The sequence below is a fragment of the Rhizobium sp. CNPSo 3670 genome, assembly GCF_057784555.1.
The window spans coordinates 1-56854 of the sequence record NZ_JBXSOL010000024.1 but is presented as its reverse complement, the minus strand read 5'-3'; the positions used below and the strand labels follow the sequence as shown (position 1 = coordinate 56854).

Below are 56854 nucleotides of genomic sequence, written 5' to 3'. Positions count from 1 at the left end.
CTGCATGAGGCACCGTCCGTTGTCCCTCACAGAGGCGATCGGCCTTCCCTTTATCGGCGCCCTTTCGCTGCTCCTTGCCTGGCAATGGCTGGTGCCGGCGCTCGGTGTTCCCAGTTATATCGTTCCCACGCCGCTGGCGATCATGCGTACGCTTGGCATCGAATGGCGCCTCCTGCTGTCGAACGCCGTCCCGACATGGGGCGAGGCCGGCCTCGGCTTCCTCCTGGGAAATGGTCTCGCCGTGATACTGGCGGTTGCCTTTGTCTATAATCCGCGGTTCCAGGCCGCCTATTTTCCCGTTGTCCTGCTCTTCAACACGATTCCGGTGCTGGCGCTCGCGCCGATCATCATTCTCATCTTCGGCCTCGGCATGCTCCCGAAGGTCATCATCGCCGCTCTCATCTGCTTCTTCCCAACCCTGGTGAATACCGCCCGGGGCCTCAATCTGGCTACTGTAAGCGAGCTTGAGCTGATGCATGTGCTTTCGGCGAGTGGGTGGGAAACGTTCTGGCGCCTGCGCGCGCCACGGTCCGCCCCCTTGCTGTTTGCGTCGCTGCGCATTTCGGCAACCACCTGTGTGATCGGCGCGATCGTCGGGGAGTGGATCGGCTCGAACCAGGGACTGGGCGCTCTCATCATTCAGTCGACGTTCAACTATCAGGCGGAAAGGCTCTTTGCCGCCGTCGTGCTCGCTTCTCTCTCCGGCATCGTCTTTTTTGCCGTTGTTGCCCAGATCGAGCGGATTTTCCGTCGGCTGCATCAGGGGCAAAGCTGAGCCCCGGCACGAGCGAACGCCGCCCCGCGCTGCCCGGTTGGGACAGCATGCCGGCCGCCGTAGCAAGTCTTTCGGCGAAAAATGCCGCAAGAAGAACGCTGCGCCATGTTGCGGTGACAAGCGTCGTCGCCCGCGTCGACCGTAACATCTTGATCAACCCGGCCCACCCGGAATTCCCCCCGATCACCGCCCCCGTGTTCTGGGACCGCCGGGCATGTGACGGGGTTGGGGTTCAATCAACCTTTCCGCAGAGTAGACCAAAACGCCGGACGGATGAGACTTGGTCAGCAGATTATGATGTTGGCACTGTTCGACATCTTGCCGCAATCACACCTGCCGCCGCGGCGAGCGGGCCATCAGCCGGGCATAGGCGATGGCGGACAGCATGTTGACGTGGTTGGCCCTGCCGGTGCCGGCAATGTCGAAGGCGGTGCCGTGGTCGACCGAGACGCGGTCGATCGGCAGGCCGAGCGAGACGTTGACCGCGGTTTCGAAGGCGACGAGCTTGATCGGAATATGGCCCTGGTCGTGATACTGGGCGATGACGAGATCGAAGGCGCCGTTATAGGCACGGGCAAACACCGTATCGGCGGAGATCGGGCCGACGACATCGATACCCCGAGCCTGTGCCTGCTCGACGGCCGGCGCCAGAAACTCCATGTCCTCGGTGCCGAACAGGCCGTTTTCGCCGCAATGGGGGTTGAGGCCGGCAACAGCAATGCGCGCGGTCTTGCCGAGGCGCAGGAAATGCCTGTGGCCGGCTTCGATGGTTGCCAGCACCCGCTCGGTCTTGGCGCGCTCGATCGCGCCCTTCAGCGAGATATGGGTCGAGACGTGGATGGTGTTCAGCCGCTCGGAGGCCAGCAGCATGAAGGAACTTTTCGAGCCCGTGAGATGCGCGAGAAGCCCGGTATGGCCGTCATGGTGATGACCGGCAAGGTTCATCGCCTCCTTGTTGATCGGCGCGGTGACGATGACATCGGCTTTGGCGGACATGGCGAGATCGACGGCGCGGGTGATATAGCGCACGGACGCATCGCCCGCGACCGGGCTGACCTTGCCGATCTCCGGCAGCGGTGCGCCGAGCGGGACTTCATCGATGGCAATCCTGTCGTCATCGGATCTATCGGCAGGCACGAACTTCAACCCGGTGCCGCTAACGCGGTCAGCCCGCTCCAGCGCTTCCACGTTGCCGACGATGACGAAATCGCGGCGCTCTTCGCTTGGAAGCGCCGCCAAGGCCTTGACGATCACCTCGGGGCCGACTCCAGCCGGATCGCCCAACGTCACGGCGACTTTCGCATTCCTATCCATCACCAAAGTCCCTTCTGAAACAGTATTAAAAGGCGGCCGCGTAAATCGAGCGGATGTCGGCTCGGCTGAGATCACGCGGATTGTTATCAAGCAGACGGCGAATGGCAAAGGCGTCGTCAGCCATGGCGTCGAGATCGCTTTCCGGCACGCCAAGGCCGGAGAGCTTCATCTCAATGCCGAGTTCGGCGCAAAAAGCATAAGCCGCATCGAAGACCGATGCCGTATTTTCCGAGGCCTCATAGCCGAGTGCTGCCATCACCGCTTTCGTCTTCTCCGCGGCCGCCGGCGTGTTGAAGGCGAGAACATGCGGGAAGATCAGGGCATTCGCCGCTCCATGCGCCACGTGCCAGCGCGTGCCGAGAGGGTAGGCGAGAGCATGGCCGCCGGCGGTATTGACCGGGCCGAGGCAGAAGCCGCCGTAAAGCGAGGCGAGCGATAGGCCGGCGCGCGCCTCTGCGTCGTTGCCATCCTTGACGGCGCGGGCGAGATATCTGCCGACGAGCCGCGTTCCCTCGATCGCATAGATGTCGACCATCGGATGGGCTTTGCGGTTGGTGAAGGCCTCGACGCAATGGGCCATGGCGTCGACGCCGGTTGCGGCGGTGGTGCGCGCCGGCACGCTGAAGGTCAGGGCTGGATCGACGACGGCGATGTCGGCCAGCATATGCAGGCTCTCCACAGCAAGCTTCGCCATCGTCGCAGGGTCGGTGACGAGCGCGCGGATGCCGGCCTCGCTGCCGGTGCCCGATGTTGTCGGTACCTGGGCGAGTCCCACCTTGCGCGGCCCGCGCACCCTGTTCGGGCCGACGACCTCATGCAGCGTCTGCCCGGAACCGGCGAGAACGGCGGCGAGCTTTGCCAGATCCATGGCGCTGCCGCCGCCGAAGCCGACGACCAGCTCGGCATCGGCGGCGTTGGCCGCAGTCAGCACTTTGTCGAGATTGCCCGTATCAGGCTCAGGCGTTACTTCGGAGAAAACCGCAACCTCGCCCTTCAGTTCCAGCACGTCGACGCGCGAAGCGTTGAAAGCGTCCGAGATGACAAGCGTGCGCCGATAACCATTCTCGGCAGCCCATTTGCCGAGCTTTCCTGCCGTGCCGATGCCGAATTCGATCTGATGCGGCCGAATTATCGTGATTGGCGAACCCAAGCTGGCCATGACCAGTCCTCCCTGCAGGATCTTGCGGCAATAGTGTCGCCCTCTTTAATGTAAAGTTGTAATATCGAAGTCAAGCGGGCATTTCTGAGAGCGCGAAATTTTATCGTCTGATATGCGCTGGATTCAGGTTTCAGCAGCCATCTGCATTGATGTTTGATAAGTATAATCAGATATATAGCTGACAGTCGCCGATAGTAGACGGTGCGAGCCGGCCTTCACTGCGCTGGCGACGAGGCTGCCAACTCTGTTGTCAATTTCTCCACGTTCAGTCGGTCGAACCGATCACGCCAGCGACCTTTTCGCGCTAGATGGGACGCAAATTTACAACAAGCCGGCAGCCGCCTCGCTACGGCAGGAGTGGCGGGGCGAGGCGCACATATTTGATCGCCCGCCGATAGTAGGTGTAGGCGACATGAAGTGTACCGTCGCCGCCTTGGATGACCGAGGGATACGAGAATTCGCGGTTCAGCGAGTCCTTGGAATTGTTGCTGAGGCAGAACCCGTCACCCGTATCGAGATCCATGCGATGCGGAAAACTCTTGCCGCCATCCCTTGATATCGCAAGGCTCAGGGGCGCACGAGGAACACCCCAGACCGCCTTGCGGCCGATATCGGCGAGGACGGCGGCCGTTTCTCCAGCCTCGTCGCCCTCGATTTCGTCATAGAGAGACTGGCGCCGCGCGTCCGACATGACTGCATTCGAATGGTTATAAACCATTGCGATTCCTCCATCATTCAGGAGTGTCGCCTGGATCGAGGAATTGTTGTTCGGCAGTTCCGTGGGCTCGGGCGCGCTCCACGTCCTGCCGCCGTCACTCGATCGGCTGGAAAGAATGTTTTCGGCGAAACGGTTGCGGTAGAAGGCGACCATCTCGTCGCCGCCGAGCGGCAGGATGTTCATGTGCACGGCGCCGATACTGTTCGGAATGTCGTGCATCTGCCAGCTCGCACCGCCGTCGCGCGAGATCAGAACCGCTGCCGTATCGGCGTCGCCGCTCCAGCGCCGTCCGTCAAGGCCGACGCAGCGGAAGACCGGAAGCAGCCATTCGCCCCTGTCGTTCACGACGATCTGTTGGCGAACGAATGTGCCGGGGCTGTCGCAGAGGAGCCGGACCGGGCCGAACGTCCGGCCGCCATCCTCGGATATCCGGCATTTGACAACGGAACCGTCCTGGTTGCCCGAGGTCTGCGAGGTATAGAGCAGCCATGTCTTTCCGTCAGGAGCGTTGAAAATCAATGGGTTCTGCTCGGACTTCTCCGGATCGTCGCTCATCTTCTCCGGCTCGGACCAGCGATCGGAGCCCGGCGCCAGCCGCGACATGTAAATCGAGATATCGCCCATGCCCTCCATCGTGCCGCCGAACCAGACGCAGGTCAGCGTACCGTCGGGCAGAAAAGCAAGGTTTGCCGCGTGGTTCTGAATGCAGGGCGAGGGCAGATAGGCATCCGCGCGGCCTTTGAAGGAGGGATGAGGAGCGATGATCCCGGTCATCAGGGCGGGAACGGCTTCGGGGCGCAGGCCGGTAAAGCTCATGGCGGGTCTCCTCAGGGCAGCTTGGCGTAGCTTTCGGCGAGTGCGGCATAATCCGCTTCGCTGAGCGGCATCAGCGGTGCGCGCGTGCGCTTCCAGGCGGGATTGCCTGTCTTCAGCCCGACCATTGCCTTGATCGTCGGGATCTGGACGTAGGAGTTGGAAAGCGTGCGATAGGCGTTGATGCGCGCCTGCGCCGCCTCGACGTCGCTGGCACGCCCCTCGTCGTGGACGTGGTCGTAGACGGTGCGCAGCGAATCCGCCACGAGATTGGAGGTTGCCGTGATGCAGCCCGCACCTCCGGCCTTCAACAGTGGCAGCAGCAGCGGATCGGCGCCCGCCAGCACCGAGAAGCCGGGATAGGCGGAGATGATCGCCTGCATGTTGTTGAAATCGCCAGCAGATTCCTTGATGCCGACGACGGTTTCCGGGAAGGCGGCGATCAGCCGGCCGATCAGCGGAATGGAGAGCGGTACGCCTGAGACCTGCGGGATATGGTAGAGGATGACCTGCAGGCGCGTGTCGGCGACCTTGTTCAGCACCTGCGAATAGGCGGCGAAGAGGCCGTCGTCGGAAACGCCCTTGTAGTAGAAGGGCGGCAGCATCACGACCTTGGTGACGCCGAGCGACAGCGCGTGCCGGGTCAGTTCGACGGTTTCGGGAATGGCGACGACGCCCGTACCCGGCAGCAGCTTACCGGCAGGAATGCCGGCTTCCAGCGCCGCTTCCAGAATGGCGCGGCGTTCGGCTCCGGAGAAGGAATTGGCCTCGCCGGTGGTGCCGAGCAGGGCCACGCCATGGCAGCCCTCGGTCAGCAGCCGACGGCAATGATCGGTGAAAAGAGCGAGATCCGGCGCGTTATCTGCGGTCAGCGGCGTAGCGGCCGCGCTGAAAACGCCTGTAATCCTGTGATGGCTCATTCCGCCCTCCCTTAGGCGCGCTTGCCGGGCTGGCTGCGCAGAAAAATTGTCGTTCGTCTGTGGCGATGAGTGCCAAGAACTTTTCCATCGTGACGCTTTTGTCAAGAAGACAAAATTGATTAATACGAGAGCGAAAATCTACATGATTGTAATTGTTGAATTATTTTAAGCCTAAAATTTTCCACGGGTCAAAACTGCGATTTTTCATTGACATATTTACAATAACGAGTGAACGATAGGCGACGGATTGTGCTGCGCCCGGCAGGCGCAGGGAGAACGCTGCCGAATTCACCGTGGGAGGGAATGCCATGTCTTTTGATCAATCGGATAAAACCAATATTTCACGTCGCAACGCGCTGAAGCTCGGCCTTGCGGCCGGCGTCGGCCTCACCGTGTTCGGTATGAATGCGCGCATCGTGCTGGCCGATGAAGGCCAGGTGCTGAAGGTCGCGCATCCGGCCTTCGATCAGGACTGGTCGCCGCTGCGCGGCGGCGGCAGAACCTTCCGCTGGAATTCCATCTGGTGGGCCGCGCCGATGTATTTCGACAGCGAAGGCAATATCAAGCCTTACGTCTTCACCAGCTGGGAATCGGCCGACAACACCGTCTGGACTTTCAAGATCGATCCCAAGGCCGTCTTCTCCGACGGCAGCAAGATCACTTCGGCCGACGTCAAGGGTTCATGGGAAGTCGCCTCGATGCCGAACACCAAGAGCCAGCGCGCCGACCAGGTGCTGAGCAAGGTCAAGGGCTATGCTGAAATCGCCGCCGGCTCCGGCAACGAACTGACCGGCGTCACGACGCCCGACGAGGGCACGGTCGTGGTGACGCTCGCCGCTGCCGATCCGATCTTCTTCATGCGCCTGGCAAACCACATCGCACCGATCACCAAGGCGTCGCAGTCGCGCGGCAGCGACGGCGAGGAAATCATCGACTGGTACAAGCCTGATAATAAGCCGGTCTTCTCCGGCCCCTTCAAGCTGACGAGCCTTGATATCGACGCCGGCAAGCTCTCCTTTGAGCCGAACGAGAACTTCTTCGGCCCGAAGCCGAAGCTGGCGCGCATCGACATCACCTCGATCGAGGACAATGTCAGCGCGACTTCGCTGATCAAGTCGGGAGAGTTCAATGCCCATACCGAGCTCATCACCTCGACTATCATCCAGGATCTCGGTCCTGAATTCTCGGCCGGCCCGCTGATCCCGACCAGCCAGCACTTCTGGTTCAACATCTCCCGTGCGCCGATGGACGACCCGAAGGTCCGCCAGGCGCTGATCATGGCGGTCGATCGCGATGGGCTGTTCAAGGCGTCCTATCCCGACGGGCCGCACAAGAAGGCCGACCAGATCCTCAATTCGGTTCCGGGCGCCGATAATTCCGGCTTCGAGCCCTATCCCTATGATCCGGCGGCTGCAAAGAAGCTGCTTGCCGAATCGAGCTATGGCGGCCCGGAGCGCCTGCCGAAGATCCTGTTCGTCGGTATTTCCGGCCCGGCCATTCAGGCCGCCGCCCAGTTCATCGCCGAGCAGTGGCGCCAGAACCTCGGCATCACGGCCGTCGATATGAAGCCGCAACAGGATTCCTATGCCGGCCCGGACCAGAATTCGGTCCAGATCTTCCGCGATGACGTCGGCACTCGCGTTCCCGATGCCGTCTCTTATCTTGCGGGCTCCATCGCCTCGACCTCGTCGAACGCACAGAACAAGCTCGGCGGATACAAGAACGAGAAGGTTGACAGCGCTCTCGCCGAAGCGACGACCAAGGCTGCGGATGATCCGCAGCGTATCGCTCTCGCCCAGGAAGCCCAGAAGGCGTTCCGCGAGGATTGGGCCTTCATCCCATGGTATTCTCAGGCGATGTCGCGCTGGGCCACCAAGGAAGTCAAGGGCCTGGAAAAGAACCTTGACTGGCAGATCGTCGAGCCCTGGAACATTTCCATCGGCTGATCCGGAACGATCGTCCTGTCAATAAGCGCGCGAAGGCCGCAGGGTCTTCGCGCAAATTTCAAGAAGAGATGCGATCCGCCGGGCTTCAGCAAAGAGCGGGAGCGCATCGTTCAACAGGTGGGAGGTGGCCCCTTGCTGCGCTACGTGCTAACTCGGTTCGCCATCTGGATTCCGTCCGTTCTCGTGGTGATGTTGGCCGTCTACGCGCTGGCTTTCTACGGCGCCGGCGATCCGATCAAGCTCATCTTCCTGCGCGCGCCGGGCGACGTCGCCTACAATCCGCAGCGCATCGAGGCCATTCGCGAAAGTGCGGGTCTCAACCGGCCCTTCATCGAACAGTTCGGCCTTTACATCTGGAACCTGCTGCACGGCCGGTTCGGCAATTCGCTGACATCGGGCCGCGCCGTCTGGGCGATGGTTTCGGCCGCCGCACCTGTCTCGTTCCAGCTTGCCCTCTGTTCCATCATCCTGACGGCCGTCGTCGCGATACCGCTCGGCATGATCGCTGCCTTGAATCAGAATTCGCGCATCGACTATGCCATTCTGGGCTCCGCGCTCTTTCTCTGGGCGATCCCGGCCTACGTCGCCGGGCCGCTGCTGATGGTCAGCCTCATCGTGCTGTTGCCAGGTGCGAGCGTACCCTACGGCTGGGGCGGCATCCTTGATGTCCGCATCCTGCTACCACTGCTCGTGCTTTCCTTCCAGCCGATCGCGCTAATCGTGCGACAGACGCGGGCCGCCGTCATCGAGGTTCTGTCGGAGGATTTCGTCCGCACTGCGCGCGCCAAGGGCGTGCCGGAGATCGTCGTGGCGCTGCGCCATATCCTGCGGCCGGTGCTGACGCCTGTCGTCACCCAGCTCGGCCTGATCATGATCACCATCGTCAACGGTGCGATCTTCGTCGAACTCGTTTTCGGCCTGCCGGGTCTCGGCCGGTTGACTGTGCAGGCGCTGATCAATTCCGATTATCCCGTCATCCTGGCAATTACGCTGATCGGATCGTTCCTGGTCATGGTGTCGAACCTGCTGGTGGACGTGCTCTATCCGCTGCTCGACCCGCGCGCCAATGATTCAAGAAGGAGCCGCTGACCATGTCTGCAATCCCTCTTTCCACCACCGAAACCGTGGATGAGCCGCCGGTCAGCCTGTGGCGCGACGCCTGGCATCGTCTGCGGCGCAACAAGCTTGCCGTCTTCGGTCTCATGGTTGTTCTAATTCTCGCTTTCACGGCGATCTTCGGGCCATATCTCACGCCCTATGATTATCTGAGCCAGGACCTCAACGCCCGCAACGCGCTGCCGTCGATGAGCCACCTCTTCGGAACCGACGATCTCGGCCGCGACGTCTTCAGCCGCGTCGTCTTCGGCACGCGGACAGCCTTCCTCGTCGCCGTGATCGTCACCTTTTTTGCGGTGCTGATCGGCCTCACGCTCGGCGCCGTCGCCGGTTTCTTCGGCAACCCTTTCGACCGCGCTATCATGTGGCTGACCGATGTGACGATGTCGGTTCCCAACCTGCTGCTCGTCGTCGTCGTCAACGCTTCGCTGAAATCGCCGATCACCAAGTGGATGGAGGCCCGTTATCTTGAGACCCTCAATCCCTTCTACCGCCAGACCATATGGGTGGATTTCATTCTCGTCTTCGGGTCGATGGCGCTGATCTCCTGGCCGCCCTATGCCCGTCTGGTGCGCGCCCAGGTGCTGTCGATCCGCAGCCGGCCCTATATTACGGCTGCTCAGGCGCTTGGCCTGTCGAACTGGATCATCATCAAGCGTTATGTCGTGCCGAATGCGCTCGGCCCCCTGATCGTCTCGGTCAGCGCCGGCCTTGGCACGGCGATGGTGCTGGAAAGCGCCTTCAGCTTCCTGGGTGTCGGGGTCAATCCGCCGACGCCCAGCTGGGGCAACATGATTTCGGACGGTCTTCGCGTCTGGCAGCATTATCCGCATCTTCTCGCCGCTCCGGCGGCCGTGCTCGGCCTTGCCTCGGTTGCCTTCAGCTTCCTCGGCGACGGCCTCAACGACGCGCTCAATCCGCGGGGCAGCAAATGATGAACACGAAAAGCACAGAACGCCTGCTCGACGTCAGGGGTCTCACCGTCGAGATCGACGGCCGCAACGGCCCTGCCGTCGTCGTCGACGGCATTGATCTGCATGTCGACAAGGGCGAGACCCTCGGCGTCGTCGGTGAATCCGGCTGCGGCAAGAGCCTCACCATGCTGAGCCTGATGCGGCTGCTGCCGAACAAGATCAAGGTCGTCAAGGGCTCGGCCACCTTCGACGGCCGCGACCTGCAGACGATGTCCAATCGTGAATTGCGCAAGGTGCGCGGCGGCGATATCGGTTTCGTCTTCCAGGATCCGATGACCTCGCTCAATCCCGTCATGCGCGTCGGCGCCCAGATCTGCGAGCCGCTGATCTATCACCGCGGCATGAAGAAGGCGGAAGCCCGCGCCCGCGCTGTCGAACTGTTGCGCCTCGTCGGCATTCCCGGCCCGGAAGAGCGGCTGCAGGCCTTTCCGCACGAGCTTTCGGGCGGCATGCGCCAGCGCGTGATGATCGCCATCGGCCTTGCCTGCAATCCCAAGCTCCTGATTGCCGACGAACCGACGACGGCGCTCGACGTCACCATCCAGGCGCAGATCGTCGATCTGGTGAAGGATCTCAGAGCCAAGCTCGGCATGTCCGTCGTCTGGATCACCCATGATCTGGCGCTGATCGCCGGTCTCGTCGACCGCGTCGCCGTTCTCTATGCCGGCACGGTCGTGGAGGACGCGCCGGTCGACGAGCTCTACGCCCGGCCGAGCCATCCCTATACGCGCGGCCTGCTGTCCTCGATCCCGAAACTTTCAGATCCGCCGGCAAGTCGGCTGAGTTCGATCGGCGGCACGCCCCCGGAGCCCGGCCGCCGGCCGAAGGGCTGCCCCTTCGCGCCGCGCTGCCCGCTTGCCGAGACGGTCTGTCACGAGAAGGTGCCGCAGCTCGAACCGCTGAGTGGCAGCAGCAATCATCGCGCCGCCTGTTTCGTCGTCCAGAGAATGCAGGAGGCCGCGTGATGGCTGCTCAACCGCTGCTCAAGGTCGAAAACCTGGTCAAGCATTTTCATGTCAAGCTTGGCGCATTTGGCGAACGCTCGGCAACCGTCTATGCGCTCGACAATGTCAATCTCGACATCATGGAAGGCGAGACGCTGAGCCTCGTCGGCGAATCCGGCTGCGGCAAGTCGACGACAGGTTTCACCATCCTCAACCTCTACAAGGCGACCAGCGGCAAGGTCGTCTATAAGGGCCAGGACCTTGCCACGCTCGACGAAAAGCAGATGCGGCCCTTCCGCCGCGACCTGCAGATCGTTTTCCAGGATCCCTATTCGACGCTCAATCCGCGCATGACGGTGGGCGAAGCGATCGGCGAGCCGATCCTCTTTCATAAGCTCTGCGCCAAGGCCGAGCTGAAGGAGAGGGTGGCGACGCTGCTCACCGATGTCGGCCTGCCCACACGCTTTGCCCAGCGTTACCCGCACGAGCTTTCCGGCGGTCAGCGCCAGCGCGTCGTCATCGCCCGGGCGCTCGCCTGCCAGCCAAAATTCATTGTCTGCGATGAGGCAATATCGGCGCTCGACGTGTCGATCCAGGCGCAGATCATCAACCTGCTGCTCGATCTGCAGGAGAAATACGGGCTGACCTATCTTTTCATCGCCCATGATCTTGCCGTCGTGCGCCACATCAGCACCCGCGTCGGCGTCATGTATCTCGGGCGGCTGGCCGAACTGGCCACCCGCGAGGACCTCTTCGACAATCCGCTGCACCCCTATACCAAGGCGCTGCTGTCGGCCGTTCCGGAGACCGATCCGGAACTGGAGCGCACCCGTCAGCGCCAGATCCTGCAGGGCGACGTGCCGAGCCCGCTGAGCCCGCCTTCGGGCTGCCGTTTCCATACGCGCTGCCCGATCGCCATGGATGTCTGCAGCAAGGTCATCCCCGCCTGGAAAGAAGCTAGGCCTGGCCACCTCGTCGCCTGCCACGCCGTCAATACGGAGCAAATCGCATGACGCTGAAGGTGGCGATCATTGCCGACGATCTGACCGGCGCTCTCGATACCGGCACGCCCTTTGTCGAAGCTGGCCTTTCGGTCGCCGTCGCCATCGATATAGAGGCGGCGCGGGAGGCGGTGGCTACCGCCTGCGATGTCGTCGTCATCAACACCGCCTCCCGCGCACTGGATGAGCGCGAAGCTGCCGAAAGAGTTCAATTGGCGGCGGATGTCTTTCGTGGCGAGAAGCCTGCGGTCGTCATGAAGAAGATCGATTCCCGGTTGAAGGGCAATGTCGCGGCGGAAAGCATGGCGCTCGCGAAGGCATTCGACCTGAAGGCCATCCTCGTTGCGCCCGCCATTCCCGATCAGGAGCGGTTGACCTACCGTGGCTGTGTCGTCGGCCGGGGCATCAACCGTCCGCTGCCGATCGCTGAGCTGTTCAAAAGGGGTGCGGACCGCGTTGTCGTTGCCGATGCCGGGGACGATGCCGATCTTGACCAGATCGCCGCGGGACATGACTGGCAGACGACCCTTGCCGTCGGCGCCCGGGGTCTCGGCGCCGCACTTGCCCGCCGCCTCGGCGAGGCAGGTCAGTCGACTAGGAGGGAATTTGCGGCAAGCCCGCGGACCCTGTTTGCCTTCGGCTCGCGCGATCCGATCACTGTCGCTCAGATGAGCCGGCTTGAAGGCACGGGCGCCCTACGCGTGGTGTTGGATGCGCCGATGGGCGAGATCGAATGTGGCGAGGGTCTGGCGCTGCCGGTGCTGTTGCGTTGCACAGGCGATATGGCGGTCGATGCGGGGCTCGTCGTTCGCAACTTTGCGTCAGGCGTCAAGGCTGTCATCGATGATACGAGGCCGGATATGCTGATGGTCGGGGGCGGCGATACGGCTCTTGCCGTTTTCCGCACATTGGGGGTGCGGGTATTGGCGCCCCAGGGCGAGATAGAAGCCGGCATTCCGTGGTTCGATGTGACGGCCGCCGATGGCCGGCGTTTTCGGTGCGCCGTCAAGTCGGGGGGCTTCGGCAAACCGGATAGTCTGCTAAAACTGGTTCTTCGGAATCAGGCGGCATAAGATACCGTCGGGGAGAATATGACACGTGGTTGACGCGAATGGCGAATCTTTGAACGCGGAAGCCGGCCCGCCGGGCAAGCCCGAACGCGGCAAGGCCGTCAAGCTGGTCGACCGTGTCTTCGACCAGCTGCTCGAGCGGATCCGCGGCGGAAACTATCCGCCGGATTCACGCCTTCCAGGCGAACACGAACTGGCCTCGATGCTGGGTGTTTCCCGGCCTATCGTCCGTGATGCGCTGGCACGGCTGCGCGATCAGGGCATGGTCTATGCCCGGCAAGGCGCGGGCACCTTCGTCAGCGCGCATGGGTCGCCGACGACGCAACTCGCCTATTCGCCTGTTAAAACCATTGCCGATATTCAGCGCTGCTACGAATTCCGCCTGACCATCGAGCCGGCCGCCGCCTATTTTGCCGCCAAGCGACGCAATGAGCAGGCCATCCAGAAGATCGCCAGCGCCCTTGCGGATCTGCGCGAGGCGACCAGCCATCAGCTTCACCGGGCCGATGCCGATTTCACTTTCCATCGCGCGGTGACGGAGGCTGCCAACAATCATTATTACACGGCCTCGATCGATGCACTGAAAGCCCATATCGCCGTCGGTATGCATCTCCATGGCCTTTCCCTGCTCGGCCCGCGCCAAGGGTTAGAACAGGTCTATGAAGAGCATAACGCCATTTACAAGGCGATCGCCGATGGCAGGCCGGAGGATGCGCAAAGGTTGATGAAGGCGCATCTCGAAGGTTCTCGCGACCGTCTCTTCGAGGGCAGGGTGCTCGACCTGTCCTTCTGAGGCACCCCCGGTTGCAACCTGCGTAAAGGGGCGGCGTCCAAATGCTCGCCGCGAAACGATGCGGTGAGCTACCGCCGTGACAGGATGCCGGCAAAGAGCTGGCGGAAGGTGCCGGCAATGACTCCTGCTTCATGCGGATCCCCCGTCATCAAGGCAGAGGTGATGTTCCGCATTTGCTCGAAGCTGATGTGCGGCGGCAGCGGCGGCACTTCCGGATCGGTCTTTACTTCGAGGATGACGGGGCAATTGGCGCTCAGAGCTTCTTCCCACGCGGCGCCGAGCTGAGCCGGCTGGTCGACGAAAATGCCGCGCAATCCGATGAGGTCGGCGAACTTGTGATAGGCTATGTCAGGAATGGACTGCGACGCTGCGAATTTCGGATCGCCCTCCATCACCCGCTGCTCCCACGTCACCTGGTTCAGATCCTGATTGTTGAAGACGCAGATGACGAAAGTCGGATCGGCCCAGTCCTTCCAGTATTTGGCAACGGTGATCATCTCGGCGAGATTGTTCATCTGCATGGCGCCGTCACCGACCAGGCCGATGACGGGGCGATCGGAATGCGCGAATTTGGCGGCGATCGCGTAGGGGACGGCAGCTCCCATCGAGGCCAGTCCGCCGGAAAGCGATGCCTTCATGCCGCGGCGCATCTTCAGGTCCCGTGCATACCAGTTCGCGCAGGAACCGGAATCGCTGGTGACAACGGCATTTGCCGGCAGCCGCGGCGAAAGTTCGCTGACGACGCGCTGCGGATTGACGGGATTGGCGTCGACGTGGGCGCGCTCGTCCAGCGTCTTCCACCAGGAGGCGACGTCTTTCTCGATCGTTTGCCGCCAGCTGGTATCAGGATTTTCCCGCAACAGAGGCAGCAGCGCCCTGAGCGTTTCGGCCGCATCACCCGTCAGGTTGAGCTCCATCGGATAGCGCAGCGACAGCATGTCGGGATTGATGTCGATCTGCACGCCGCGCGCCCGGCCTTCCTCCGGAAGGAATTCGGAATAGGGAAAACCGGAGCCGATCATCAGCAGGGTGTCGCAGTCGCGCATCAGGTTCCATGAAGGTTCCGTCCCGAGAAGGCCGATCGAGCCCGTCACCCATGGCAGGTCATCCGGCAGAGCGGCCTTGCCGAGCAGGGCCTTGGCAGCGCCCGCCTGGAGGCGGTCCGCAACGGCAATGACCTCGTCCGTGGCGTTGAGCGCGCCGGCGCCGACGAGGATCGCCACTTTCATTCCCGCATTCAGAATATCGGCCGCGGCCTGAAGATCGTCTCCGTGCGGAAAGACTCGCGGCGGAAGGTAACCCGGACCCGAATGCACGGTTCCATGCTTTCGCGCTGGCTCCTCATAGGGCATTTCCTGCAGGTCGTTGGGCAGAATGATCGCTGTCACCGCCCGGTTTGCGAGCGCGATGCGAACCGCGCGGTCGATCAGATGGCGCACCTGCGCCGGGGTGGAAGCCTGCTGCACGAAATCGCTCGCGACATCCTTGAAGAGGGCGGCAAGGTCGAGCTCCTGCTGGTAATGTCCGCCGAGCGCGCGGCGCGCCTGTTGGCCGACAATGGCGAGAACCGGCTGATGGTCCATGCGAGCGTCGTAAAGACCGGTGATCAGATGGGTGGCGCCGGGTCCCGAGGTTGCGATGCAGACGCCGAGTTCGCCTGAGAACTTCGCATAGGCGGCTGCCATGAAAGCCGCCATTTCCTCGTGCCGTGCCTGGATGAACTCCATCTTGTCGGATGCGCGATGGAGCGCCCCGAAGACGCCGTTGATGCCGTCGCCGGGATAGCCGAACATACGTCGCACACCCCATTCGCCAAGCCGTGCCACAAGAAAATCGCCGACAGTTTTCGCCATGGATGCTGTTCTCCCGGCTCCGGATCAAGCCGCAGTTTCGGGGCCGGGCCAATCGATTCGACCCGGTCTGTTTTAGCCGTGGGTTTAATCGCGGAGGCGGCCCCAAGACGGATCCCATTCGACGTCCTCGACAAGTTCGACGAAGACGGGCTGGCTGCTGTTGCCTCTATGGGACTCTGCCAGTTTGAATGCCGCCTCGGGCTCCATTTCCTCGCCGGGATAGACCGTGTCATCCAGGTCGCCTTCCGCGACCTTGCGAACATATCCCCGGATCTGGTTGCTCGATCGATAGAGTTTGATGATCAGCGACCCTGCCGGCGCCGCGCCATAGGAATATCGGATGTAATCCCGACCATCTTGCGCCGGGTCAACCGTTTCGTCGCCCGCTCGATACCAATGTGCGAGGTCCTGACCTTCCGGGCGTCCCTCGCTTTCCCAAATCCGGTAGGCGCGGATCCTTCTTGTCTCCTCATCGATCATCCTTGCCTCCCGGCGGGCCTCATGATCGCCTTGACCATGCGATCTTGCCGCTTACTTGTTGAGTTCCTCGGCCATCTGGAGATGATGTTCCAGAGCGGGGCGCGTGCTTGCAGCCCATGCCTTCAGTTCTGGATTGTCCCCTTCGTCGCCATAGCGCTTGAAGAGATCGACCGCGTCCTCATGGGCAGATTCCTGGTCGGAGTGATATTGCTTGTTGAAATCGGCTCCTTGCAGGCTGTTCAGCTTGTCGAGCATGCTTTTCTGATCCGACGTCATGGCGCTCGGAAGCGCTGCCTTGACCTTGCCGCCGGAAACCAACGCCTTGAGTTCTTCGCTGGTCTTCTGATGGTCGGTGAGCATCTGCTGCGCGAAGGCCTTCGTCGCATCGTCGCCACGTTCGATCGCAAGCTTGCTGGAGGCGATTTCGAACATGTCGCTTGCGGCTGCTTCCTTGACGAAATCTTCCGTTTTCGGCGGCACGCCGATCAGGGAATTGACCCCGCTCTTTTCGGCAGCCGATTGCGCGAATGCCGGAACAGCAAGCGAGAGGGCGAGCGAAGCGATAGCAAAGCGTTTCATAAGGATCTCCTGGGTTGGTAATCGCCAAACTTGCGGGCAGGCGCAGAGTTCCCGCCTTATCGCGTTGTTGATGATCGCTGTTCGTCCGACAGAGGCCGGGGCTTAGAGCCCAAAGGGAAACGTTTCCGGATCCGATGAACCGGACTCCGGTGCCACAAGCGGTGAAAGCGCTCGAGTTTCATCGAACCAGAGAAATGCATCATATTGCCGCGACAGCGATGTCGACATGTAATGGCTCAGCCGTTCCGTTTCCGGCCGGTAGATGACGCCAATGAAGCGCTGAAGCCGCTGTTCGACGAGGCTTGCATGCAATTCTTCATCGGCCGCGAGGTCGAGAAGAAATCGCGGCTTTCCGGAATCGTGACAGAGACGCTCGTAGCTTTGCGGCAGGGACGGATTGACTTGCTTCTTCTCGGCCTGTCCATCCCAGTCGTTTGCCGCCATCACCTCACCGGAATGCGTTCCCAGTCCTATGAGGCTTGTCATTCCGTCGAAACGCTGCCGGCACAGCTGGCCAAGGTTCAGTTCGTCGCGGGCGGCTGCCATATCGGTATAGCGGGCATCGCCGATATGCGAGTTGTGCGCCCATATGATGATCTTTGCCGTCGGACCGTGGAAGTCGAGGAGATGCTCGACGGTATCGGCCATGTAGGTGTCGCGGAGATTCCAGGCCTGAGAACCGCCGTAATACATGATCCGGTAATACCGCTCGGCTGCGGCTAGCAACCGCGCCGACTGGGCGGCGTTCAGAAAGTCACGACCGTCTGAGGCAGCGTCGTCCAGGGAGCGCGCCAGCAGCTCCGTGCATTGCCTTAGCACCGCCTCCTCGCATGATCTATAGGCATCGGTAAGCACGGCCCGGCCGTAAGTCGCCGGATCGCTCTGCCAGGGGCTGAGGCAGCCATAGCGTTCCCTGGCAATTTGGGCGGTTTCCGGGCTGACATTTTCGAGATAGTCGAGGACGGAGCGGATCGATCCCGACATGTTGTAGAGATCCAGGCCGTAGAACCGAACCGGATCGGCGTGTAAACCCTTGCGACGCTCATTATCCGTCTTCAGCCAGCCGAGGAACCGCGAAAATTCCAGGTTCCGCCACATCCACTTGGGAAAACGGCTGAATGGCTGATCGCCTTTCGACGGCTGACCGTTTATCCAGCGGTCGACCGCCACGGCGTCCGGCCAATCCGCTTCGACCGCCACCATGTTAAAGCCGTGATGTTCGATCAGGTGACGGCTGATGGCCGCGCGCGCCTCATAGAATTCGGCCGTGCCATGGGTGGATTCACCAAGCAGAACGATACGGCTTTCGGCAAACCGATCGAAAAGGGCGGCAAAGCTCCGGTCGTCGACCGAGGGAAATTCTTCCGCCACGGCCGCGATGAGTTTGTCAGGCGCTTCCTCCATGCGCGATGACGGGGCTGCCGCCGTGTACATCGGATGTGCGGCAGTCCAGGCATCCTCGCCGATCAGGGGAACGAAGAAGACGCCGCCGAGATCCTCCTCCTCGAAGGTGGTTGCACCGGTGCGCGTGATGCGTTTCAGCCGCTGCTCTTCACCTCGGCCGACCGGGATGATGAGGCGCCCTCCGAGATCCAGCTGCTCCTTCAAGGAGGCCGGAACCTCCGGTGCGCCCGCCGACACGATGATGGCATCGAAGGGAGCGGCTTTGGCCCAGCCCTTGCTGCCGTCGCCGACCCGGACGTCGATGTTGCGGTATCCGAGCTTGTCGAATCGCTCCCGGGCCTGAACCGCCAATCTTTCATGCCGTTCGATGGAATAGACGTGTTTTGCGATCCGGCTGATGAGGGCCGAGGCGTAGCCGGAACCGGTTCCGACCTCCAGAACCTTGTCGCCGGCGTCCAGATCGGCTTTTTCGATCATCAGTGCGACGATGTAAGGCTGCGAAATTGTCTGCCCCTCGCCGATCGATAACGGGGCATCCTCATAGGCGAATTCCTCGAAGCCGGGATCGACGAATTTTTCGCGCGGGACCATCCGCATCGCCCTGGTGACGCTTCGATCGCGAATGCCGCGACCCACGACATGATGTTCGACCATGTGGTCTCGGCTGCGGGTCATATCCATGGATCACCTCCACTCTCAAGGAGAACAGCTGAATGCAGGCGGTTGTTCCGGGGCAATGGCGCTATTGCGGCTTCGGCCCGCTTGCCGCCATGGCTTGCGCGGGCAACCGGATTGCCGCGCCCGTCAGCTCGGCATTGATTTCCTGCGCGCGTCTAAGATGATCGAGCGCGATTGGCAGCATCGACGCCGCCTGACGTTGCATTTCGGCGTCTTCACCGAGGGAGATTTCCCAAGCCAGCAGTTGCGCCGTCTTCTGATGGTCGACGATCTGTGCCTTGATGTAGGCAGTATCGAACGGCGTGCCGCTCAGCTTGTCCAACTGGTCGCGAACCACTTGATGATCCGGATCGAGCGTCTCGGGAAGCGGAATTTTGGCAGCCTCAGCCAACTCTTTCAGCTTGGCGTTAGCCTCCGTGTGATCGCGGACCATCATCTCCGCGAACTGTTTGGCGGCATCCGCTTTCGCTCTGCTGGACGCCATCCTGCCCAGTTCGACCTCCGCCAGCCCGCCGGCGGCTGCGAGCTGAGCAAACAGCCTGTCCTGGTTATTAGTCTGGTGCGGAGCGGGAACGCCGGGCTTCGACATCTTTGTGTCGGCGCCCATTCCGGCCGGATTGCCGATCTGAGCGAAAGCGGTGCTGCTGAGCAGCATAACCGTCGTGAGCACGGCGATAGGGTTGCGATACATGGGCCTCTCCTTCATGCTTCACAGCGTCAACAGGTAGGCGACAAGATCCGTCTTCTCCTGTCCGCTGAGTTTGATCCCGAGGACTAGATTGAAGAATTCGACGGTGTCGGCGAGCGTCATCAGCCGGCCGTCATGCAGATATGGCGGCGAATCCTTGATGCCCCGCAGCGTGAAGGTTTTGATGGGGCCGTCAGGCAGCGTGACGAGATCATTGTAAGCCTGGCCGATCCTGTAAAAGCGCTCGAGCTTCAGGTCATGCATGTTGTTGTCCATGAACTCCGTCTGGGGAACGTGGCAATCGGCGCAGCGTCCCTTGCCCATGAAGATTTTTTCGCCGGCCAGTTCCTGGGAGGTGGCGAGCGCGGGATCCAGCCGACCGAACGGGTCGAGCTTCGGAGCGGGTGGGAAATCGATGATATTTTGCATCTGCGCCATCATCGCGACCTGGTTCGGGCGGTCGGGAAGATTGACGCCTTTGCGTGTCGCGCTGACATGGTCGCCGTTGAAGTAGGCCGTTCGCTGTTCGAATTCGGTGAAGTCTTCGACCGACCGCAGCGAGCGCTTCGATCCGTGAATCTGCTGGTTGAAAAGGCCGCGCAGGCTTGTCGTATCCAAGCGGAAACGGTCCGCCTGAGGGCGAACATCCGGGGTCAGGTGAAAGGCGGCATTGGTGTGGAAATTGGCATGACAGTCGAGACAGGCGACGCCCATGCTCTGGTCCGCGACCTTCCTGTCCTCGGTCTGGTTGAACTCTTCCTGCGGAAAGGGCGTCAGAAGCAGCCGCAGCCCTTCCATCTGAACCGGTGTGATGATGCCGTTCATGATTTCGTAGAAGTTCTTGATCGTCAGCAACTGGCCACGGGAGACGTCGCCGAGCTCCGGATGGGTGGTCAGAAAGACAGGTGGCGGGAATTCCGGGGTGAGGTTGTCGGGAAGGTCGAAATCGACGTCGAAGCGGCGGAGATCCCGCATTTCCCTCGCATTTATCTCATCGATCTGGCGATTGGGAAAAACTTGCCCGCCGGTCGCCTGCTTCACATGCGGCAGGGGCAGGAAGCCTTCCGGAAGCAGGTTCTTCTCCTTGATCTCTGCCGGTGTCATGTCCGCCAGCTGATCCCAGCTCGTGTCCGCCGGAAGCTTCACGCGGATGCCATCTTGCACCGGCTTCATGCCCCCCGACATCATGACACCCGGCATCGGCTTGTCCGCCAGATCGTAACGCCGCTCCAGAAGGGTGCGCTGCCGTTGAGCGACCTCGGGTTTCTGCGCCTCGTCGATTTTCCTTGCCTCGGAAAACGGCATGGTCGGCAAAGGCCGATAGGTAGTGTCGGGCGGCAAGGGGTCTGACAAGGCACCGGCTGCAAGGACGCCGACACCGGCAAAAGAGGCCGCGTAAAGCAGTCCAACAGCATGAGATTTCCGCATGTCCCTCTCCTCTGCTCGCGGGTTGAGCTGGCGTCCGAACTGCACGCGGAACTAATTGTTCCGCACAATTCGCGTGCGGTCTGCAGTTTCTGGCGGATCGGTTCGGGGGCAGCGGACTGTCTCGTGCCGGGAATAGCCTATGCCGCGGCGCCGGGAACCCGAGCGAGCGCCGATTGTTGGTTATCGCCGTCAGCCCCGGGATAGGAATAGAAATGAACCTCGCGACTTTCCTGTTTGGTCGCCGTCTCGCCAATCGCGAGCACGAAGACAAGAAGATCGGTTGGATAGAGGCAGTGCCCGCAATGGGGCTCGATGGCTTGGGATCGTCATCTTACGGCCCTGAGGCAGCGCTCACCATTCTCATGCCGCTGGGGGCGCTCGGTCTGACCTATATCGGGCCAGTGATGGGCTGCATCGTCGCTCTGCTGGCGATCCTGTATTTCTCCTATCGGCAGACGCTTGCAGCCTACCCGACGAATGGCGGCGCCTATGTGGTGGCGAAGGAAAATCTTGGGGAATATCCAAGCCTGCTTGCCGCTGCGGCATTGATGATCGACTACGTCTTGAATGTCGCGGTGGGCGTTTCGGCAGGAGTTGGAGCGCTGGTCTCGGCAATACCGAGCCTTCACCCCTATATCCTGCTCCTCTGCCTCGTCGTCGTCCTCATCGTCATGCTGGCCAATTTGCGGGGAACGGGAGAGGCCGGTTGGCTGTTTGCATTGCCGACCTACCTCTTCATCATCTGCTTCCTGGGCATCATTGGCTATGGGCTGATCGGGATAGTCCTGGGCGAGCAGCCTGCACCCATTGTCCCCCCGCCTCCGCTGGGGCCGGTGGCACAGGGCGCGACCATGTGGCTGCTTATGCATGCATTCGCCAGCGGTTGCACGGCGATGACCGGAGTGGAAGCCGTTTCCAACGGGATGGGATCGTTCAGGCAGCCCGTCCTGCGCAATGCCCATATCACGCTCACCGTCATCGTTGTCATCCTCGGTCTGCTGCTCGGCGGTATCGCCGCCATCGCTACCGTCTTCGAAATCGGCGGAATGGATCAGACGAAGGAGGGCTACCAGAGCGTGCTGTCGCAGCTGATCGCTGCCGTCGCTGGCCATGGCGCCTTCTACTATATCGCGATGGCAAGCCTTCTCAGTGTCCTTTGCCTGTCGGCCAATACCAGCTTTGTCGGTTTCCCACGTCTTTGTCAGATGGTCGCCGCCGACGGTTATCTTCCCAAGGCCTTCGCCCAGCCGGGACGCCGGCTGGTATTTACAGTCGGCATCCTCTTTCTTTCCGGCTTCGCCGCGCTGCTTCTGACCGTCTTCGGAGGAATCACCGATCATCTGATCCCGCTCTTTGCAATCGGCGCATTTTTGACGTTCACGATTTCTCAGGCAGGGATGACCGTTCACTGGCGCCGTCAGCCCAAGAGGTACACCGCAAAGCTGACGATGAATGCGGTCGGCGCGGTTTCGACAGGTGCGGCGCTCATCATCATCCTGATCGCCAAGTTTGCGGAGGGCGCGTGGATCACCCTCATCACGGTCCCGGTGACCATTGCCATTCTGAAATCGATCAAGAGCTACTACCGCTCGCTTCAACGCGAACTCAGGACGCCTGGTCCTATCACCGTCGAAGATATCGAGCCGCCAACCGTTCTCGTCGTAACCGAAACATGGAACAGGTTGAGCGAACGCGCCATCAAGTTCGCACTGACGATCTCGCCCGATGTTGTCGCCGTCCATTTCATCCGTCTCGGTGGGCCCGATCGGGAGGAAGGTGAAAAAGCGCTTCGCGAGGAATGGCGCCTCGAGGTGGAAGAGCCGATCGCCGCCCACGGGCTGAAGCCGCCGCGGCTCATGCTCATCCCAGCGCCTTATCGGCAACTGCATGAGCCGCTTTTGCGGCTGATCGAAAAGCTCGATGCCGATAGTCCGGAGAGGCGGGTCGCGGTTCTGATCCCTGAAACGGTGAAAGACAAATGGTGGCAGAAGCTGCTGCACATGAACAGGGCAGGACGGCTAAGGGCAAAACTGGTCAAGCTTGGAGGTCCCCGCCTGACGGTGGCGATGGTTCCCTGGCGGCTATATCGGGAGGAGCAGGCGGCGGCGTGAGGGGCCTTTGCGCCGCCCCGTGGCGGAACTTAGTGTGCGGAGGGAAGTTGGACAGGCATCAGCAAAGAGGCGCCGATGTCCGCGAATCCACTTATGACAGAACCGGTCGAAGAGCTTGCCACCCGCCTCGAGGCGATGACGGACGACGAGCTGTTCTTGACCATGAGCGCACTGGAAAAGGCGAGCAATGCCGCCAAGAACGATGCGACGGCAGAGGTTCTCTTCCGGATAGCTTTGACCGAGGACGAGATCGAGCGGCGTTATCCTGGCCAAGTGCTCGCGCCCTATCGTGACTGGAAGCAAAGACAACCGCTGCTGTAACCGCGTGAGCCATGGCAGCACCATCGCTCAAAACCAAGAGGAATGGAGGCTTCAATGAGCAGTTCTGAGACAACGACGGATCACAAGAAAATCCGCAAATGGGCGGAGGAAAGGGACGGCAGGCCGGCGGCTATCCGGACTCGCGGCAAAGGCGGCGTTCTCCGGATCGATTTCGGCGAAAAGGAAGAGGAATTCGACGAGATCGACTGGGATGAATTCTTCAAGATCTTCGACGAAAACAAGCTCGCCTTTCTTTACCAGGACAAAACCAAGGACGGAAAGACGAGCCGCTTCAACAAATTCGTCGAGCGCGACTGAGCGCTCGATCTCATTGGCTTTGGTCGCTGCCGTGATGATGGCGGCGACCAGTCGTTTAGGCAAGCTGCCATCTATTTTGTGCCCGAACCGGGCTTTGCCACCTTCGAATGCTGATGGGCGAGCACGCTTGCCGGCGTGACATTGGCAACGGCAGCTTGGAGCTTGTTCTTCCAACCGCTCACAACATCGCCTTCGCCGTCCATCATCGCGTCATAGCCGATGCGCGCGACTTCGCCGGCGTCGTCCTTCTTCGACTGACCGATCGCCGTATCCAGAAGACCGGCGCGTTTGAAGAACTCGGTTTCCGTCGCCCCCGGCATGAGGCAGCTGACGGTGACGCCGGAATCCTTCAACTCCTCGCGCAAGGCGAAGGAGAAGCTGTTGATGAAGGCCTTGGTGGCGTTATAAACGGCCTGGTAGGAGCCCGGCATAAATCCGGCGATCGAGCCTGTCAGCAGGATGCGGCCCCCGCCGCGGCTGCGCATCTGGTTGCCGATCTGATGGATCAGGTAGATCGTTCCGGTGATGTTGGTTTCGATGACCTTGCGCGCTTCATTGAAATTCTGGTCGAGGAAACCTTCGCCGATGCCGCGCCCGGCATTGGCCATCAACAGATCGACCGATCGGCCGCTCGCGGTGATGCGCTCGGTCAGCCGGTCGACACCTTCAAGCGTTGAAAGGTCGGCCTCGACAGCTTCGACTGAGGTGCCGAACGCCTTGAGATCGGCGGCTGCCTGGTTGATCCGTTCCTCGTCGGCGGCAAGGATGAGATCATAACCGTCCCGGGCCGCACACTTCGCCAGTTCGTAGCCGATGCCGGTGGAGGCGCCGGTGACGACCGCCAGGCCTTTGCCTGATTGACGATCAGCCATCATGTTTCTCCTTAAGGTTTTAGGACGACCTTGATGCAGCCGTCCTGCTTGTCGCGGAACGTCTTGTAGAGGGCCGGACCGTCTTCCAGGGTGCCGCGATGTGTGATGACGAAGGACGGATCAATGTCGCCCTTTTCAATACGCTCCATTAGGACCGGCAGATAATGCTGGACCGGCGTCTGGGCCATTTTGAAGGTCAGGCCCCGGTTGATTGCCGAACCCATCGGGATCTTGTCGAGAAAACCGCCATAGACGCCGACGATCGAGACCGTGCCGAAGTTGCGGCAGCAGTGGATGGCCTGACGCAGCACATGCGGGCGGTCCGTGCCCATGAACATGGCGACCTTGATGCGGTCGAGGCGCGAATCCCAGCTGGCGGCTGCTTCGGCTTCGGTTCCGACGGCATCGATGCAGGCGTCCGCACCTCGCCCGTCGGTCAATTCCATGATCTGCTCGTAGACGTCCTTGTCCATGAAATCGAGGGTGACGGCGCCGGCCGCTTGCGCGAGCGCCATCCGCTCGGGCACTGCATCGATGGCGATCACCCGTTCGACTCCGAGCAGGAAGGCCGAGCGTATTGCCATCTGGCCGACCGGGCCGCAGCCCCAGATCGCGATCGTATCGCCGGGCTGGATGTTGCAGAAATCGGCCGCCATATAACCGGTTGGGAAAATGTCCGAAAGAAAGAGCACCTGCTCGTCGGAAAGCCCTGCCGGCACCTTGATCGGCCCGACATCGGCATAGGGCACGCGCAGATATTCCGCCTGTCCGCCGGCATAGCCGCCGAGCAGATGCGAGTAGCCGAACAGGCCCGCCGGCGAGTTGCCCCAGAGTTTCGCGACCTTGGCTCGATCCGGATTTGAGCGCTCGCAACCGGAATAGAAGCCGCGCTTGCAGAAGAAACATTCGCCGCAGGAGATGGTAAAGGGCACGACGACGCGGTCGCCGACCTTGAGCTTGGTATTGTCCTTGCCGACTTCCACCACTTCGCCCATCGTCTCATGACCCATGATGTCGCCGCTGTGCATCTCCGGCATGACGCCGTCGTAGAGATGCAGATCCGATCCGCAGATCGCGCAAGCCGTAACCTTGATGATGGCATCGCGCCCATCCTGGATATGAGGATCGGGGACGCTGTCACAGCGGATGTCATGCTTGCCGTGCCACGTCAGAGCTCTCACGATGGTTCCTCCTCGCCGGTCGCCAGCGCATCGGTCCGAAATTTGGAATCGATTTTCGGAAAGGCCAATGCGCAGATCCAAGGTGTTAGAGCGCTTTTGAGCGTCCGAAAGGACGCGCAGCGCTCTAATGGCGCTTCAACCTCAGCTTCGGAGAAATGTTCCCGACGATGCAGGGCTTTCATGGTCACGGGTTCTGGGCCGCCTCAGGGGAACCGGGGACCATCCAGTGAGTTCACTGCGGAAGGGTCGCAACGTTTCAAGGAGAAAATCATGACCTCCCCCAAACATGCCAAGACCACGAAGCCAAGCGATATCGACCTTACAGACGATCCGGGCATCAGCCGTTCGCGTGGCATCGTCTCGCCGCCGGACGACGAAGCGATGCAGGCCGAAAACACCGTGGAAGGCGATACGGCCAACGACACGACGCCTCAGGGCGGTGTGAATCCACGCCATCGTGGACGCACCAACAAATAATCGTGACAGTCGGGCCAGTCAGAGATCAAGCAACGCGTAAGTCTTGCCGGTGGGTTTCTCGATATGGGCCGCGACATTGTAGACGGGGGCGCCGCCCGGTGTGCGGCCCTCATAGGATCCCCGGTGGGCATGACCGTGTACGACCGCATTGACGCGGAATCGGTCGATCGTTTCGGCCAGCCGTGAAGAGCCGAGAAACGGATAGATTTCCAGGGGTTCGCCCGCCACTGTTTCGGCAATCGGCGCGTAGTGCAAGATGACGAGGGAACGATCGGAGCGGACCTGGCGCATCGCGTTTTCCAAGCGCATTGACTCCTCGACGCTTTCGGCAACCATCGCCTTGATCGCCGCCTCACCGAACGAGCCGAGCATGTGTCGCCCGAAGCCGCCGGCAAAGCCCTTGACGCCGACGAAACCGACGCCGGCGACTTCGGCCGCCTGGCCGTTGAGCAGTTTCACGCCGGCATCCGTCAGCACCCGGCAGACGTCATCGACCTGGCCGCTCTCGTGATCATGGTTGCCAAGGACGGCGACTGTCGGCACGGTGCAATGGCGCAGATCGCTCGCAAGCAGTTCGGCTTCCTTGGGCTTGCCGAGATCGGTGAGGTCGCCGGCGATGACGAGAACGTCGGCCACGGAGGAAATCTCCGCGAACAGATCCTTATAGGACTTGGCGCCGTCTTCGGTCACATGAAGATCGGCCACCGCCGCAATTCTCACGCTCTTTCGCTGTTCATCCATTACGGTTCTCCTAATCTCCTCGCAATTCACCTTCGCCGCCGACATCGGCAAAACCCCATTCCTTCACGTCGATTTCGAAATCCACGCGGGAATACATCCGGCCGCGGCATATTTTCATTTGCGGCAATGGCAGCTCCTGCTGCGCCTTGAGCCGATCCAGCAGTTCGTCCAGCAGCCATTGCGGAATCTTGTCTCGCTCGGTCGGGTAGATCCACCTGAAATTGAGAAGATGGATGAGGAGGACTTCCCAGTGGACTTCCAGATAAGCCAGCAGCTTGCGCCAATCGATGGAGTCATGTGCCTTCAAGATGACGTGCGCGATATCGGCGCCATCATAGCGGTGGCGCAGTTGGACAAAGCACTTCGACCAGACCAATTCGGTCGGGCTGACGATCCTGACCGTGTGGCCGCACATCTTGACTCTGCGCGCATCGTCGAACCAGTCGTCGCCGACCGGCATCGTTCCGTTGGAGGAGGCAAAGATGACGTCAAAGAAATGGTTGCCCTTGAAGACCTTTCCGAGCCAGCGCTCGTCTTCGACTTCAACCGTGTAGCCCTTGGATTTGAAATGGCCAAGGATGCGCGCGTAGTCGCCCGCTTTGCAAAATATGTCGAAGTCCTTCGTCTGGCGCGAAATGCCCGTATAGGCGCAGACGGCATAGGTGCCGGCGACCAGAAACGGGATCTGCGATCCGACGAGCTCTCGGACGGCCTGGGTCACGAACGGCTCGGCGTCGGGATCGATGAGTTCCGGAACCGCCTTCACTTTCATGAGCGTGTTGTTGTTTTTGTCTCTTTCGGCACTTCGAGCGGTCATTGTCGATCCCAGTGATTGATACGCAAAGCAACACTTGGATGGCTTCTATGTTCCGCCGCGCTCCATCCTGACGATGAGCTCGGAGAGGACATGCCATGACACCCCCGGGTCATTCCGGAACTTCGCCAGCGCCGCGTCGTTTGGCCAAAGGGCGCGTAACCGTCCCCAGAATTGAACGGAGGCTGTCATGGACAGAAAAGCAAAAATATCGACCGGCACGAATGACAGGCCCAGAAACGAGACGATTGCTGAAAGCGGCCCCGGCATTCCCGATGATAGCGGCCGGACGGTTGAGGTGCCGGATGCGGAAGCAAGGCGCATGAAGGCGTCGCTGCTGCGCGATCGGCTCGACGAACTCAAGGAGAAGCTCGATGAAGAGACGGAGCTTCCGCAAAGGGGCGCGCCATGAGCGAGGTGAGGAAAGGCGGCTCTTTCCCTTCAGGAATGAGCCACGATAACTCCCAGCCGCCGCGGCGCATGATGATATTCGTCGTCACCATCTTCCTGATCGCCTGCCTTGTCGCACTCGCATTCACATGGATGACGCATCACGGAGAACCGGACGAGAAATCACCTGCCGCGGCGACGGAGCAGACACGATGAGCGATGGGGATAAGGATCCAGTTCAGCGGCCGTCGTCATCTTCCGTGGGCAGGCGCACGAGGCTCAATGCCGGCAGGATAGCACTGATCCTGGTCGGCACGGTCGCCGTCGTTGCATTCACCCTTTATGCGACGATAGTGCTCTACGGCCTTATCAAGGGCTCCTGATCGATTACATGCCGGCGCCGTAGATACCGTCGATCGCCTCCGCCACTGCGATAAAATTCTCACACGCGGGGTCGTAGCGCTGGCCTCCGGCGAGCTTTCTTGCCCAATCCACGGCAGCCCTTCCGCCCCAATCGTCCGGGGGGAGGGCCAGAGTTTCGCTCGAAGTGCCGGACATCCTGACGGCCGTAAAATCGTAGAATGAGCCATCGACATTCCTGAAGGAGGCCCCTCCCTCGGTTCCGAAGAAATCGGCTCCGATCTCGGCGTCACAGCCGGCATTGAGACGCCAGGAGCATGTCAGTCGGATGATTTCGCCGCCGGCAAGCGTCAGCGTCGCGGCTGCAAAATCCTCGACCTGACCGTTGTTTTCGAGCCTTTTCCCACCGGCTCTCAAAGCGCTCGTGACATTGGTGACGGAGGGAAAATCGAGGCACCATAAGGCCAGGTCGACGAGGTGAACGCCGAGATCAATGACGCAGCCGCCGCCGGACTGGCTCTTGTCGTAAAACCAGGGTTTATCCGGGCCATAGGCGTTGTGGAAGGTCAGATCGGCCGCAAAGATCTTTCCAAGGGCATGCGAGCGGATGAGCTGCCGGATCTGCTGCATGCCTTGCGTGTGTCGATAGGAAAGATCGACGCCTAGCAGCCTGTCGGCGGTTCTGGAAGCATCGACAACGGCCCTGACCTCGGATGCGGTTCGGCCAAGCGGCTTCTGGCAGAAGACGGCAAACCCTGCCCCGAGGGCGCGGATGGACTGTTCGGCATGTGTGGCGCTTGGCGTTGCGATCACGACGCCGTCGAGCTCCTGCTCCAACAACCCGTCCAGATCGGCGACGATCCTGGCATCCGGGGCAAGCGCCAGGGCCTCTCGGGCCATATTTGTTGAGGGGTCGGCGATGGCGACAGCCTCGGCCACGCCGCTCCCGAGGATCGCTTTCATCCGATGCCGGCCGATCCAGCCTACGCCGAGAAAGCCGAGCTTCAGCCGTTTGGCGTTCGCCGCATTTTCTTCGGAAATCAATTCATTCATGAATATTGCACCAGAGCCTTGAGAAACCCGTCCGGCCGGTCGCGCGTCGTGTTGAGGGCGTCGTCCAGCCTCTCCAGCGGATAGGCATGCGTGTAGAGCGGCTGCGGATCGATCCGGCCCTGGCGCACGGCTTCTATGGCGTCGCGAATACCTTTGATATAGACGGCCGGCTCGCGCTCGTGGGCGTTGATGACGTCGAGCCCGCGCCAGTTCCAAAGCTGCATGTTGATTTGACGGGGCCCGTCCTGGTGATAACCGGCGATGATCAGTCGCCCCCGTTCCTTCGTAAGCTCGCCCGCCAGGTCGAGCGGCCATTGTTTGCCGACGGCTTCGATGACGCAATCGCAGAATTTTCCGCCCGTGAGTGTTTTGACGCTCTCGATGATTTGCCAATGATCGTCCATCGGAATGGTCTCGGCCGCTCCCATCTCTCTCGCCACCTCGAGTGAATAGGGCCGGCGCGAGATGGCGATCACCCTTGCGCCGGCTGCCGCGGCAAGCCGGGTGAGGAGGGCGCCCAGGAATCCGATGCCGATGATGGCGACGGTCTGGCCGCTCTCGATATTGCTGCGGCCGAAGATGTTCATGGCGCATCCGAGCGGTTCGCCCGGAAAGGGCTTGCCATCCAACTCCTTCGGCAATGATGCGACCATCGAGGCATCGGCAATGTCGTGCGTGGCGTAGGCATGGTAGGAAAGAACGGCAACCCGCTCTCCGATCCGAATCCCCGTGACATCGGGGCCAATGGCGTCGACAATACCCCAGCCCTCGTGGCCTAGCCCACCTGCCTCGGTGGGGAACGTCATCCAGTCCGGTCCGGCCCAGGGCGTGAGGTTCGAGGCGCAGACGCCGCATCCTTCCAGTTTCACCCTGACCTGGCCCGAACCGGGTTCGGGCAGGGGGCGGGTCTCCACCGAAATATGTCCGGGGCCGGTGACGATGGCAGCCCGCATGAGCCCGGCCTTCTGTATCGCCGCAATGTCCATGAGATGTCCTCCATGTGGCACCCCTAGAACAACAGGCCTCCTGAAGAGTTCCGGTAGAGCTCAAAGAAGTCATTGATGATGAAGTCAATAAAGATGTCATTGAAGAAGGAACTTTTCCATCCGCCTTCGGTTCGGCGCCTATCTCCGAAGCAAATTATTCAACCGGACGGATCTCATAATGACGATTTTGATAACTGGAGGATGCGGCTTCATTGGTCGCCACGTTGCTGAAGAACTTCTGAACAATGGCTATGATGTGCGCATTCTCGATGCGCTGATCGATCAGGTGCATGGCGATGCCGAAATCAGCTTGCCTGATGGAGCAGAGATCATCCAAGGCGATGTCCGGGACAAGGACGCTGTGCGCGCGGCGCTTGCCGGTGTGGACGGCGTCATTCATCTCGCCGCCGAAGTCGGCGTTGGGCAGTCGATGTACGAAATTGCCCGCTATGTAGGCTGCAACGACCTCGGCACCGCGGTGCTCCTCGAAGCCATGATCGGGCTTCCCGTCAAGACAATCGTCGTCGCCTCGTCGATGAGTGTCTATGGAGAGGGGCTCTATCGGACGGTGGATGGAAAGCGGCTCGGCTATGTCAAGCGGCGCATGCAGCATGTCAAGCAGGGCCGGTGGGATCCGCTTGATCAGGATAACCAGCCGCTGACACCGGTCGCCACCGATGAGGAGAAACCGGTCGATCTGGCGTCCATCTACGCTTTGACGAAATATGCCCAGGAGAGGCAGGTTCTGATTTTCGGCGAAGCCTACGGGCTGGATGCCGTCGCGCTGCGTCTCTTCAACGTTTTCGGAGCGGGCCAGGCGCTTTCCAATCCTTATACCGGCGTACTCGCCAATTTCGGTTCGCGCCTCGCCAACGGCCAGCCGCCGATGATCTTCGAGGATGGCAGGCAGCGGCGCGATTTCGTCCATGTTCGCGACGTGGCGACAGCCTTCCGCCTGGCTCTGGAAAAACCCGCGGCAGCCGGTCACGTGATCAACATCGGCAGCGGCCAGGCCTATTCGATCGCCGATGTCGCGACGCTTCTTGCCGATGCCATGGGCGTGCCCGAGATCGGCCCTGACATCATGAACAAGGCGCGTTCGGGAGACATCCGCAATTGCTTCGCCGACATTTCCAAGGCGCGCGAACTGCTCGGCTTCGAACCGAAATATCGTCTCGAAAATGCGCTTGCCCCCTTCGCCGAATGGGTGCGGCAAACCGGGGCGGTCGACCGCGGCGCCGAAATGAAGCGGCAACTGGAAGAGCGGGGGCTGGTTTCATGAACAAGGCCGGTGCTCGAGCATCCGATCATCAGGAGACGAGGCAATTCGGTTTCGTCGAATGGTTCCGGCCTGGTGAATATGAGCGGGCTGAGGTCGCGCTGCCGGATATTCTGGGAAGCGGCGCCAGTTATCTCCGTACGCATCTTTCCTGGGCCGAATATCTGGCCCCCGGCGGCCGGCAATGGTTCGATTGGCTGATCCCGCGTATCGGCAGCGAAATCGATCTTCTGCCGTGTATACACTATACGCCGCCGTCTCTGTCCCGGACTGGCAAGTCTTCGGGCGCGCCTGTCGATCTCAAATCCTATGCCGACTTCGTCGATCATATCCTGACGCGCTATGGCCGCTATCTCAGTCATATCGAGCTCTGGAACGAGCCGAACAACCTGCTTGACTGGGATTGGCGCCACGACAGCGACTTTCTGCTTTTCTGCGAAATGGTCGGAGGCGCCGCCTACTGGGCGAAGCAGAGGGGCTATAAGCCGGTGCTTGGCGGCCCGTGCCCCTTCGATCCCCATTGGCTCAATCTGATGGGCACGCGCGGCGTGCTTGGCGTCGTCGATGCCGTCGGCTTCCACGGTTTCCCTGGAACCTGGGACAGCGAGGAGGCAAGCTGGGGCGGCTGGGACATGCATCTCGGAGAGATGCGTGGGATTATCGATCGTTATAATGCCGATGCAGAAATATGGATCACCGAAACCGGCTACTCCACCTGGCGCAATGACGAGGTCGAACAGGCGCGGCGCTTCATCAAGGCACTGAACGTGCCGGCCGATCGCATGTACTGGTATTCATGGCGCGACGTGCCGCCGGATGTTCCAGTTCAGGAAGGCCTGTGGTTCGATCCCAGGCATTATCATCTGGGCGCTGTCAGCCACGACAATAAACCGAAGCTGCTTGCCCGCCTTCTTATGGAAGGAGGCGTCAAGAGGCTGGAGGAGGTCGCGGCCCTTGCCGCTCCCAACATCGCCTCTGGCGCCGCGCCGATCATCGTCACCGGCGGCAGCGGGTTTGTCGGCTGCAATCTCGCCGACCGCCTGCTGAGCGATGGCGAGGACGTCATCATCCTCGACAATCTGGCACGATCGGGAGTCGATCAGAATCTCTCCTGGCTGAAAGAGCGGCATGGCGGGCGGGTGCATCCGGTGCTCGCTGACGTTCGTGATCTGCTGGGCATCGAAGCAGCCTTCAGGGATGCCAAGGCCGTCTTCCATTATGCTGCCCAGACGGCGGTGACCACCAGCCTCGTCGACCCGCTGGAGGATTTCGAAACGAACGCGCGCGGCACGCTCAATGTGCTGGAATCGGTGCGCAGAGCAGGCAAACGGGCTCCCGTCATCTTCGCCAGCACCAACAAGGTCTATGGTGCTCTCGACGAACTCGGCATGATCGAACTCGACGATCGTTATCTTCCCGAAGACGAGACCATCAGGACGCAAGGGATCGGCGAGGATCGGCCGCTCGATTTCTGCACGCCGTATGGATGTTCGAAGGGCGTGGCCGATCAGTATATCCTCGACTACGCGAAGTCCTACGGCATTCCTGCCGCCGTCCTGCGGATGAGCTGCATCTACGGACCGCGCCAGTTCGGCACCGAGGACCAGGGCTGGGTGGCGCATTTCCTGATCCGCGCGCTCGGCGGCGAGCCCATTTCCATCTACGGCGACGGCAAGCAGGTTCGGGACATTCTGCATGTCGATGATGCCGTCGCTGCCTATCGGGCGCTGTTTTCCAATATCGAGCGGGTCAGCGGCAAAGCCTTCAACCTCGGCGGAGGGCCGCGTAACGCCGTCAGCGTGCTCGCGGTGCTGCGCGAGATCGAAGTGCTTGCCGGCCATCCTGTCGAAACCAGCTTTGGCCCATGGCGCGCCGGCGATCAACTCTATTTCGTGGCCGACACGACGAGACTTGAACAGGAAACCGGCTGGCAAGCCGGAATCGGATGGCGTCATGGTTTGCGGCACCTCGCCGAATGGCTGACCGCCCATCGTTTCGGAGGCCGGCAGATCCGCAGGGAGAAGCGGAAGGCATCGGCATGAGCGAACATGAACGAAGCAAGGGGCACCGCCGCGTGCTGATGACGGTTGATGCCATCGGCGGCGTCTGGCGTTACGCGATGGATTTGGCCGCAGCTCTGAAATCGAACAACATCGAGGTTGTCTTTGCGGGGCTGGGGCCTTTCCCGACAGACGACAAGGTTGCGGAGGCCGGCCGGGCCGGCAAGCTCGTCTGGCTGGATGCGCCGCTCGACTGGACGGTCGAGAATGAAGAGGCAGTTGCCGAAGTTCCGGGGCTGATCGCCGATCTCGCGCGCCGGGAACAGGCCGATCTTCTGCATCTCAATCTGCCGTCGCAGGCGGCGGGCATGGAAACAAACCTGCCGATTGCCGTGGTTTGCCATTCCTGTGTCGTCACATGGTTTGCCGCCGTCCGCGGACGTGAAGTGCCAAAGGACTGGCAATGGCAGCATCGTCTGAACCAGAAGGGCTTTGCATGTGCGGACGCGGTGATCGCACCAAGCAGCAGCCATGCTAGAGCGATGGAAGCGGCCTATGGAACGATCGGAAATCTCCAGGTCGTTCACAACGCCAGCGCCCTTGAGGCCTCCGACGAGCCCAAGCAGGAGTTTGTTCTTGCCGCCGGGCGCTGGTGGGACGACGGCAAAAACGGCGCGGTGCTGGATAAGGCTGCAGCTATGACGCGATGGACGGTGGCGGCGGCCGGCGCGACCACCGGTCCCAATGGCCAGACCATGCGATTTCGCCATGCCGATCATCGCGGCGAGCTTTCGCATGAGCGGATGAGCGCCTTGACGCGGCGGGCGGCCATCGTCGCCTCGCCGTCCCTCTACGAGCCTTTCGGTCTAGCCGCTCTCGAGGCGGCGCGGGCGGGCGCGGCGTTGGTGCTTTCTGATATCCCAACCTATCGCGAGATATGGGACGGGGCTGCTCTTTTTGCCGAGCCGCATCGCTCCGATGCCTTCGCCGATGCTTTCAGTAGGCTTGCCGACGATCCGCAGCTGCGGGCAGCGTTCGGACGAAAAGCGCGTGCCAGGTCCGCCGCCTTCAGCGTCGAGGCTCAGGCAGAGGCGATGTGCGCGATCTATTCCCGCATGCGCGCGCGTGGCTTTTCAACAGCAGCGGAGTAATCATGAAGTTCGTTTTCTACACTCATTCGCTGGTCTCCGACTGGAATCACGGCAATGCTCATTTTCTTCGTGGCGTCATGCGCGATCTCCAGCGGCGCGGTCACGAGACGCTGGCGCTGGAGCCGCAGGATGCCTGGAGCCGGGCCAATCTGGTGCGAGACCAGGGGGCGGCTGCGGTCGAGGCATTTCACCAGGCATTTCCGCAGCACCGTTCGCGGACTTATGGTGTCGAGTTCGACCACGAAGCAGTGCTTGCCGACGCCGACGTCGTCATCGTTCACGAGTGGACGGAACCGCAATTGGTCGAGAGGCTCGGCCGCATCCGGCGCGATGGCGCAACCTTCACGCTGCTTTTCCACGATACGCATCATCGCGCTGTCTCCGCCGAAGGCGATATCGCGGGGCTGGCGCTTGACGACTATGATGGTGTGCTGGCCTTCGGGCAGACGCTGCGCGACCGTTATCTCAGAGCCGGCTGGGGAAAGTCGGTCTTTACCTGGCACGAGGCGGCCGACGACGCCCTGTTTCGGCCGCTGCCGGAGATCGAGAAAACCGGAGACCTCGTCTGGATCGGCAACTGGGGCGACGACGAACGGTCGGCCGAAATCGGCGAATTCCTGATCCGTCCCGCGAGAGATCTCGGCTTGAACACGGTCGTTCGCGGCGTGCGCTATCCCGGCCATGCATTGGACGAGCTGCGCAAGGCCGGCATCGCCTATGGCGGCTGGATAGCCAATGCCGACGTTCCCGCGGCCTTCGCCCGCCATAGGGTCACCGTACACATTCCGCGCCGACCCTATGTCGAACATCTGCCGGGTATTCCGACCATCCGTGTCTTCGAGGCGCTCGCATGCGGAATACCCCTGCTCTCGGCGCCCTGGAACGACGTCGAACATCTGTTCGAGTCCGGCAGCGACTATCTTGTCGTTAGCAATGGTGAAGAGATGAAGAAACGCCTGCGCGATATCCTCTCCGACGCCGATTTGGCTACGAGCATTGCCGCTGCCGGCCTTGAAACGATCAAGGCCCGTCACACCTGCCGCCACCGCGTCGACGAGCTTTTCGCCATCCTGGCGCGCTGCGGCACGCATAGGGTCACCGCAAACCTGCAATCCAGGGAGGCTGCCGAATGAAGATCGCCTTTTACGGTTCAAGTCTCGTCTCCGCCTATTGGAACGGCGCCGCCACTTATTATCGCGGTCTGCTGCGGGCGCTGGCGGAGAAGGGTTATGACATCACCTTCTATGAGCCCGATGTCTATGATCGGCAGAAGAACCGCGACATGGATCCGCCGGACTGGTGCAGGGTCGTCGTCTACGAAGGGACGATTGACGCCCTCAAGGCCGTGACAAGCGAGGCGGCCAGGGCTGATATCGTCGTCAAGGCGAGCGGTGTCGGTTTCGAGGACGACCGATTGCTGGAAGAGGTGCTGCGCAACGCCCGACCCCAAGCGTTGAAGATCTTCTGGGACGTGGACGCGCCGGCCACGCTTGCCGAACTTAGGGCCAACCCAGATCATCCTTTGCGCCGTGCGCTCGCCGGGCTTGATCTCGTGCTGACCTATGGCGGCGGCGATCCTGTCGTGAGCGCATACCGTTCCGTCGGAGCGGCCGAATGCGTGCCGATCTACAATGCGCTGGACCCGCAAACGCATCATCCGGTGCCGCAGGACTACCGCTTCGCCGCCGACCTCGGTTTCCTTGGCAACCGCCTGCCGGATCGCGAGGGCAGGGTCGAGCATTTCTTCCTGGAACCGGCGTCGCGTCTGCCGAACCGGACGTTCCTGCTCGGCGGTTCCGGCTGGCAGGACAAGCCGATCCCTTCAAACGTCCGCTATATCGGCCATGTCCCGACGCGTGATCACAACGCCTTCAACGTGACGCCGATGGCGGTCCTCAACATATCGCGCGCCAGTATGGCGGAGAATGGTTTTTCCCCTGCGACGCGGGTCTTCGAGGCCGCTGGCGCCGGGGCTTGCCTTATTACCGACTACTGGGAAGGCATCGATGTCTTTCTGAAGTCCGGCGAGGAGGTCCTGGTCGCCCGCGACGGACAGGACGTGGCTGCCTTGCTCAGCGGCTTGTCCCACCAAGCCGCACGGGAAATCGGAGAAAGGGCGCGCCGGCGCGTTCTGGCCGAACATACCTATGTCAATCGCGCCGAAACGGCGGACGAGATTTTTCGCGCCCGTCATGGCGCGCGGGAGGCCGCCGAATGAGGGGATCGCTCGACATCGTCTTCTTCGGCCTCTCTCTTTCCTCTTCCTGGGGAAATGGCCATGCCACGACCTATCGCGCCTTGATCAAAGGCCTTAGGCAGGGTGGCCATCGGGTCCTGTTCCTGGAGCGGGACGTGCCGTGGTATGCCAGCCATCGGGACTTACCTTCGCCTGATTTCTGCGAGCTCGCCTATTATTCCGATATCGGCGCAATGGTCGAGCGTCACGGCGAAAGGCTCGGCAAGGCCGACGCCGTCATCGTCGGATCCTATGTTCCCGATGGCGTGCCGCTCATCGACAGGCTCGGGGCGCTGGAGCTGAAACGGCTCTGCTTCTATGACATTGACACGCCGGTCACCCTCGCCAAGCTCGATCGCGGCGACGAGGAATATCTGGCGCTGCGCCAGATTCCTTTATTTGACACCTACTTCTCCTTCTCCGGAGGAAGGGTGTTGACGCGGCTCGAACAGAGATATGGCGCGCGCAGGGCCATCGCGCTCTATTGTTCGGTCGACGAGAGGCGCTATGCCAATACCGGCGAGCCCACTTGCTGGGATCTCGGTTATCTCGGAACTTATAGCCCCGACCGGCAGCCGACACTGGAGCGGCTTCTGCTGGAGCCGGCCTGCCGCCTGCCGTGGATGCGCTTCGTTGTCGCCGGGCCGCAATATCCCGCCGAGATCGAATGGCCGGCCAATGTCGAGCGCATCGAGCATCTGCCGCCTGCCGATCACGCAAGCTTTTACAGCCGGCAGCGGTTCACGCTGAACGTGACCCGCGGCGACATGATCGCCGCCGGCTGGTCTCCCAGCGTGCGGCTGTTCGAGGCTGCCGCCTGCGGGGCGCCCATTATCAGCGACTTCTGGCAGGGCCTCGATGAGCTGCTGCCGGACGGCGAGGCCTTGTTCATTGCGCGCGCGCCGGAGGATGTCGTGGCGCTGCTGACGGAGCTTCCCGACACTGACCGTCTGGCGGTCGCCGCCGCAGCGAGAAAGCTGGTGATGAGCAGTCATACCGGTGCCGCACGTGCCGGTGAGCTCGTCCGGGCTCTTTCCGACCTACCCGCCAATCCAGCTTTCGACCGTATCTCAGCGTGAAGGAGAGTATCGATGCTTCAAGTCAATCGTCGCGGAAAAGGCAAGACTGTTCTGGTGGCAGGAGGCGCCGGTTTTGTCGGCTCGCATCTCTGTGATGCTCTTCTCGGCCGTGGCGACAGCGTGATCTGCGTCGACAGCTATCTCACCGGCTCGCCCGGCAATGTCCGACCGTTGATGAATCACCCGGGATTCCGGCTGATTGAACAGGACATCTGCAAAATCCTCGAAATCGACGAACCGCTCGACCAGATCTACAATCTGGCCTGCGCCGCCTCGCCACCGCAGTACCAGGCGGATCCCGTTCACACGATGATGACGTGTGTCGCCGGCACGGGTAATCTGCTGGCGCTCGCCGAGCGGCACCGGGCCTCGTTTCTACAGGCATCGACCAGTGAGGTCTATGGGGATCCGGCCGAGCATCCTCAGAAAGAGGACTATCGCGGCAATGTCAGCTGCACGGGACCGCGCGCCTGTTATGACGAGGGAAAGCGCGCCGCTGAGGCCCTTTGCTTCGACATGCTGCGTGCGGGCCGCGTCGACGCGCGGGTCGCCCGCATCTTCAACACCTATGGGCCGCGAATGCAGGCGAATGACGGGCGGATCGTTTCCAACTTGATCGTGCAGGCTCTCTCGGGCAAACCGCTGACCATTTACGGAAGCGGCTTGCAGACGCGGTCCTTCTGCTACGTCAGCGATCTCGTGGGCGGTCTGATGGCCCTGATGGATCTGCGGCCCAACCCCGGAGTGCCCGTCAATCTCGGCAACCCGGGCGAGTTCACCATCAACGACCTCGCGCAGATGATCTGCTCGATGGTGCCGGTGCGAACGGCTGTTGCCTACAGACCTTTGCCGAAGGATGATCCTCAGCGCCGCCGCCCCGACATTTCCCGCGCCGCGGAACTTCTCGACTGGCAGCCGACGGTGCCCCTCGCCGAGGGGCTGAGATATACGATCGATTGGTTTGCCGCCAATTTGGATGATCGCCCCCGAAAACGCGTCGCGGCGGCTCGCCGTCATCGGGGCGCGGTGGCTCCGCAGGCTGCTCCCTTGGACAACTAAGCGAGAAGCGGATTCAAGCGATGACGAACCTGGCTTTGAAGCAGCGTATCAACGAACTCGGCCCATGGTTTCAGAATATGCGGCTCGGGGAGTTCGAAACCGCACCGGATCACTTTCTCGGTGACTATCCGGCATTCAAGTGGGAAGGCTTCAAACATGTCGTGCCCAAGGACCTGGAAGGGCGGAGCGTTCTCGATATCGGCTGCAATGCAGGCTTTTATGCGCTCGAAATGAAGCGCCGCAATGCCGGTCGGGTGTTGGGCATCGACAGTGATCCACGTTATCTCGAGCAGGCCCGTTTCGCCGCCGATCATTTCGGCCTCGACGTCGAGTTCAGGCAGATGTCGGTTTATGAGGTGTCGAAACTCGGGGAGAGGTTCGATCTTGTGCTCTTCATGGGCGTGCTTTACCACCTGCGCCATCCGTTGCTGGCACTGGATCTGCTCCACGAACATGTGGTTGCAGACCTCATGCTGTTCCAATGCCTGCAGCGTGGTGAAGAGCGTATTGCCACGCTGGAAGAGGATTACGACTTTTCGGAATGGAAGGTTTTTGATCGGCCGGATTTTCCGAAGCTGTTCTTTGTCGAAGAGCGCTATGCTGCCGATCCCACCAATTGGTTCATTCCCAACAAGGCGGCGGTCGAAGCGATGCTGCGCAGCTCGGGTTTTGTCATAGAGGCCAATCCCGAGCGAGAAGTTTATCTCTGCCGCCTGGGGCGGCGGCCATATATGGTCGAGCCGCCGCCCGGTTGAGGGTTCATGCAGAGCGATTGAGCTTTCCATGGAAACGCGAAACCGCTCTGAGTTGTCGTTCGCAACTCCGGACGGAAAACTGTTTCATGGTTTTCCCGGGATTGCTCTAGCGGGTCCAGGATGGTGAAAGGTGCCCGATTGTTTTCGACCGCTGTCGCCGCGGTCCTCCTTGTCTGCCTCGCAACCTGGCTGCTGACGAGGCCGCATCCACGCTTCGCTGCCGGCGATCCCACGCTGACGCCCGGGGATGTCGAGCGCGGCGGAGTGGTCTTTGCTGCAGGCGGCTGCTCCTCCTGTCATGCTTCCCCCGGTCAGCCGGACCGCTTAAGGCTCGGAGGAGATCTTGCACTGGCCTCGCCCTATGGGACCTTCAGAGTTCCCAATATCTCGCCCGACCCGGTTGCCGGTATCGGATCGTGGTCGGTTGCCGACCTTGCCAATGCGCTGATTTCAGGGGTCTCTCCCTCAGGGCAGCATTATTACCCGGTATTCCCCTATCCCAGCTACACGGGGATGACTCTCGGCGACGTCAGAGATCTCTACGCCTTTCTGCACTCGCTTTCGCCCGTGCCGGAGCGCCCGCAGCCACACGATATTTCCCCCTTGTTTCGCATTCGGCGGTTTGTCGGCTTCTGGAAACTCCTGTTCTTCCGCGAAGGCAGATCGGCAGCAACGCCGAGCGGCGATCCCGTACATGATCGCGGTGCCTATCTCGTGGAGATCCTCGGTCATTGCGCCGAGTGCCACTCGTCCCGCAACATCTTCGGCGCCGTAAAGCCCAAAACGCGGTTCGCCGGCGGAGTGAGTTCTGAAGGTGTCGGTTTCAACCCTAACATCACGCCGACAGGTATCGGCTCGTGGTCGGAGCAGGATGTCGCCGAAATGCTTCACAGCGGCAGGACGCCGGGTCACGGCTATGTCGGCTGGTCCATGGCGGATGTGGTCGAGAATACGGCGGAGCTCCCGGAGGCCGACCGGATGGCTATCGCCCGATACCTGAAGTCGCTCCCGCCGCGCCCGACGCCCCATCCTTGATGCGTATCGCCGATCGAGCGATATTGAAGAAGGCGAGAACGGGGGTGATTAAGCTATTATTGATGCAACGTCATCAGGTTGGGCGACGGAACAGTGCAATGGCCGCAACGTTTTAAGTGAACAGGTATAATGTGAGAGGCAGATCGTCATGAATACGGCTTTTGACGAACTCGCGCAAAAGGCTGTCTTGGTCGTCGAGGACGATTACGCTCTCGCCAGCGAACTCGCATCGAAGCTGACCGCAACTGGAATCAAGATAGTCGGGCCTGCACCGAGCGTCGAACGAGCGTTGCAATATATTGAAGATTCGCAAATTGAAGTGGCCATTCTGGACATCAATCTCGGTGGAACGATGGTGTTCCCTGTCGCCGATGCGCTGGCGAAGCGCAATATCCCGTTCTTCTTCGCAACTGGCTACAGCCGTGATGTCGTGCCTCCCCGCTTTGCGGATCGGATTTTCGTGGAAAAACCGCTGGACACGAGCGCGATTTATACTGCCCTTTCCGAGTGCCGAGGTTCGACGGCGAAGTCATCAGGCGGTCACAAGAATCTCGTTCTTTCCGCTCTTTCTCCGCGAGAAAATGATCTTATCCGGCCGCTTCTCAAGCAGGTTCAGCTGATTCAAGGCAAGATTCTTGAAAAGCAGTTTGGAGAGATTACGACGGTTTCCTTCATTGAAAGCGGGACGGTCTCGCTGGTCGCCTCGTCGCTGGATGGCTCACAGGTAGAGGTTGGCCTTATCGGGCGTGAAGGGGTAACCGGCACGGGGCTGTTGGAGGGCGATTGGCGCACTCCCTACAAGCTTGTGGTGCAGACGGAAGGAACCGCGCAGCGCACCGACGTCGACAGCTTCCTTCGTCTGACGCAGAGGGCACCGCAGTTGCGATCGCTTTCATCAACGTTTTCAAGGACGCTCGCAATTCAATTGGGTTATACGGCCCTCGCCAACAGCCGATATTCCATCGAACAGAGACTGGCCCGTTTGCTGCTTATGCTCGATGATCGATCGGAAAGCCAGGTGCTGCTTCTGACCCACGAGCACATGTCTTCCATGCTCGGCGTCCGGCGTTCCGGAGTTACGGGCGTGCTTCCTATTCTAGAGGGCGAAAAACTCATCAGGTCGGTACGAGGAAAGGTAATCGTCGTCGATCGCGAGGGCCTCATTCTCAAGGCCAGTGGCTCTTATGGCATTCCGGAGGCGGAATACGAGCGGTTGATGGGGTTTTCGTTGCGGGGCAGCGAGAATGTTAGAAGGGCGAATAACCAATCACGTCCTTACTTCTACAGCCCCCAAATACCGGGTAGAGATAGCCGCTCATAAATCTCAGTGGCGAAAATTGCTGAATTTCGTCACAGACGAGGATCCCATCGAAGGGGCAACTTTTGCACGCCGCAATCCTTCGACCCCCACCCGCGTTTTTGGGACGCGCAAAGACTTTTGTAACAGTTTGAAGCGAGGCACGTGCTCATTGGAAGGCGCACTTGGCTCGCCGGCATCTTTGCCGCATTCCGTCGCTTCGAGCCGGTACCCCCGTCGGAATGATTCCGTTTGCGCTCACGCACAAGGGAACCATATGGAGCATCGGCTGTTGGGATGACATGAAAGGCGAGATGATGTCTTCCAACGCCACCAAGGATATTATTGCCATCGGCGGGTCGGCGGGGAGCAGAGCTGTCCTCAAGACCCTTTTTGCCGATTTGCCCGCCGATCTTCCGGCAAGCATTTTCGTCAGCACTCATATTCCTGCAAACTCTCCCAGCCTGCTGCCAGCGATTCTTGCCGACAGTTCCAGCCTGCCTGTGAGGCAGGCGGTCGACGGGCAGCCGATCGAGCGAGGCCACATTTACGTCGCTGCACCCGACCGTCACCTTCTCCTCATGGGTGAAACGATCAAGTTGGGAGCGGGTCCTCGCGAGAACATGGTCCGTCCGTCGATTGACCCGATGTTTCGATCTGCCGCCTTGTCGTTCGGCCCACGGGCAGTAGGGATCGTCCTGACGGGGATGCTCAATGACGGAGCGGCGGGGCTGCATGCGATCAAGTCCCATGGCGGGACGACCGTGGTGCAACATCCACTTGATGCCGAGGCGGATCAAATGCCCTTAGCGGCGCTGGAAGAGGTGGAGATCGATCATGTGGCCTCGGCAGCCGAACTCGGCGGGCTTCTTGTCAAAATCGCCGGAAGCGAGGCAGGGCCGTTTCCTGATGTGCCCTCCGACGATCTGCGGCTGGAGGTCGAAATTGCGGCTGGCGACCGGCTTGGCAGTGCGGCACTTCGCAAGATTGCGTCTCCCAGCGTCCTGACCTGCCCCGATTGCCATGGCGTGCTTTCCGAGGTTCGCGGTTCGCGGCCGTTGCGATTTCGGTGCCAGATCGGCCACGCCTATACCGCCGACGTCCTTGCTTCGCATATCGACGAGCTTGATGAGGCGATCAGAATCGCCATGCGCATCATGGAGGAGCGGCTGACGCTCGTGGAGCGGATGGCACGCGACGCTCGCGCCACGGGCCGCAATGCCGTTGCCGAACTTTACGAGGCAAGGGCGGCGGAGTATCGGCAATATTCCGCGACCCTTCGTGACGCCGCTCTAAGCTCGCTGCGCCACGGTCGCGCGTCGCTGTTCCAGGCCATCTGACAAAGTTGTATCTTTCTGCCGTGCGGGCGGTTTAGAAGCGTCCGCGGCAGAGGCATGGATCGACGGTGGCGTACGACGAACGGCAAGACTTCGAGCAACAGGCAGGCGCGGCTGAACGAGATCAGCACGTACAGCCTATCGTGATCGTCGGCATAGCGGTGTGCGCTCGCTCGCTCCGTTCGCTCGAGCAGATATTCTCCGACATCGGCGCCGGCCTCGGCGCATCCTATCTCGTGGCGGTGCGCCAGGAGGAGGGGCTCACTGCAGCTGCCGTCCTTGAAATGCTGGCACAGCAACAACGACTGGCGGTGACGGTCGCGGTGGACGGAGAGCGCATCCTTCCGAACCATATCTACGTCGGCGGCTCCGACGATATGATGACCGTCGAGGATGGTCATATCCGCATTCGGCCTGCCTCGGAACCCGTTGGCCATCGTGGCACGGTCGACACGATGTTGATCTCGCTGGCGGAACATGCCCACGAGCGCGCGATCGCTGTGGTTCTGGCGGGTCTCGACAATGACGGCATCGCCGGGGTGGCGGCAACCAAGAAATTTGGCGGTCTGTCGATCACGGAGATAGACGAAGGCGACGCTCAATCTGCTGAGGAGGGAGGGCGTTGGCAATCGCTGACTTGCGACTGCCGGCGAAGGGTATCGCAGCCCAGATCGCACTTTATGCCGGCAATGTCCTCGAGGAGGAAGACGCGGGCCTGGATGAGGAGCCCCCGAGCGCTATCGAGGCACAGATCACGCAGATTGCCACGGTTCTTCGTAATGTCACCAGCCATGACTTCCACGGATACAAGCGCGGCACCTTCACGCGGCGCGTTCAGCGGCGGATGCAGGTGCTGCAAATCGGCGATATCGATACCTACATCGAGCGGCTGCGCGCCAGCCGCGACGAAGTTCAAAACCTCTTTCAGGACCTGCTGATCGGCGTTACCCAGTTTTTCAGAGATCCCGCCGAGTTCGAAGCGCTGGAGCGTGAAATTCCTAGGCTGTTCGAGGGCAAGGAACCTGGTGATCAGCTGCGCGTCTGGGTGCTGGGCTGCGCGACCGGGGAGGAAGCCTATTCGATAGCGATGCTGCTGCGCGAGCATATGGCGACCATGGATTACCCTCCCGACGTGCAGATCTTCGCGACAGATCTCGATGCACGCGCGCTGGGGATTGCGCGTGCCGGACGATATTCCGCAGCGATAACCTCCCAGCTCCAGCCGGACCGGCTTGCCCGATGGTTCGTGCGTGAGGGTGACACCTATTGCGTCGTCAAGGAACTGCGGGAAATGTGCATCTTCTCCCCGCACAACATCGTCAAGGATGCGCCATTCTCTCGAATCGACATCCTCTCCTGCAGGAACCTGCTGATCTATCTCGACAGCGAGCTGCAGAACCGGGTCATCCCGATCTTTCACTTCGCCCTCAGGCCGAGTGGTATCCTGTTTCTGGGTTCTTCGGAAAACGTTACCCGCCACACCAAGCTTTTCGCGCCTGTGGACCGAAGGAACCGGCTGTTTCGAAGGGTGGAGACGGCAACCCGGATCATTCCGGACTTCCCGCTCGCCCCACGCCCTCGAAGCCCCGACCATGCGCTTTCGGCGCCGGCGCCGATGCTGCAGACCGGCCGGCTGTCGGCCACGATCAGCCGCCAGGCAGAGGTCGTCGCAGAGCGATTCGCACCGGCCTATGTCGTCGTCGATTCACATTATGACGTGCTGCACTTTTCGGGACGCACCGGCCGCTACCTCGAACCGGCTTCGGGGACGGCGACCCTCAATCTCCTGAGCCTTGCCCACCGAGATCTGCGGCTCGACATGCGATCGGCCTTGCAGCGTGCCACGACCGAGGCGGTCAAGGTCGAAGTTCCAAGGGTGCTGCTGCGCCAGGATGATCGCACCTACGCCGTCAACATCATTGTCGAACCCCTCGGAAGCGGCGATGTCACCTCGCTGATCGTGCTTTTTCAGGATGCCGGGCAGGTAGCCGAAGGGACGGCTCCTGACGGAGGAAGGCTGACGAACGAAGAGCATGTCCAGCGTCTGGAGACCGATCTGCGCGTCACCCGTGACCGTCTTCAGGCAACGATCGAGGAGCTCGAATCGACCAATGAGGAGCTCAAATCCTCCAACGAAGAATATCAGTCGATCAATGAAGAACTGCAGTCGGCCAACGAGGAGATGGAAACCTCTAAGGAAGAATTGCAGTCGGTGAACGAGGAGCTGCAGACCGTCAATGGTGAGCTTGCCCATCGCGTTACCGAACTCGATCGCACGAATTCCGATCTGAAGAACCTTCTCGAAGCGACGCAGATCGCCACCGTGTTCCTCGACAACGATCTGCGCGTCAGGAGCTTCACGCCGGCAGCGACGGAAATATTCCATCTGCTTGAAACCGACGTCGGGCGGCCGCTGGACCACGTCGTCTCGCGCGTCGCATATCCGGAGCTCCTGGACGATGTTCGTCTCGTTCTTAGAACGCTGGTGCCTGTCGACCGAAAGGTCAGCGACCCGACGAACAACCGGCATTACGCCGCGCGCGTCCTGCCTTATCGTAGTGTCGACAACTATATCAGCGGAGCTGTTGTTACGTTTACCGATTTGACCGCCACTTACGAGGCGGAGGTGGCGCTTCGACGGAGCGAGGAGCGCCTGCAGCGCGTCCTGGAGACGGACGCGGTCGGCGTGATTTTTCTTCATCGGGATGGCGTCATATTCGACGCCAACGAGGTTTTCCTGAAGATGTCCGGCTACAGCCGCTCGCAGATGGAACGCGGCGAGCTGCACTGGCGTCGGCTGACTCCGGAGGAGCATCTCGCCGAGACCGAAGCCCAGATGGAGGCTCTGAAGGAGACCGGCAAGATCGGGCCGTATGAAAAGGAGTTTTTCCTCGCCGACGGCACGCGCCGCTGGATGTTGTTCGCCGGGCGTGATCTTGGCGATGGTACGATCGCCGAGTTCTGCATCGACATCTCGGCGCGAAAACAGGCGCAAGCAGCTGTGCGGCAGGGCGAAGAGCAGTTCCGCCTGTTCGGCGAAGCCTCTTCCGACGTTTTGTGGATCCGAGACGCGGAGACGCTGCAATGGGTCTATCTGACGCCGGCTTTCGAGACCATCTACGGTGTCGACCGGGAGCAGGCCATGACCGGCAACAATTTCCGCAGCTGGGCCGAACTGATCATTCCCGAAGATCGCGAACAGGCGCTTTCCGAAATCCGCCGAGTGCGAGAGGGGGAACGCGTGGAATTCGAGTACCGCATCAGGCGGGCATCGGACCATGAAATTCGCTGGTTGCGCAACGCCGATTTCCCACTTTTCGGAGAGGAGGGGAACGTCAAACAGATCGGCGGTATCGGCCGCGACATCACCGACGAAAAAGCCTCTGCCGACCGTATGAAGGTACTCGTCGCAGAGCTTCAGCACCGCACGCGCAACCTCATGGCCGTTGTCCGCTCGATGGCTGATAAGACCATGCGAAACAGCGTTGATCTTGCCGATTTCAACGAAAAATTTTGCAGCCGTCTGGATGTGCTGGCGCGTGTGCAAAGCCTACTCTCGCGGCTGCAGGAGGGTGAGCGCATCACGTTCGATCAGCTTGTCCGCTCCGAACTGGCGGCTCACGGCGCACTGGACGGCCAGATGGACCGGATCATCCTGGATGGCGCGGAAGGCGTCAGGCTTCGCTCGACCAGCGTCCAGACTATGGCCTTGGCAATGCATGAGTTGGCCACCAATGCCGTCAAATATGGGGCGCTTAGCCAGCCTCGAGCGCAACTGTCGATCATGTGGCGCGTGGAACAAGACGGTGAAGGTGGCAAGCCGTGGCTGCATGTGGACTGGCGGGAGAACGGGGTGAAGATGCCGCCCGAAGATTCCAGACCGCAAGGGGGCGGCCAAGGCCGTGAACTGATCGAGCGCGCGCTGCCCTACCAGCTCGATGCAAAAACCTCCTACACATTTGGAGAGGATGGAATCAGTTGCTCGATCGCAAGCCCCATTTCCGTCAGCAATCTGCTTGAGGACGAGGCGAACGGCTGAAGGATGAGGCGTCGATGCTTAGTCGTGCGAGAGGACAGATTTTGGCTGATGGAGGAGTTCTCTCCGGGAGAGCTGAGACAAAGCCCTTGAACCGTGTCAAGCTATAGGCTGATGGCCGTGCGTCTACCGCAGCTATTTTCGGGGTCAGCGGGCATAGCTAAAAGAACAGCGTAAAACTCTCGCCCGTCACGGGGCCGAACTATCTTCGGATCTGCCGGCCTGTTTGCTTCTCGTCACATTCTAGCAACTCTGCCTTAAGCCTCTCAAGGTGCGCCACATGCATGTCCTGCGACTCCTCGAAATTGGTCAAAAGCCGAATTGCTTCCGTCACGTCGGCGCCGCGGTTGATCAGCTCAGCAACGATCTCGCGCTGCCGAGCGACGTGCAGTCCTCCCAGGGCGACATGTTCTCGCGCCTGTTCCAAATGCTTCTTCACAATCGCGCGGTCCACGTCGACCTCCTTCTAAAGCGCGTCGCGCAGATTGATTCATGCCACGCGCTTTAGTTTTTGTTTTGATGCATGTCATGACTTCAGACTTCCGGACGGCACGCACCTAAAGGTGATCATGCGCTTATTATCAACGTTTGGATACTGGCGCCGTTGCTATGGTCCGAGTAACTGTTGAAGGCGGTCTGAACGGACACCCGTTTTTCTTAGCGAGCATAGAGATAGGCTGCGACATCGCGGGCCTCCTGTTCGGAAATTCCGGTGGCCGGCATCGCCGTTCTTGGCGAATGGGCCTGCGGCGCGACAATCCAGCCGATGAGGTTGTCGGCGGAATTATTGAGCACGCCGGCAATGTAGACCCGCTCGCGCAGACCGGAGAGATCGCCGCCGACCTTGCCGTCGGCGCCCTCGATGCCTGGAATGGTGTGACATCCGGCGCAGCCATATCGGCGAAAAATCGCCGGCGCCCGCGCCGGGTCTCCTTTTGTCATGGCGACGGCAACAGCTTGCCTTTCGGATCGCTGCCGGTAGCTGTCGGTCAAGGTCAATGCCGCCGTCAGGCTCGCCAGGCAGGCGGCGATCACAAAGGCGGGGCGAAGGGAATTATGGGGCGACGATACGTGTTCCATCTGCGCCTCCCTTTCCGGAATCCCTGATCCACAAGGCAGCCAGCGCCAGCGCAACAGCGGCGTAGACGATGCCGGCAGGAACCCACATTACCACGCCTGCCATCTGCTGGTCTTCGAGTGGCGACAGGCCCCAAGCCTCGGACAACCGCGTCTGTACGGCGTAAAGCACGTTCGGTGACAGGGCAATGAGGGCCCCGAGAATGCTCATATGGAGCATCGTCAGGAAGAGATGCCAGGCCGCCAGCCCCCTGTTCGTCTTCCAGATGACGGACCACCAGAACAGGACGGCACTTAAGAAAAAGGAAAGATGCTGCAGACGATGGAGCGGCGTGCTTTCGATCGCGGCGTCGAACAGAACAGGCGCGTGCCATGCCCAGATCGCCGCCCCGTGCAGCAGCGTCGCGACAGTGCCGTTGCTGAGCAACGTCCAGGTCCTGCGGACGATGCTCGAGGCGAGGACCTGCCCCACCCGACGCCTGACGATTCCTGGCAGTCCCCAGAGCAGCACCGCCGACGGGCGTGCCGATACGATGAGCGGCGCGGCAACCGCCATGACCAACTCATGTTCCATCATATGGAAGGTGAAAAGCTGCTCTCCCAGCCAATGCAGGGGAGAGATGAGTGCCCCGGCAAGCACCAGCCAGCCAGCGCAATAGGCCAAAAGACGGTGCGCGACGACGCGACGGCCGGCGGATGATCGCGACATCAAGCGAAGGCTTCCGCTTGCATAGAGGGCTGCGCAGACTGCGAGAGGCGCGATTATCCAGGGATCGGCCGTCCATGGGAAGGAACTCGAATGGGCATGGCCATCATGTGCCAATCCCGGTGTTGCCATAAGAAAAAAAGCGATTGTGGTTGCTGTTCTCATAGCCGCGGCACCCAATAGATGCATCCGTAGAGAGGAAGCCAGGCGAGGACGACAAAGTTCCAGTAGAGCGCGTTGTCTTCGACATCGCCGTAGCGCCGTGCATTGTCGCCATGCTTCGAAAACATCAGGCAGGCGAGAACGACGGTATCGACGAGGTCGGTGATGATGTGGGTTGCGTGCAGGCCGAGCATGGTCCAGACGATCGATCCATAGGCATCATCGTCCCAGCCGATGTGAAGGGCAGGGAATTCGTAGGCGCGGGGTATGAGGGGTGCCGCTCCGAGAAGCGCCATGACGATCAGTCCCGCGCGCACCTTGGGGAGATCCCTGTGCTTTGCCCACCGCGCGACGAGCATATTCGGCACGATGCTGACGAGAAGCAGCAGGGTAAGAATTGTGCCGGGAAGAAGATCCGGGGCAGGGGCTTCGATCGGCCAACGCGGCGCCAGGCTCATGAGATAGAAGTAGACGACAATCGCCAAGGCGAATCCCATGCCTTCGATCAGCATGAAGGCACTGGTGCCCCAGAACGTCAGGCTCGCACTGCCCAGGCCGTGCAGGGGAAGCTTCGACAGATCGGTGACCACGCGCTCCTTCATGACTCGTCCTCCGGCGTTTGCTTGGGCCAGAACCATCCCGTCAGAGTGATTGCCACCGGCACGGCTCCCCAGACGACGGCCCACGGGCTGAAGATCGAGCCGATCAGCATAATGCTCGTGGCAATGGCGGCCAGAAATGGCCAGATGGAATCGGCTGGCGAGGACTCCCGCGCTTCCGGCTCGCCTGATGTGACGCTGCTGACGATCAGTTCCCGCCGATCGATCCGAAGTCCGGTCGCCACCGGCAACGTCTCGCCGGATGTCCAGAGCGGTTCGCGCGATTCGACTACCGGAATATGCCGAAAATTATAAGGGGGAGGGGGCGAAGCTACGGCCCATTCCAATGTCGAGGCGTTCCAGGGATTGGGGCCGGCCGGCCGGCCGTGGCGGAAACTGCGCAGGGCATCGATGAAGAAGACGAGGAAGCCGGCGGCCAGGATGAAGGCGCTGAGGCTGACGAACAGGTTCAGGCCAGCCCAGGGCAGCTCGGGCGGATAGGTGTAGACCCGCCTCGGCATGCCTTGGAGGCCCAGGATGTGCATGGGGAAGAAAGTCAGGTGGAAGCCGGTGAAGATCAGGCCGAAGGCCCAACGGCCGAGCCTTTCGCTCATCATCCGGCCGGTCATCTTCGGGAACCAGTAATAGATCGCGCCGATCAGCGGGAAGACGGAGCCGCCGATCAGCACATAATGGAAATGGGCGACGACAAAATAGGTGTCGTGGACCTGGGTATCGAGCGGCACCGACGCCACCATGACGCCGGTCAGGCCGCCGATGACGAAGGTGATGAGAAAGCCGATGATGAAAAGCAGCGGTGTCTTGAACATCGGACGGCCATCCCACAGCGTTGCCAGCCAGCAAAAGATCTGGGTTCCGGCGGGAATGGCGATTGCCATGCTCGAGGCGGTGAAAAAGCTGCTCCCCAGCCGCGGCAGGCCGGCCACGAACATGTGGTGCACCCACAGGCCGAAGGAGAGAATTCCGGTGGCGATCATTGCTAGCACCAGCGGCATATAGCCGAAGACAGGACGCCGCGTGAAGGTGGAGATCATGGCGGAGACGATGCCGACTGCCGGAAGAAAGATGATGTAGACCTCGGGATGACCGAAGAACCAGAACAAGTGCTGCCAGAGAAGCACATCGCCCCCTTCCGCGGGATTATAGAACTGGGTGCCGACCAGCCGGTCGAGAATGAGCGACGAACTGGCGAACATGATTGCCGGCATGGCCAGGATGACGAGAAAGGCGGTGACCAGCATCGACCAGACGAAGACGGGGATTCGATCGAGCGACATGCCGGGTGCCCGCAGCTTGAAAACGGTCACGACTATTTCGACGGCAACGGCGAGGGCGGAGACCTCGGTGAAGGTGATCATCTGTGCCCAGAGGTCTGCCCGTTTCCCCGCGCCATATTGCGGGCCGGCCAGAGGCACGTAGGAGAACCAGCCGACATCGGGGGCAGTATCGAGGGCGAGGGAGATCCACAGCAGCAGCCCTCCGGCGAGATAGATCCAGTAGGAGAAGGCGTTCAGCCTGGGAAAGGCGATGTTGCGGGTTCCGACCATCAGAGGAACGAGGTAGACCGCCATCGCCTCCATGACCGGCACCGCAAACAGGAACATCATGTTGGTCCCGTGCACGGTGAAGATCTGATTGTACCGGTCCGCGCTGATGAAGCGGGCCTCGGGGAAAGCAAGCTGGAGGCGCATCGCCAGTGCAAGCACGCCGCCGAGGATGAGAAAGACAAAGGCTGTCGCGATATAGCGTCTGCCGATGATCTTGTGATCGACCGTGGAGAGCGCTGCTAATAATCCAGGCGGCGTCGACCATGTGCGCCTGAGGAAGGCTTCCGCCTCGGGACAGCCGGCAGCCAGGTCGGCGGGGGAAGGGGTTCTGCCGCCGACCGTCATCGCAGACCACTCATATAGGCGCTCACCTGTCGCAGCTCTTCGCCGGTGAGGGGGACCAACGGCATGTTGTTGCCCGGCTTCAGCGTTTGCGGGTCGGCAATCCATGCCGCAACCGATCCTCGGGTATTCTCCAACAGCCCCGCCGCAATCATGCTGCGGCTGCCGACATGGGTGAGGTCAGGCCCGGAGGTGCCCGATGCCTCGGTGCCGCGGATGGTGTGGCAGGCGGCGCAAGGCTTGCTCATGAATACGAGCTTTCCCGTAGCGGCGTCACCGTCGGCCGGCGCGGCTGCCGTCTTTCTCTGCAGCTCCAGCCATCTGGCATAGTCCTCGGGCTCCTCGGCGATCACCAACAGCGCCATGTGGCTGTGCTGCAGGCCGCAGAATTCGGCGCATTGGCCGCGATAGATGCCGGCTTTGCTGGCATGCAGCGTCAGCCGGTTGTCGCGGCCGGGGACCAGATCCTGCTTTCCCGTTAGGTTCGGCACCCAGAAGGAATGAATGACATCAGTCGAGTCCAGGCGCAGCCGGACATCGGTTCCCACGGGGATATGCAGCTCGTTGGCGGTCTGGAACGTCCTGGCGGGATCCGCATCGAGATAGGTGAACTGCCACCACCACTGCTGCCCGCGAACGGCGATGGTCGGCGAATTGTCCCGGCCGCGGTCGACGCCATTGGTTGCGTAGAAGCTGGTGATCGTCAGGAAGCTTACGACCAGGACGGTCATAACGATTGCGCCGGCAACGACCCTTGCCATGGAACGCTCGGCTTGCGGTTCGCCGGGGATCTGGTTTTTCCTGCGAACCAGTGCCCATACCATGACGCTCATGACAAGCACGAAGACGACGCCGCAGACGGCGACAAACAGCAATATCAGGCTTCTGAGTTCCGAAGCGGCGGGTCCGTCCGCATTCAGTGCCGATTGCGTGCCCGCAGCGCAGCCGGACAGAAACAGGGTGCATGCCGGGGCGGTCTTCAAGGCCGGACACCTCGATCGGAGCGGACGCCCACCGGCCCTTCCTCGAAAAGAGTTGCGGCCGGCGCCCGGTTCTCGGCCGGTCTTGTATGCTTGTCGTCGTTGCGGCTTGGCGCGGTATAGAGGGCGGAATAGGCGCCGATCGTCCTGACATAGCCGGCGAGCTGCCAGATCTCGTCGCTCGTCATTTTGTTCGCGAAGGCAGGCATGCCGTGAGGCCGTCCGTCGCGAATGGATGCCACGACCGATACCATTTCCGAGCCATAAAACCACCAGCCGTCAAGAAACGAAGGGCCGGTCCCGCCTCGTCCGTCTCCATGGCAAGTAGGGCAGCCGAACCAGGAATAAAGGCGCTTGCCCTGGCTCAGATCATAGGCGGTGCTCTCATAGGGCTTACCAAGCGCGAAATAGACGTCGGGTGGTGTGCCGCCGATCCTGTCCGGCATCAGCCGGAACTCATCGAGAGACGATGTGACCGGTGGATCGGCACGATATTGCCTTGGATGTCTTGCCCAGCCGATCGTGGCTCCGATCACGAACATACAGAGCAGCACTATCGAGACCAACCAGGTGCCGTCCTTCTTGACGGCGCTATCGGCAAGCAAAGGGAAGCGAGTGGGACCGGACGTCACGGCGGGATGGGCGCGACGCAAGCGCGGTTGGCTTGCCCAGGCGATGGCGGCCCAGACGGCTGCCATCGTGAGAAGCGATACTGCCGCCGACCAGGGGACCTGCTTGCTTTCGCGCATTGCCGGGACCCGGGTCAGGACCGCGACGACAGGGCCGAGAGACTGAGCCGCACCGGCAACATCTTGTAAGACGGGGTCTTGGCCTTGGCGTCGTGATGCGCCAGCGGAAAGAGCGGGTTCGCCTCAGGGTAATAAGCCGCACAGCACCCGGCCGGAATTGCGTGCCGAGCAACCTTGAAGCCGGTGACGCGGCGCGTTGTGGCGACATCGATGGCGGTCGTCAGATCGACGAAATCGCCTTCCTTGAAGCCCAGTCTGCCAATATCCTCTTCGTTCATGAATACCACCTTTCGCGATCCCTTCACGCCGCGATAGCGATCGCCGTAACCGTAGATGGTCGTGTTGAACTGGTCGTTGGAGCGTAACGTGGCGAGGTTGAGAACCTCTGTGGCGCCCGGACCGATGTCAAGTTCGGGGAAGAGCCGCGGCGGCGTGAGGAAATTGGCTTTCTGGTTGGGCGTCGTCCATTTGCGTTCCCTGGCCGGCACGGGTCTCGGAATGCCGCCAGGTTGAAACATGCGTTTGTTGAAATCCCTGAACGTCTCGGGATAGGTCGCTTCGATCGCATCGCGGATCTTCGAATAATCGCCGACCCATTCGTCCCACGGGACTCGACCCTTCGCCAGCGTCGCCTTGGCGATGCCGGCGATGATGGCGGGCTCCGACAGAAGCTCCTCGCTTGCGGGCTTCGCCTTGCCGCGCGAGACATGGAAATGCGCCACGGAACTTTCTATGGAGACGGCTTGCGGACCGCTCGCTTGTTCATCGACTTCGATACGGCCGAGACAGGGAAGGAGATAGGCGATTTCGCCATGGATGACGTGGCTGCGATTGAGCTTCGTCGCGATCTGTACGGTCAGGCGGAGTTTGCGCCAGGCCTCCTCCATCGCTTCCGTTTCCGGGACGGCGCGCAGGAAGTTGCCGCCGAGGCTGACGAAGGCTTTGGCCTCGCCCTCCATGATCGCCTTGCAGGTGTCGACGGTTGAGCGTCCTTCCCATTGTGGCGGTTCGAACTGGTAGAGTTGCGCCAGTTTGTCGAGCGGCACGAGGTCCGGCTTTTCCGTTATCCCGACCGTGCGCTGGCCCTGCACGTTCGAGTGGCCGCGCACGGCGCAGATATTGGCGCCCGGCTTGCCGATATTGCCGCGCAGCAGCGCGAGATTGGCGACCATATGAACGTTCTGGACACCCATCACATGCTGCGTCAGACCCATGCCATAGACCATCAGCACCGCCTCCGAATGGGCATAGGTGCGGGCTGCCTGGATCATCTGCTCGCGAGTCAAGCCGGAAACACGTTCCAGTTCGGCCCAGTCATATCGGCGGGCGGCTTCGGCAAACTCCTCGAAACCCGATGTATGCGTGTTAATGAAATCGTGGTCGAGAACATGCTTTTTGTCGGCCGCCGCAATGGAAGCGGCGAACGCCACCGACGCGGCATTATCCGGTTTATGGGGCACGGCATCGGAGCCGGAAACCTTGCTCATCCCCATTTCCTTCATTGCATCGTCGGCTTCGATCAAGGCTTTGCAGACGCCGAAGAGGGCCGCAATGTCGCCTCCGTTCTTCACCTGATAATATTCCGACGAAATCGGCGTCGACCGGCCGGTCAGCATCTGGCTCGGCATTTGCGGGTTGGTGAAACGTTCGAGTCCCGGTTCGCGCAACAAATTGAAGGTGACGATTTTCACGCCCCGGTCGACGGCATCCTGCAAGTCATGCAGCATCCGCGGGGAAGAGGTGGCGACGTTCTGCGCCATGTAGAAAATGCAATCGCAGTTCTGGAAATCGGACAGGATTGCCGTGCCGACGGAGGCTCCGATGCTTTCCGGCAGGCCGACCGAGGAGCTTTCGTGACACATGTTGGAAGAATCGGGCAGGTTATTGCTGCCGAAGATGCGGGCAAAAAGCTGATACATGTAAGAGGTTTCGAGGGAGGCGCGCCCGGACGTATAGAAATCAACCTCACGCGGAGGAATTGACCGGAGCTCCCCGCCGATTTCTGCGAATGCATCGTTCCAGTCCACCGGCTCGTATTTGTCGGTCGAGCGGTTCCACCGCATCGGATGGGTCAGGCGACCTTGTTCTTCGAGATCGTGATCGCTCCATTGCTCCAGCTCATGCAATGTATGGGCGGCGAAGAAGGCGCGGTCGGCGCGGCGGGAAGTGACCTCCCAGGCGGTCGCCTTTGCGCCGTTTTCGCAAAATTCCATCGCATGCGGTTTTGCAGGCTTGGCCCAGGCGCAACTGACACACATGTAGCCGTCTGGTTTGTTGTGATGGGAAAGCAGTGACGGCCCCGATCGGGGGACGTGTTCGCGGAGAAGAATTTCTCCAAGAGATCGCGCCGCCGCCCATCCGCCAGCCGCATGCGTGCTCTCGCCGATAGTTGGCGGATGTTTCGATCGCGCTGACATTTTTGCCTCCCGATATTGTCGAAGGAGAATCCCCGACAGATATTTTGCGATCCAAACTCTTCGAGAAACAAACTGTTCCAGGCGAGTCGGCAAAGTGACGAGCGGCGCTGTCGATAGCCGATGACGGAAGACGATTGGCAATAGCCGCGTCGCAAATGCTCAGAGCGGCGTCGGAGCGTTGGCCTCCACCTCGGCATAGAGCTGACCGCACATCGTCAGCGATCGCCGCATCGCAGCGACGCGATCTTCGGCGTCTTTGGATGAATAGGCCCAGATGTCGGTCGCCCAGCTCTTGCCATCCATCTCGTACTGCAGGGCAAATTTATAGAGCCGTCGCTCACCTGCATCGGCGCTGACGAAAGCGCGATCGGGATCATCGCGGCGCTGGCGCGGAAAACTTACAACATTCACAACCTGCTCCTCGGGTTCACCTCGTCGCCAGGGCTCGAAAGGCCGCTTTTCCTTGGACTAACCTGATTGCCCGGATTCCGTTCCCTGCGCACCTCGTCAGAGCAGGCCCATGGCGGTCTGGCCCTGATATGACGACTCCGAACGCTCATGGTCTCGGCCAGGCTGGAGGTCGTCGTCCTTGCTCCTGACGTTGGCATTGACCAAAACATCGAGAGGCGAGCCTGTCGCATCTCTAAATGGCTGAAGACGCGTCCAAAGTGACATTTCTACTTTGCGCAACAGCGGACATTTCAACCTGGCCG

At 61.0% G+C, this 56854-nt stretch carries 53 protein-coding genes and 3 pseudogenes (1 of these 56 cut by a window edge); 29 read left to right on the top strand and 27 right to left on the bottom strand.

Translation table 11 applies throughout. From position 1 onward, the window contains the following. The 3 genes and pseudogenes from AC13QO_RS22585 to AC13QO_RS22575 all read left to right on the top strand — a co-directional run. Positions 1–8 carry the 3' portion of an ABC transporter ATP-binding protein gene (locus AC13QO_RS22585; protein WP_488541903.1) on the top strand. 781 nt of this gene lie to the left of the window's left edge, so the window shows 8 of its 789 coding nt (coding positions 782–789); the start codon falls outside the window, past its left edge; its stop codon occupies positions 6–8. Next, positions 5–775, top strand: coding sequence for an ABC transporter permease (locus tag AC13QO_RS22580; protein ID WP_488541902.1), 771 nt, complete (start codon positions 5–7; stop codon positions 773–775). Before AC13QO_RS22585 ends, AC13QO_RS22580 begins: the two co-directional genes overlap by 4 nt. Before the next feature lie 23 nt (positions 776–798). Next, positions 799–987 (top strand): annotated as a pseudogene (locus AC13QO_RS22575) (hypothetical protein); the annotation flags it as partial. Positions 988–1102: 115 nt separating this feature from the next. Here the strand turns inward: AC13QO_RS22575 and pdxA are convergent. From pdxA to AC13QO_RS22555, 4 genes are all read right to left on the bottom strand, one after another. After that, a complete protein-coding gene (pdxA, locus tag AC13QO_RS22570) occupies positions 1103–2089 on the bottom strand; it encodes a 4-hydroxythreonine-4-phosphate dehydrogenase PdxA (protein ID WP_488541901.1) in 987 nt (328 codons plus the stop codon). Between the two features lie 25 nt (positions 2090–2114). Then, a complete protein-coding gene (locus tag AC13QO_RS22565; protein WP_488541900.1) occupies positions 2115–3248 on the bottom strand; it encodes an iron-containing alcohol dehydrogenase in 1134 nt (377 codons plus the stop codon). Positions 3249–3594: 346 nt separating this feature from the next. After that, positions 3595–4782 (bottom strand): sialidase family protein, encoded by a 1188-nt coding sequence (locus AC13QO_RS22560; RefSeq protein WP_183704168.1) that lies wholly within the window; start codon positions 4780–4782, stop codon positions 3595–3597. Positions 4783–4793: 11 nt separating this feature from the next. Next, complete coding sequence (locus AC13QO_RS22555; RefSeq protein ID WP_488541899.1) at positions 4794–5699, bottom strand: dihydrodipicolinate synthase family protein; 906 nt, start codon at positions 5697–5699, stop codon at positions 4794–4796. A gap of 308 nt (positions 5700–6007) precedes the next feature. Between AC13QO_RS22555 and AC13QO_RS22550 the strand changes: the two genes are divergently transcribed. The 7 genes from AC13QO_RS22550 to AC13QO_RS22520 all read left to right on the top strand — a co-directional run bounded on the left by AC13QO_RS22550 (position 6008) and on the right by AC13QO_RS22520 (position 13543). After that, positions 6008–7645, top strand: coding sequence for an ABC transporter substrate-binding protein (locus AC13QO_RS22550; RefSeq protein ID WP_221157384.1), 1638 nt, complete (start codon positions 6008–6010; stop codon positions 7643–7645). 132 nt (positions 7646–7777) lie between these two features. Continuing rightward, the gene (locus AC13QO_RS22545) at positions 7778–8734 is read left to right on the top strand and encodes an ABC transporter permease (RefSeq protein WP_488541898.1); all 957 of its coding nucleotides are present in this window, start codon (positions 7778–7780) and stop codon (positions 8732–8734) included. 2 nt (positions 8735–8736) lie between these two features. Then, the gene (locus AC13QO_RS22540; protein ID WP_488541897.1) at positions 8737–9696 is read left to right on the top strand and encodes an ABC transporter permease; all 960 of its coding nucleotides are present in this window, start codon (positions 8737–8739) and stop codon (positions 9694–9696) included. Beyond that, positions 9693–10700 carry an ABC transporter ATP-binding protein gene (locus AC13QO_RS22535; RefSeq protein WP_488541896.1) on the top strand — a complete coding sequence of 336 codons (1008 nt, stop codon included), beginning with the start codon at positions 9693–9695 and terminating at the stop codon, positions 10698–10700. The genes AC13QO_RS22540 and AC13QO_RS22535 overlap by 4 nt, the downstream gene beginning before the upstream one ends. After that, positions 10700–11692 (top strand): ABC transporter ATP-binding protein, encoded by a 993-nt coding sequence (locus AC13QO_RS22530; protein ID WP_183704187.1) that lies wholly within the window; start codon positions 10700–10702, stop codon positions 11690–11692. Before AC13QO_RS22535 ends, AC13QO_RS22530 begins: the two co-directional genes overlap by 1 nt. Continuing rightward, a complete protein-coding gene (locus AC13QO_RS22525) occupies positions 11689–12753 on the top strand; it encodes a four-carbon acid sugar kinase family protein (protein ID WP_085781451.1) in 1065 nt (354 codons plus the stop codon). The genes AC13QO_RS22530 and AC13QO_RS22525 overlap by 4 nt, the downstream gene beginning before the upstream one ends. 25 nt (positions 12754–12778) lie before the next feature. Further along, positions 12779–13543, top strand: coding sequence for a FadR/GntR family transcriptional regulator (locus tag AC13QO_RS22520; RefSeq protein ID WP_085781452.1), 765 nt, complete (start codon positions 12779–12781; stop codon positions 13541–13543). Between the two features lie 68 nt (positions 13544–13611). Here AC13QO_RS22520 and AC13QO_RS22515 read toward each other — a convergent pair whose 3' ends face one another. From AC13QO_RS22515 to AC13QO_RS22485, 7 genes and pseudogenes are all read right to left on the bottom strand, one after another. Next, positions 13612–15396, bottom strand: a complete 1785-nt coding sequence (locus AC13QO_RS22515) for a thiamine pyrophosphate-requiring protein (RefSeq protein WP_488541895.1) — start codon at positions 15394–15396, stop codon at positions 13612–13614. An 84-nt stretch (positions 15397–15480) separates the two neighbouring features. Beyond that, positions 15481–15738 carry a hypothetical protein gene (locus AC13QO_RS22510; protein ID WP_488541924.1) on the bottom strand — a complete coding sequence of 86 codons (258 nt, stop codon included), beginning with the start codon at positions 15736–15738 and terminating at the stop codon, positions 15481–15483. 51 nt (positions 15739–15789) lie between these two features. Continuing rightward, positions 15790–15876 (bottom strand): annotated as a pseudogene (locus tag AC13QO_RS22505) (DUF2934 domain-containing protein); the annotation flags it as partial. Between the two features lie 51 nt (positions 15877–15927). Then, positions 15928–16455: a DUF4142 domain-containing protein gene (locus AC13QO_RS22500; RefSeq protein ID WP_085781455.1), complete on the bottom strand. Its 528-nt coding sequence runs from the start codon at positions 16453–16455 to the stop codon at positions 15928–15930. 102 nt (positions 16456–16557) lie between these two features. Beyond that, a complete protein-coding gene (locus AC13QO_RS22495) occupies positions 16558–18540 on the bottom strand; it encodes a protein-L-isoaspartate(D-aspartate) O-methyltransferase (RefSeq protein ID WP_183704197.1) in 1983 nt (660 codons plus the stop codon). Between the two features lie 61 nt (positions 18541–18601). Next, positions 18602–19228 (bottom strand): DUF4142 domain-containing protein, encoded by a 627-nt coding sequence (locus AC13QO_RS22490; RefSeq protein ID WP_488541894.1) that lies wholly within the window; start codon positions 19226–19228, stop codon positions 18602–18604. Between the two features lie 18 nt (positions 19229–19246). After that, the gene (locus AC13QO_RS22485) at positions 19247–20653 is read right to left on the bottom strand and encodes a cytochrome B6 (RefSeq protein ID WP_488541893.1); all 1407 of its coding nucleotides are present in this window, start codon (positions 20651–20653) and stop codon (positions 19247–19249) included. 212 nt (positions 20654–20865) lie between these two features. Here AC13QO_RS22485 and AC13QO_RS22480 point away from each other — a divergent pair, with 212 nt between their 5' ends. The 3 genes from AC13QO_RS22480 (at position 20866) to AC13QO_RS22470 (ending at position 23403) form a co-directional block, all read left to right on the top strand. Next, positions 20866–22764, top strand: coding sequence for an APC family permease (locus AC13QO_RS22480; protein ID WP_488541892.1), 1899 nt, complete (start codon positions 20866–20868; stop codon positions 22762–22764). A 75-nt stretch (positions 22765–22839) separates the two neighbouring features. Continuing rightward, entirely contained in the window at positions 22840–23085 is a 246-nt protein-coding gene (locus AC13QO_RS22475) for a hypothetical protein (RefSeq protein ID WP_430957552.1), read from the top strand. A gap of 54 nt (positions 23086–23139) precedes the next feature. Then, a complete protein-coding gene (locus AC13QO_RS22470; protein ID WP_064712032.1) occupies positions 23140–23403 on the top strand; it encodes a hypothetical protein in 264 nt (87 codons plus the stop codon). 71 nt (positions 23404–23474) lie between these two features. On the opposite strand, the gene AC13QO_RS22465 is transcribed toward AC13QO_RS22470, so the two are convergent. Together AC13QO_RS22465 and AC13QO_RS22460 are read right to left on the bottom strand one after the other, a co-directional pair. Then, the gene (locus AC13QO_RS22465) at positions 23475–24275 is read right to left on the bottom strand and encodes an SDR family NAD(P)-dependent oxidoreductase (RefSeq protein ID WP_430957551.1); all 801 of its coding nucleotides are present in this window, start codon (positions 24273–24275) and stop codon (positions 23475–23477) included. A gap of 11 nt (positions 24276–24286) precedes the next feature. Then, the gene (locus tag AC13QO_RS22460) at positions 24287–25456 is read right to left on the bottom strand and encodes a zinc-dependent alcohol dehydrogenase (protein ID WP_488541891.1); all 1170 of its coding nucleotides are present in this window, start codon (positions 25454–25456) and stop codon (positions 24287–24289) included. Positions 25457–25726: 270 nt separating this feature from the next. Here AC13QO_RS22460 and AC13QO_RS22455 point away from each other — a divergent pair, with 270 nt between their 5' ends. Continuing rightward, entirely contained in the window at positions 25727–25933 is a 207-nt protein-coding gene (locus AC13QO_RS22455; protein WP_097599713.1) for a hypothetical protein, read from the top strand. An 18-nt stretch (positions 25934–25951) separates the two neighbouring features. Here AC13QO_RS22455 and AC13QO_RS22450 read toward each other — a convergent pair whose 3' ends face one another. Beyond that, entirely contained in the window at positions 25952–26674 is a 723-nt protein-coding gene (locus AC13QO_RS22450) for a metallophosphoesterase family protein (RefSeq protein WP_085781463.1), read from the bottom strand. Positions 26675–26684: 10 nt separating this feature from the next. Further along, positions 26685–27491, bottom strand: a complete 807-nt coding sequence (locus tag AC13QO_RS22445) for a nucleotidyltransferase family protein (RefSeq protein WP_488541890.1) — start codon at positions 27489–27491, stop codon at positions 26685–26687. 187 nt (positions 27492–27678) lie between these two features. On the opposite strand from AC13QO_RS22445, the gene AC13QO_RS22440 reads away from it, so the two are divergent. Genes AC13QO_RS22440 through AC13QO_RS22430 form a run of 3 tightly spaced genes read left to right on the top strand, consistent with a single transcriptional unit; the run spans position 27679 to position 28261 of the window. Beyond that, positions 27679–27900: a hypothetical protein gene (locus tag AC13QO_RS22440; protein ID WP_085781465.1), complete on the top strand. Its 222-nt coding sequence runs from the start codon at positions 27679–27681 to the stop codon at positions 27898–27900. Further along, positions 27897–28094, top strand: coding sequence for a hypothetical protein (locus AC13QO_RS22435; RefSeq protein ID WP_141504863.1), 198 nt, complete (start codon positions 27897–27899; stop codon positions 28092–28094). The genes AC13QO_RS22440 and AC13QO_RS22435 overlap by 4 nt, the downstream gene beginning before the upstream one ends. Beyond that, positions 28091–28261, top strand: coding sequence for a hypothetical protein (locus AC13QO_RS22430; RefSeq protein WP_221113989.1), 171 nt, complete (start codon positions 28091–28093; stop codon positions 28259–28261). The genes AC13QO_RS22435 and AC13QO_RS22430 overlap by 4 nt, the downstream gene beginning before the upstream one ends. A gap of 4 nt (positions 28262–28265) precedes the next feature. On the opposite strand, the gene AC13QO_RS22425 is transcribed toward AC13QO_RS22430, so the two are convergent. Both AC13QO_RS22425 and AC13QO_RS22420 read right to left on the bottom strand, forming a co-directional pair. Next, positions 28266–29291, bottom strand: a complete 1026-nt coding sequence (locus AC13QO_RS22425; RefSeq protein ID WP_488541889.1) for a Gfo/Idh/MocA family protein — start codon at positions 29289–29291, stop codon at positions 28266–28268. Beyond that, a complete protein-coding gene (locus AC13QO_RS22420; protein ID WP_488541888.1) occupies positions 29288–30277 on the bottom strand; it encodes an MDR/zinc-dependent alcohol dehydrogenase-like family protein in 990 nt (329 codons plus the stop codon). The genes AC13QO_RS22425 and AC13QO_RS22420 overlap by 4 nt, the downstream gene beginning before the upstream one ends. Positions 30278–30455: 178 nt before the next feature. Here AC13QO_RS22420 and AC13QO_RS22415 point away from each other — a divergent pair, with 178 nt between their 5' ends. The 12 genes and pseudogenes from AC13QO_RS22415 (at position 30456) to AC13QO_RS22360 (ending at position 47544) form a co-directional block, all read left to right on the top strand. After that, positions 30456–31559, top strand: a complete 1104-nt coding sequence (locus tag AC13QO_RS22415; protein WP_221113992.1) for an NAD-dependent epimerase/dehydratase family protein — start codon at positions 30456–30458, stop codon at positions 31557–31559. Then, positions 31556–33598 carry an NAD-dependent epimerase/dehydratase family protein gene (locus tag AC13QO_RS22410; protein WP_097599707.1) on the top strand — a complete coding sequence of 681 codons (2043 nt, stop codon included), beginning with the start codon at positions 31556–31558 and terminating at the stop codon, positions 33596–33598. Before AC13QO_RS22415 ends, AC13QO_RS22410 begins: the two co-directional genes overlap by 4 nt. Continuing rightward, on the top strand, positions 33595–34707 hold the full coding sequence (locus AC13QO_RS22405) for a glycosyltransferase family 4 protein (protein ID WP_488541887.1): 1113 nt from the start codon (positions 33595–33597) through the stop codon (positions 34705–34707). The genes AC13QO_RS22410 and AC13QO_RS22405 overlap by 4 nt, the downstream gene beginning before the upstream one ends. A 2-nt stretch (positions 34708–34709) precedes the next feature. Then, positions 34710–35840 (top strand): CgeB family protein, encoded by a 1131-nt coding sequence (locus tag AC13QO_RS22400; protein WP_488541886.1) that lies wholly within the window; start codon positions 34710–34712, stop codon positions 35838–35840. Further along, positions 35837–36925 (top strand): CgeB family protein, encoded by a 1089-nt coding sequence (locus AC13QO_RS22395; protein WP_488541885.1) that lies wholly within the window; start codon positions 35837–35839, stop codon positions 36923–36925. The genes AC13QO_RS22400 and AC13QO_RS22395 overlap by 4 nt, the downstream gene beginning before the upstream one ends. Beyond that, positions 36922–38022: a CgeB family protein gene (locus tag AC13QO_RS22390; RefSeq protein ID WP_097599704.1), complete on the top strand. Its 1101-nt coding sequence runs from the start codon at positions 36922–36924 to the stop codon at positions 38020–38022. The genes AC13QO_RS22395 and AC13QO_RS22390 overlap by 4 nt, the downstream gene beginning before the upstream one ends. 12 nt (positions 38023–38034) lie before the next feature. Then, a complete protein-coding gene (locus AC13QO_RS22385; protein ID WP_488541884.1) occupies positions 38035–39081 on the top strand; it encodes a UDP-glucuronic acid decarboxylase family protein in 1047 nt (348 codons plus the stop codon). Between the two features lie 20 nt (positions 39082–39101). Next, positions 39102–39836 (top strand): TIGR04290 family methyltransferase, encoded by a 735-nt coding sequence (locus tag AC13QO_RS22380; RefSeq protein WP_183704237.1) that lies wholly within the window; start codon positions 39102–39104, stop codon positions 39834–39836. Positions 39837–39956: 120 nt separating this feature from the next. Further along, on the top strand, positions 39957–40871 hold the full coding sequence (locus AC13QO_RS22375; protein ID WP_488541883.1) for a c-type cytochrome: 915 nt from the start codon (positions 39957–39959) through the stop codon (positions 40869–40871). Between the two features lie 148 nt (positions 40872–41019). Continuing rightward, positions 41020–42192, top strand: a complete 1173-nt coding sequence (locus AC13QO_RS22370; RefSeq protein ID WP_488541882.1) for a helix-turn-helix domain-containing protein — start codon at positions 41020–41022, stop codon at positions 42190–42192. Positions 42193–42485: 293 nt separating this feature from the next. Then, positions 42486–43508, top strand: coding sequence for a chemotaxis protein CheB (locus AC13QO_RS22365; RefSeq protein WP_488541923.1), 1023 nt, complete (start codon positions 42486–42488; stop codon positions 43506–43508). A gap of 65 nt (positions 43509–43573) precedes the next feature. Further along, a pseudogene (locus AC13QO_RS22360) lies at positions 43574–47544 on the top strand (CheR family methyltransferase). 199 nt (positions 47545–47743) lie between these two features. Here the strand turns inward: AC13QO_RS22360 and AC13QO_RS22355 are convergent. The 10 genes from AC13QO_RS22355 to AC13QO_RS22310 form a co-directional block, all read right to left on the bottom strand. Next, complete coding sequence (locus tag AC13QO_RS22355) at positions 47744–47995, bottom strand: hypothetical protein (RefSeq protein WP_488541881.1); 252 nt, start codon at positions 47993–47995, stop codon at positions 47744–47746. A 203-nt stretch (positions 47996–48198) separates the two neighbouring features. Beyond that, positions 48199–48621 carry a c-type cytochrome gene (locus AC13QO_RS22350; protein WP_488541880.1) on the bottom strand — a complete coding sequence of 141 codons (423 nt, stop codon included), beginning with the start codon at positions 48619–48621 and terminating at the stop codon, positions 48199–48201. Beyond that, a complete protein-coding gene (locus AC13QO_RS22345; protein WP_488541879.1) occupies positions 48596–49489 on the bottom strand; it encodes a cytochrome c oxidase assembly protein in 894 nt (297 codons plus the stop codon). The genes AC13QO_RS22350 and AC13QO_RS22345 overlap by 26 nt, the downstream gene beginning before the upstream one ends. After that, positions 49486–50088: a cytochrome c oxidase subunit 3 gene (locus AC13QO_RS22340; protein WP_097599697.1), complete on the bottom strand. Its 603-nt coding sequence runs from the start codon at positions 50086–50088 to the stop codon at positions 49486–49488. The genes AC13QO_RS22345 and AC13QO_RS22340 overlap by 4 nt, the downstream gene beginning before the upstream one ends. Next, positions 50085–51998: a cytochrome c oxidase subunit I gene (gene ctaD / locus AC13QO_RS22335; RefSeq protein WP_488541878.1), complete on the bottom strand. Its 1914-nt coding sequence runs from the start codon at positions 51996–51998 to the stop codon at positions 50085–50087. Before ctaD ends, AC13QO_RS22340 begins: the two co-directional genes overlap by 4 nt. Then, positions 51995–52978: a cytochrome c oxidase subunit II gene (coxB, locus tag AC13QO_RS22330; protein WP_488541877.1), complete on the bottom strand. Its 984-nt coding sequence runs from the start codon at positions 52976–52978 to the stop codon at positions 51995–51997. Before coxB ends, ctaD begins: the two co-directional genes overlap by 4 nt. Continuing rightward, positions 52975–53724, bottom strand: coding sequence for a c-type cytochrome (locus AC13QO_RS22325; RefSeq protein WP_488541876.1), 750 nt, complete (start codon positions 53722–53724; stop codon positions 52975–52977). Before AC13QO_RS22325 ends, coxB begins: the two co-directional genes overlap by 4 nt. Before the next feature lie 14 nt (positions 53725–53738). Beyond that, positions 53739–56141, bottom strand: coding sequence for an FdhF/YdeP family oxidoreductase (locus tag AC13QO_RS22320; RefSeq protein ID WP_488541875.1), 2403 nt, complete (start codon positions 56139–56141; stop codon positions 53739–53741). Positions 56142–56300: 159 nt separating this feature from the next. Beyond that, a complete protein-coding gene (locus tag AC13QO_RS22315; protein ID WP_488541874.1) occupies positions 56301–56552 on the bottom strand; it encodes a hypothetical protein in 252 nt (83 codons plus the stop codon). A 96-nt stretch (positions 56553–56648) separates the two neighbouring features. Next, positions 56649–56854: hypothetical protein (locus tag AC13QO_RS22310; RefSeq protein WP_488541873.1), on the bottom strand; the 206-nt coding region annotated here is incomplete at its 5' end.

What these genes read in the sequence shown, in the direction of transcription:
- AC13QO_RS22580 (WP_488541902.1), top strand. Translation starts at nt 5, where the DNA reads ATGAGGCACCGTCCGTTGTCCCTCACAGAGGCGATCGGCCTTCCCTTT.
- pdxA (WP_488541901.1), bottom strand. Translation starts at nt 2,089, where the DNA reads ATGGATAGGAATGCGAAAGTCGCCGTGACGTTGGGCGATCCGGCTGGA.
- AC13QO_RS22565 (WP_488541900.1), bottom strand. Translation starts at nt 3,248, where the DNA reads ATGGCCAGCTTGGGTTCGCCAATCACGATAATTCGGCCGCATCAGATC.
- AC13QO_RS22560 (WP_183704168.1), bottom strand. Translation starts at nt 4,782, where the DNA reads ATGAGCTTTACCGGCCTGCGCCCCGAAGCCGTTCCCGCCCTGATGACC.
- AC13QO_RS22555 (WP_488541899.1), bottom strand. Translation starts at nt 5,699, where the DNA reads ATGAGCCATCACAGGATTACAGGCGTTTTCAGCGCGGCCGCTACGCCG.
- AC13QO_RS22550 (WP_221157384.1), top strand. Translation starts at nt 6,008, where the DNA reads ATGTCTTTTGATCAATCGGATAAAACCAATATTTCACGTCGCAACGCG.
- AC13QO_RS22540 (WP_488541897.1), top strand. Translation starts at nt 8,737, where the DNA reads ATGTCTGCAATCCCTCTTTCCACCACCGAAACCGTGGATGAGCCGCCG.
- AC13QO_RS22535 (WP_488541896.1), top strand. Translation starts at nt 9,693, where the DNA reads ATGATGAACACGAAAAGCACAGAACGCCTGCTCGACGTCAGGGGTCTC.
- AC13QO_RS22530 (WP_183704187.1), top strand. Translation starts at nt 10,700, where the DNA reads ATGGCTGCTCAACCGCTGCTCAAGGTCGAAAACCTGGTCAAGCATTTT.
- AC13QO_RS22525 (WP_085781451.1), top strand. Translation starts at nt 11,689, where the DNA reads ATGACGCTGAAGGTGGCGATCATTGCCGACGATCTGACCGGCGCTCTC.
- AC13QO_RS22515 (WP_488541895.1), bottom strand. Translation starts at nt 15,396, where the DNA reads ATGGCGAAAACTGTCGGCGATTTTCTTGTGGCACGGCTTGGCGAATGG.
- AC13QO_RS22500 (WP_085781455.1), bottom strand. Translation starts at nt 16,455, where the DNA reads ATGAAACGCTTTGCTATCGCTTCGCTCGCCCTCTCGCTTGCTGTTCCG.
- AC13QO_RS22495 (WP_183704197.1), bottom strand. Translation starts at nt 18,540, where the DNA reads ATGGATATGACCCGCAGCCGAGACCACATGGTCGAACATCATGTCGTG.
- AC13QO_RS22490 (WP_488541894.1), bottom strand. Translation starts at nt 19,228, where the DNA reads ATGTATCGCAACCCTATCGCCGTGCTCACGACGGTTATGCTGCTCAGC.
- AC13QO_RS22485 (WP_488541893.1), bottom strand. Translation starts at nt 20,653, where the DNA reads ATGCGGAAATCTCATGCTGTTGGACTGCTTTACGCGGCCTCTTTTGCC.
- AC13QO_RS22480 (WP_488541892.1), top strand. Translation starts at nt 20,866, where the DNA reads ATGAACCTCGCGACTTTCCTGTTTGGTCGCCGTCTCGCCAATCGCGAG.
- AC13QO_RS22475 (WP_430957552.1), top strand. Translation starts at nt 22,840, where the DNA reads ATGTCCGCGAATCCACTTATGACAGAACCGGTCGAAGAGCTTGCCACC.
- AC13QO_RS22470 (WP_064712032.1), top strand. Translation starts at nt 23,140, where the DNA reads ATGAGCAGTTCTGAGACAACGACGGATCACAAGAAAATCCGCAAATGG.
- AC13QO_RS22465 (WP_430957551.1), bottom strand. Translation starts at nt 24,275, where the DNA reads ATGGCTGATCGTCAATCAGGCAAAGGCCTGGCGGTCGTCACCGGCGCC.
- AC13QO_RS22455 (WP_097599713.1), top strand. Translation starts at nt 25,727, where the DNA reads ATGACCTCCCCCAAACATGCCAAGACCACGAAGCCAAGCGATATCGAC.
- AC13QO_RS22450 (WP_085781463.1), bottom strand. Translation starts at nt 26,674, where the DNA reads ATGGATGAACAGCGAAAGAGCGTGAGAATTGCGGCGGTGGCCGATCTT.
- AC13QO_RS22445 (WP_488541890.1), bottom strand. Translation starts at nt 27,491, where the DNA reads ATGACCGCTCGAAGTGCCGAAAGAGACAAAAACAACAACACGCTCATG.
- AC13QO_RS22440 (WP_085781465.1), top strand. Translation starts at nt 27,679, where the DNA reads ATGGACAGAAAAGCAAAAATATCGACCGGCACGAATGACAGGCCCAGA.
- AC13QO_RS22435 (WP_141504863.1), top strand. Translation starts at nt 27,897, where the DNA reads ATGAGCGAGGTGAGGAAAGGCGGCTCTTTCCCTTCAGGAATGAGCCAC.
- AC13QO_RS22430 (WP_221113989.1), top strand. Translation starts at nt 28,091, where the DNA reads ATGAGCGATGGGGATAAGGATCCAGTTCAGCGGCCGTCGTCATCTTCC.
- AC13QO_RS22425 (WP_488541889.1), bottom strand. Translation starts at nt 29,291, where the DNA reads ATGAATGAATTGATTTCCGAAGAAAATGCGGCGAACGCCAAACGGCTG.
- AC13QO_RS22420 (WP_488541888.1), bottom strand. Translation starts at nt 30,277, where the DNA reads ATGGACATTGCGGCGATACAGAAGGCCGGGCTCATGCGGGCTGCCATC.
- AC13QO_RS22415 (WP_221113992.1), top strand. Translation starts at nt 30,456, where the DNA reads ATGACGATTTTGATAACTGGAGGATGCGGCTTCATTGGTCGCCACGTT.
- AC13QO_RS22410 (WP_097599707.1), top strand. Translation starts at nt 31,556, where the DNA reads ATGAACAAGGCCGGTGCTCGAGCATCCGATCATCAGGAGACGAGGCAA.
- AC13QO_RS22405 (WP_488541887.1), top strand. Translation starts at nt 33,595, where the DNA reads ATGAGCGAACATGAACGAAGCAAGGGGCACCGCCGCGTGCTGATGACG.
- AC13QO_RS22400 (WP_488541886.1), top strand. Translation starts at nt 34,710, where the DNA reads ATGAAGTTCGTTTTCTACACTCATTCGCTGGTCTCCGACTGGAATCAC.
- AC13QO_RS22395 (WP_488541885.1), top strand. Translation starts at nt 35,837, where the DNA reads ATGAAGATCGCCTTTTACGGTTCAAGTCTCGTCTCCGCCTATTGGAAC.
- AC13QO_RS22390 (WP_097599704.1), top strand. Translation starts at nt 36,922, where the DNA reads ATGAGGGGATCGCTCGACATCGTCTTCTTCGGCCTCTCTCTTTCCTCT.
- AC13QO_RS22385 (WP_488541884.1), top strand. Translation starts at nt 38,035, where the DNA reads ATGCTTCAAGTCAATCGTCGCGGAAAAGGCAAGACTGTTCTGGTGGCA.
- AC13QO_RS22380 (WP_183704237.1), top strand. Translation starts at nt 39,102, where the DNA reads ATGACGAACCTGGCTTTGAAGCAGCGTATCAACGAACTCGGCCCATGG.
- AC13QO_RS22375 (WP_488541883.1), top strand. Translation starts at nt 39,957, where the DNA reads ATGGTGAAAGGTGCCCGATTGTTTTCGACCGCTGTCGCCGCGGTCCTC.
- AC13QO_RS22370 (WP_488541882.1), top strand. Translation starts at nt 41,020, where the DNA reads ATGAATACGGCTTTTGACGAACTCGCGCAAAAGGCTGTCTTGGTCGTC.
- AC13QO_RS22365 (WP_488541923.1), top strand. Translation starts at nt 42,486, where the DNA reads ATGTCTTCCAACGCCACCAAGGATATTATTGCCATCGGCGGGTCGGCG.
- AC13QO_RS22350 (WP_488541880.1), bottom strand. Translation starts at nt 48,621, where the DNA reads ATGGAACACGTATCGTCGCCCCATAATTCCCTTCGCCCCGCCTTTGTG.
- AC13QO_RS22345 (WP_488541879.1), bottom strand. Translation starts at nt 49,489, where the DNA reads ATGAGAACAGCAACCACAATCGCTTTTTTTCTTATGGCAACACCGGGA.
- AC13QO_RS22340 (WP_097599697.1), bottom strand. Translation starts at nt 50,088, where the DNA reads ATGAAGGAGCGCGTGGTCACCGATCTGTCGAAGCTTCCCCTGCACGGC.
- ctaD (WP_488541878.1), bottom strand. Translation starts at nt 51,998, where the DNA reads ATGACGGTCGGCGGCAGAACCCCTTCCCCCGCCGACCTGGCTGCCGGC.
- AC13QO_RS22325 (WP_488541876.1), bottom strand. Translation starts at nt 53,724, where the DNA reads ATGCGCGAAAGCAAGCAGGTCCCCTGGTCGGCGGCAGTATCGCTTCTC.
- AC13QO_RS22320 (WP_488541875.1), bottom strand. Translation starts at nt 56,141, where the DNA reads ATGTCAGCGCGATCGAAACATCCGCCAACTATCGGCGAGAGCACGCAT.